The organism is Catenovulum agarivorans DS-2 (genome assembly GCF_000568405.1).
Classification (GTDB): Bacteria; Pseudomonadota; Gammaproteobacteria; order Enterobacterales; family Alteromonadaceae; genus Catenovulum; species Catenovulum agarivorans_A.
The window spans coordinates 1-57,671 of sequence record NZ_ARZY01000020.1; the positions used below are offsets into that span (position 1 = coordinate 1).

The 57,671-nt window shown below is 41.6% G+C and carries 55 protein-coding genes and 2 pseudogenes (1 of these 57 running past the window's edge); 54 read left to right on the plus strand and 3 right to left on the minus strand.

The window, feature by feature from the left end:
- The 26 genes and pseudogenes from prfC to DS2_RS11175 all read left to right on the plus strand — a co-directional run.
- Nucleotides 1–544, plus strand: a pseudogene (gene prfC / locus DS2_RS11055) (peptide chain release factor 3); the annotation flags it as partial.
- A 9-nt stretch (nt 545–553) separates the two neighbouring features.
- Entirely contained in the window at nt 554–2,293 is a 1,740-nt protein-coding gene (argS, locus tag DS2_RS11060; RefSeq protein WP_035014849.1) for an arginine--tRNA ligase, read from the plus strand.
- 469 nt (nt 2,294–2,762) lie between these two features.
- Nucleotides 2,763–3,524: a DUF3450 domain-containing protein gene (locus DS2_RS11065; RefSeq protein WP_035014850.1), complete on the plus strand. Its 762-nt coding sequence runs from the start codon at nt 2,763–2,765 to the stop codon at nt 3,522–3,524.
- Nucleotides 3,524–4,885 (plus strand): MotA/TolQ/ExbB proton channel family protein, encoded by a 1,362-nt coding sequence (locus DS2_RS11070; protein ID WP_035014851.1) that lies wholly within the window; start codon nt 3,524–3,526, stop codon nt 4,883–4,885. The genes DS2_RS11065 and DS2_RS11070 overlap by 1 nt, the downstream gene beginning before the upstream one ends.
- A gap of 1 nt (nt 4,886) precedes the next feature.
- Nucleotides 4,887–5,411, plus strand: coding sequence for a MotA/TolQ/ExbB proton channel family protein (locus DS2_RS11075; protein WP_035014853.1), 525 nt, complete (start codon nt 4,887–4,889; stop codon nt 5,409–5,411).
- A gap of 11 nt (nt 5,412–5,422) precedes the next feature.
- Nucleotides 5,423–5,824 carry an ExbD/TolR family protein gene (locus DS2_RS11080; RefSeq protein WP_035014854.1) on the plus strand — a complete coding sequence of 134 codons (402 nt, stop codon included), beginning with the start codon at nt 5,423–5,425 and terminating at the stop codon, nt 5,822–5,824.
- 1 nt (nt 5,825) lies between these two features.
- Nucleotides 5,826–6,440, plus strand: a complete 615-nt coding sequence (locus tag DS2_RS11085) for an energy transducer TonB (protein WP_035014855.1) — start codon at nt 5,826–5,828, stop codon at nt 6,438–6,440.
- Nucleotides 6,441–6,505: 65 nt separating this feature from the next.
- Nucleotides 6,506–7,780: a tetratricopeptide repeat protein gene (locus tag DS2_RS11090; protein WP_035014856.1), complete on the plus strand. Its 1,275-nt coding sequence runs from the start codon at nt 6,506–6,508 to the stop codon at nt 7,778–7,780.
- Between the two features lie 124 nt (nt 7,781–7,904).
- Nucleotides 7,905–8,348: a hypothetical protein gene (locus DS2_RS11095; protein ID WP_035014857.1), complete on the plus strand. Its 444-nt coding sequence runs from the start codon at nt 7,905–7,907 to the stop codon at nt 8,346–8,348.
- Nucleotides 8,335–9,186, plus strand: coding sequence for a DUF692 domain-containing protein (locus DS2_RS11100; RefSeq protein ID WP_035014858.1), 852 nt, complete (start codon nt 8,335–8,337; stop codon nt 9,184–9,186). The genes DS2_RS11095 and DS2_RS11100 overlap by 14 nt, the downstream gene beginning before the upstream one ends.
- Nucleotides 9,186–9,935, plus strand: coding sequence for a DNA-binding domain-containing protein (locus DS2_RS11105; protein ID WP_035014859.1), 750 nt, complete (start codon nt 9,186–9,188; stop codon nt 9,933–9,935). Before DS2_RS11100 ends, DS2_RS11105 begins: the two co-directional genes overlap by 1 nt.
- Before the next feature lie 62 nt (nt 9,936–9,997).
- Nucleotides 9,998–10,123, plus strand: a complete 126-nt coding sequence (locus tag DS2_RS20980) for a hypothetical protein (RefSeq protein ID WP_268745627.1) — start codon at nt 9,998–10,000, stop codon at nt 10,121–10,123.
- 147 nt (nt 10,124–10,270) lie between these two features.
- On the plus strand, nt 10,271–10,639 hold the full coding sequence (locus DS2_RS11110) for a response regulator (RefSeq protein WP_035014860.1): 369 nt from the start codon (nt 10,271–10,273) through the stop codon (nt 10,637–10,639).
- 74 nt (nt 10,640–10,713) lie between these two features.
- Nucleotides 10,714–11,262 (plus strand): adenine phosphoribosyltransferase, encoded by a 549-nt coding sequence (gene apt / locus DS2_RS11115; RefSeq protein ID WP_035014861.1) that lies wholly within the window; start codon nt 10,714–10,716, stop codon nt 11,260–11,262.
- An 8-nt stretch (nt 11,263–11,270) separates the two neighbouring features.
- On the plus strand, nt 11,271–13,739 hold the full coding sequence (gene dnaX, locus DS2_RS11120) for a DNA polymerase III subunit gamma/tau (protein ID WP_035014862.1): 2,469 nt from the start codon (nt 11,271–11,273) through the stop codon (nt 13,737–13,739).
- A gap of 39 nt (nt 13,740–13,778) precedes the next feature.
- Nucleotides 13,779–14,111: a YbaB/EbfC family nucleoid-associated protein gene (locus tag DS2_RS11125; RefSeq protein ID WP_035014863.1), complete on the plus strand. Its 333-nt coding sequence runs from the start codon at nt 13,779–13,781 to the stop codon at nt 14,109–14,111.
- A gap of 12 nt (nt 14,112–14,123) precedes the next feature.
- Nucleotides 14,124–14,717, plus strand: coding sequence for a recombination mediator RecR (gene recR, locus DS2_RS11130; protein ID WP_035014864.1), 594 nt, complete (start codon nt 14,124–14,126; stop codon nt 14,715–14,717).
- Nucleotides 14,718–14,820: 103 nt separating this feature from the next.
- A complete protein-coding gene (htpG, locus tag DS2_RS11135; protein WP_035014865.1) occupies nt 14,821–16,743 on the plus strand; it encodes a molecular chaperone HtpG in 1,923 nt (640 codons plus the stop codon).
- Nucleotides 16,744–16,915: 172 nt separating this feature from the next.
- Entirely contained in the window at nt 16,916–17,560 is a 645-nt protein-coding gene (adk, locus tag DS2_RS11140; protein WP_035014866.1) for an adenylate kinase, read from the plus strand.
- A 228-nt stretch (nt 17,561–17,788) separates the two neighbouring features.
- The gene (locus DS2_RS11145) at nt 17,789–19,225 is read left to right on the plus strand and encodes a sigma-54 dependent transcriptional regulator (protein WP_051479812.1); all 1,437 of its coding nucleotides are present in this window, start codon (nt 17,789–17,791) and stop codon (nt 19,223–19,225) included.
- 148 nt (nt 19,226–19,373) lie between these two features.
- Complete coding sequence (locus DS2_RS11150; RefSeq protein ID WP_035014867.1) at nt 19,374–20,456, plus strand: sensor histidine kinase; 1,083 nt, start codon at nt 19,374–19,376, stop codon at nt 20,454–20,456.
- A 12-nt stretch (nt 20,457–20,468) separates the two neighbouring features.
- The gene (locus tag DS2_RS11155) at nt 20,469–21,800 is read left to right on the plus strand and encodes a sigma-54-dependent transcriptional regulator (RefSeq protein WP_035014868.1); all 1,332 of its coding nucleotides are present in this window, start codon (nt 20,469–20,471) and stop codon (nt 21,798–21,800) included.
- 108 nt (nt 21,801–21,908) lie between these two features.
- Entirely contained in the window at nt 21,909–22,826 is a 918-nt protein-coding gene (gene nlpI / locus DS2_RS11160; RefSeq protein ID WP_035014869.1) for a lipoprotein NlpI, read from the plus strand.
- Nucleotides 22,827–22,831: 5 nt separating this feature from the next.
- A complete protein-coding gene (locus DS2_RS11165; RefSeq protein WP_035014870.1) occupies nt 22,832–24,262 on the plus strand; it encodes a hypothetical protein in 1,431 nt (476 codons plus the stop codon).
- 75 nt (nt 24,263–24,337) lie between these two features.
- Entirely contained in the window at nt 24,338–24,655 is a 318-nt protein-coding gene (locus DS2_RS20285) for a ComEA family DNA-binding protein (protein ID WP_035014871.1), read from the plus strand.
- 160 nt (nt 24,656–24,815) lie between these two features.
- Entirely contained in the window at nt 24,816–25,910 is a 1,095-nt protein-coding gene (locus DS2_RS11175; protein ID WP_035014872.1) for a hypothetical protein, read from the plus strand.
- A gap of 285 nt (nt 25,911–26,195) precedes the next feature.
- Here the strand turns inward: DS2_RS11175 and DS2_RS11180 are convergent, their stop codons facing one another.
- Nucleotides 26,196–27,419 (minus strand): EAL and HDOD domain-containing protein, encoded by a 1,224-nt coding sequence (locus DS2_RS11180; RefSeq protein ID WP_035014873.1) that lies wholly within the window; start codon nt 27,417–27,419, stop codon nt 26,196–26,198.
- Nucleotides 27,420–27,645: 226 nt separating this feature from the next.
- On the opposite strand from DS2_RS11180, the gene rssA reads away from it, so the two are divergent.
- The 7 genes from rssA (at nt 27,646) to DS2_RS11215 (ending at nt 35,173) form a co-directional block, all read left to right on the plus strand.
- The gene (gene rssA, locus DS2_RS11185) at nt 27,646–28,605 is read left to right on the plus strand and encodes a patatin-like phospholipase RssA (RefSeq protein WP_035014874.1); all 960 of its coding nucleotides are present in this window, start codon (nt 27,646–27,648) and stop codon (nt 28,603–28,605) included.
- A gap of 8 nt (nt 28,606–28,613) precedes the next feature.
- Entirely contained in the window at nt 28,614–29,249 is a 636-nt protein-coding gene (locus DS2_RS11190) for a paraquat-inducible protein A (protein ID WP_081754259.1), read from the plus strand.
- Nucleotides 29,216–29,827: a paraquat-inducible protein A gene (locus DS2_RS11195; RefSeq protein ID WP_035014877.1), complete on the plus strand. Its 612-nt coding sequence runs from the start codon at nt 29,216–29,218 to the stop codon at nt 29,825–29,827. The genes DS2_RS11190 and DS2_RS11195 overlap by 34 nt, the downstream gene beginning before the upstream one ends.
- Nucleotides 29,828–29,834: 7 nt before the next feature.
- Nucleotides 29,835–31,493: an intermembrane transport protein PqiB gene (gene pqiB, locus DS2_RS11200; RefSeq protein ID WP_035014878.1), complete on the plus strand. Its 1,659-nt coding sequence runs from the start codon at nt 29,835–29,837 to the stop codon at nt 31,491–31,493.
- On the plus strand, nt 31,490–32,011 hold the full coding sequence (locus DS2_RS11205; RefSeq protein ID WP_035014879.1) for a PqiC family protein: 522 nt from the start codon (nt 31,490–31,492) through the stop codon (nt 32,009–32,011). The genes pqiB and DS2_RS11205 overlap by 4 nt, the downstream gene beginning before the upstream one ends.
- A gap of 262 nt (nt 32,012–32,273) precedes the next feature.
- A complete protein-coding gene (locus DS2_RS11210) occupies nt 32,274–32,792 on the plus strand; it encodes a YfiR family protein (RefSeq protein ID WP_160168563.1) in 519 nt (172 codons plus the stop codon).
- Nucleotides 32,789–35,173: an EAL domain-containing protein gene (locus DS2_RS11215; RefSeq protein ID WP_035014881.1), complete on the plus strand. Its 2,385-nt coding sequence runs from the start codon at nt 32,789–32,791 to the stop codon at nt 35,171–35,173. The genes DS2_RS11210 and DS2_RS11215 overlap by 4 nt, the downstream gene beginning before the upstream one ends.
- Before the next feature lie 68 nt (nt 35,174–35,241).
- Here the strand turns inward: DS2_RS11215 and rne are convergent, their stop codons facing one another.
- Nucleotides 35,242–38,310: a ribonuclease E gene (gene rne, locus DS2_RS11220; RefSeq protein WP_051479813.1), complete on the minus strand. Its 3,069-nt coding sequence runs from the start codon at nt 38,308–38,310 to the stop codon at nt 35,242–35,244.
- 610 nt (nt 38,311–38,920) lie between these two features.
- On the opposite strand from rne, the gene rluC reads away from it, so the two are divergent.
- Both rluC and DS2_RS11230 read left to right on the plus strand, forming a co-directional pair.
- Nucleotides 38,921–39,877 (plus strand): 23S rRNA pseudouridine(955/2504/2580) synthase RluC, encoded by a 957-nt coding sequence (gene rluC, locus DS2_RS11225; protein WP_035014882.1) that lies wholly within the window; start codon nt 38,921–38,923, stop codon nt 39,875–39,877.
- The gene (locus tag DS2_RS11230) at nt 39,870–40,526 is read left to right on the plus strand and encodes an HAD family hydrolase (protein WP_035014883.1); all 657 of its coding nucleotides are present in this window, start codon (nt 39,870–39,872) and stop codon (nt 40,524–40,526) included. Before rluC ends, DS2_RS11230 begins: the two co-directional genes overlap by 8 nt.
- A 330-nt stretch (nt 40,527–40,856) precedes the next feature.
- Here DS2_RS11230 and DS2_RS11235 read toward each other — a convergent pair whose 3' ends face one another.
- Nucleotides 40,857–41,450 (minus strand): Maf family protein, encoded by a 594-nt coding sequence (locus tag DS2_RS11235; RefSeq protein WP_035014885.1) that lies wholly within the window; start codon nt 41,448–41,450, stop codon nt 40,857–40,859.
- Between the two features lie 87 nt (nt 41,451–41,537).
- Between DS2_RS11235 and yceD the strand changes: the two genes are divergently transcribed.
- The 19 genes and pseudogenes from yceD to fliF form a co-directional block, all read left to right on the plus strand.
- Nucleotides 41,538–42,068 carry a 23S rRNA accumulation protein YceD gene (gene yceD / locus DS2_RS11240; protein WP_035014887.1) on the plus strand — a complete coding sequence of 177 codons (531 nt, stop codon included), beginning with the start codon at nt 41,538–41,540 and terminating at the stop codon, nt 42,066–42,068.
- A 13-nt stretch (nt 42,069–42,081) separates the two neighbouring features.
- A complete protein-coding gene (gene rpmF / locus DS2_RS11245) occupies nt 42,082–42,246 on the plus strand; it encodes a 50S ribosomal protein L32 (protein ID WP_035014888.1) in 165 nt (54 codons plus the stop codon).
- A 15-nt stretch (nt 42,247–42,261) separates the two neighbouring features.
- Nucleotides 42,262–43,287 (plus strand): phosphate acyltransferase PlsX, encoded by a 1,026-nt coding sequence (gene plsX, locus DS2_RS11250; protein WP_035014889.1) that lies wholly within the window; start codon nt 42,262–42,264, stop codon nt 43,285–43,287.
- A 2-nt stretch (nt 43,288–43,289) separates the two neighbouring features.
- Nucleotides 43,290–44,249, plus strand: a complete 960-nt coding sequence (locus DS2_RS11255; RefSeq protein WP_035014890.1) for a beta-ketoacyl-ACP synthase III — start codon at nt 43,290–43,292, stop codon at nt 44,247–44,249.
- A 47-nt stretch (nt 44,250–44,296) separates the two neighbouring features.
- Complete coding sequence (gene fabD, locus DS2_RS11260) at nt 44,297–45,232, plus strand: ACP S-malonyltransferase (protein WP_035014891.1); 936 nt, start codon at nt 44,297–44,299, stop codon at nt 45,230–45,232.
- Nucleotides 45,233–45,239: 7 nt separating this feature from the next.
- Nucleotides 45,240–45,980 (plus strand): 3-oxoacyl-ACP reductase FabG, encoded by a 741-nt coding sequence (gene fabG, locus DS2_RS11265; protein ID WP_035014892.1) that lies wholly within the window; start codon nt 45,240–45,242, stop codon nt 45,978–45,980.
- Nucleotides 45,981–46,174: 194 nt separating this feature from the next.
- A complete protein-coding gene (acpP, locus tag DS2_RS11270) occupies nt 46,175–46,411 on the plus strand; it encodes an acyl carrier protein (protein ID WP_016956845.1) in 237 nt (78 codons plus the stop codon).
- Nucleotides 46,412–46,481: 70 nt separating this feature from the next.
- A pseudogene (gene fabF / locus DS2_RS11275) lies at nt 46,482–47,733 on the plus strand (beta-ketoacyl-ACP synthase II).
- Nucleotides 47,734–47,763: 30 nt separating this feature from the next.
- The gene (gene pabC, locus DS2_RS11280) at nt 47,764–48,543 is read left to right on the plus strand and encodes an aminodeoxychorismate lyase (RefSeq protein WP_051479815.1); all 780 of its coding nucleotides are present in this window, start codon (nt 47,764–47,766) and stop codon (nt 48,541–48,543) included.
- Nucleotides 48,543–49,550, plus strand: a complete 1,008-nt coding sequence (gene mltG / locus DS2_RS11285) for an endolytic transglycosylase MltG (RefSeq protein ID WP_035014893.1) — start codon at nt 48,543–48,545, stop codon at nt 49,548–49,550. Before pabC ends, mltG begins: the two co-directional genes overlap by 1 nt.
- Complete coding sequence (gene tmk / locus DS2_RS11290; RefSeq protein ID WP_200870138.1) at nt 49,550–50,170, plus strand: dTMP kinase; 621 nt, start codon at nt 49,550–49,552, stop codon at nt 50,168–50,170. Before mltG ends, tmk begins: the two co-directional genes overlap by 1 nt.
- A 17-nt stretch (nt 50,171–50,187) precedes the next feature.
- Complete coding sequence (gene holB, locus DS2_RS19925; RefSeq protein WP_051479816.1) at nt 50,188–51,138, plus strand: DNA polymerase III subunit delta'; 951 nt, start codon at nt 50,188–50,190, stop codon at nt 51,136–51,138.
- Nucleotides 51,139–51,168: 30 nt separating this feature from the next.
- Nucleotides 51,169–51,495, plus strand: a complete 327-nt coding sequence (locus DS2_RS11300) for a PilZ domain-containing protein (RefSeq protein WP_035014895.1) — start codon at nt 51,169–51,171, stop codon at nt 51,493–51,495.
- A 24-nt stretch (nt 51,496–51,519) separates the two neighbouring features.
- Nucleotides 51,520–52,290, plus strand: a complete 771-nt coding sequence (locus DS2_RS11305; protein WP_035014896.1) for a TatD family hydrolase — start codon at nt 51,520–51,522, stop codon at nt 52,288–52,290.
- Between the two features lie 29 nt (nt 52,291–52,319).
- Entirely contained in the window at nt 52,320–54,599 is a 2,280-nt protein-coding gene (parC, locus tag DS2_RS11310; protein ID WP_035014897.1) for a DNA topoisomerase IV subunit A, read from the plus strand.
- A 20-nt stretch (nt 54,600–54,619) separates the two neighbouring features.
- Nucleotides 54,620–55,381, plus strand: coding sequence for a 1-acylglycerol-3-phosphate O-acyltransferase (locus tag DS2_RS11315; RefSeq protein ID WP_035014898.1), 762 nt, complete (start codon nt 54,620–54,622; stop codon nt 55,379–55,381).
- A gap of 5 nt (nt 55,382–55,386) precedes the next feature.
- Nucleotides 55,387–55,743, plus strand: a complete 357-nt coding sequence (gene rraB, locus DS2_RS11320; RefSeq protein WP_035014899.1) for a ribonuclease E inhibitor RraB — start codon at nt 55,387–55,389, stop codon at nt 55,741–55,743.
- A gap of 88 nt (nt 55,744–55,831) precedes the next feature.
- Complete coding sequence (gene fliE / locus DS2_RS11325; RefSeq protein ID WP_035014900.1) at nt 55,832–56,170, plus strand: flagellar hook-basal body complex protein FliE; 339 nt, start codon at nt 55,832–55,834, stop codon at nt 56,168–56,170.
- Nucleotides 56,171–56,200: 30 nt separating this feature from the next.
- Nucleotides 56,201–57,671, plus strand: partial view of a flagellar basal-body MS-ring/collar protein FliF gene (fliF, locus tag DS2_RS11330; RefSeq protein ID WP_035014937.1) — the 5' portion only. Its footprint extends 248 nt past the window's final position; the window shows 1,471 of its 1,719 coding nt (coding positions 1–1,471); the start codon lies at nt 56,201–56,203; the stop codon falls past the right edge of the window.

Here is a 57,671-nt window from a genome sequence, read left to right on the forward strand (position 1 = left end):
GGCGGGTGATCGTGAGCGAGCCGCAAATGCATACGCGGGTGACATTATCGGTTTGCATAACCATGGAACCATTCAAATCGGAGATACCTTCACCCAAGGTGAAAAGCTGAAATTTAGTGGCATTCCCAACTTTGCGCCAGAATTGTTCCGCCGCATTCGCCTAAAAGACCCTTTGAAACAAAAACAGTTATTAAAGGGATTGGTCCAATTATCGGAAGAGGGAGCTGTACAGGTGTTTAGACCATTGACCACTAATGACCTGATTGTAGGTGCAGTTGGTGTGCTCCAGTTTGATGTGGTTGTACAACGGCTAAAATCTGAATACAACGTTGACGCTATTTATGAATCAATCAACGTAGCGACAGCGCGTTGGGTATGCAGCAAAGATACGAAAAAATTTGAAGAGTTTAAGCGAAAAGCAGAAGCTAATTTGGCGTTAGATGGTGGTGATAACTTAACCTATATTGCGCCAACTATGGTTAATCTAAGTCTGGCACAAGAGCGTTACCCAGATGTTGATTTCCAGCAAACGCGAGAGCATTAAGGTAGATACATGAAACTAAAACAATTATTGGCAGAAAAAATCCACACTGCTATGCAAGCTGCTGGAATACCAGCCGAGCATGGTCCGCATATTGCGTTATCTAAGCAAGCTCAATTTGGTGACTATCAAGCCAATGGAATATTAGGGGCTGCTAAACAATTAAAAACCAATCCTCGCGCGCTGGCCCAACAAGTTTTGGAAAAGCTAGATATTTCAGAGATAGCCAGCAAAGTTGAAATTGCTGGCCCTGGGTTTATCAATATATTTCTTTCACAGTCTTGGCTGTCTGAAAACCTAAATGCGTATATACAAGATAGCCGCTGTGGTGTTGAACAGAGCCAAAAACCACTTACTTGTGTGGTTGACTACTCTTCACCTAACCTCGCGAAAGAAATGCACGTTGGTCATTTACGTTCGACGATTATCGGTGATGCAGTTGTTAGAGCGCTAGAGTTCCAAGGACATAAGGTGATTCGCCAAAACCACATGGGTGATTGGGGAACACAATTTGGTATGTTAATCGCGCATTTAGAGACAATTTTAGCAGATAACTCGGTTGCAGAAGTGGCTCTGTCTGACCTAGAGACTTTTTATCGTGAAGCGAAAAAACGTTTTGATGAAGATGAAAATTTTGCTAATACAGCACGCGACTATGTCGTTAAGTTACAAAGTGGTGATGCAAAATGCTTAGAATTATGGCAACAGTTTATTGATATTTCTGTTTCGCATAGCGAAGAAGTATACAAGAAACTCAATGTAACTCTGACTCGAGAAGATATTCGTCCAGAGAGTGCCTATAACGAAATGTTACAAGGCATAGTTGACGAACTTCAGCAGCAAGGTTTAGCCGTAGAAGACCAAGGTGCGCAAGTCGTATTCTTACAAGAACTGGCTGACAAAGAAGGCAACCCTTCGCCAGTCATTATTCAAAAATCTGGCGGCGGCTTCTTATATGCAACCACAGACTTAGCCGCGTTAAAATATCGTGGCCAAGTACTAAAAGCTGACCGTAACTTATACTTTATCGATGCGCGCCAGTCATTGCATATGCAGCAGGTGTTTACCCTTGCGAAAAAAGCTGGATTTGTCGATCAAGATATGAGTTTGGAACATCACGCATTCGGCACTATGATGGGAAGTGATGGTAAACCATTTAAAACTCGTTCAGGTGGTACAGTCAAGCTGGTTGAGTTGTTAGACGAATCTGTTTCGCGCGCCAAAGCGCTGATCGCGCAAAGAGCAACAGACATGTCTGAAAAAGAGCAGCAGCAAATCGCCGAAGTTGTTGGTATTGGTGCTGTGAAATTTGCTGACTTATCTAAACACAGAACCAGTGACTATATCTTTAACTGGGATAGTATGCTGAGTTTTGACGGTGCAACTGCACCTTACCTTCAATATGCGTATACTCGGGTTAAATCAATATTTGCCAAGGCTGGTGTTGAACTAGAACAGGTCAATGGTCCTATCGCAATTGAAGCAGAGCAAGAGCGTATATTAGCGCTTAAGCTTTTGCAGTTCGAAGACACGTTAGAACTGGTCACAGCAGAGGCTCATCCTCACGTGTTGTGTCAATATCTATTTGAATTGGCCAGCGCTTTTATGAGTTTCTATGAAGCGTGTCCAATTTTGAAATCAGACGTTGAACCACAAACCAAGCAAAGTCGTTTAGCGCTTAGTCGTTGGACCGCGAGTGTTATTAAACAAGGTTTAACCTTGTTGGGCATCGAAACGACCGAAAAAATGTAGCTGGCATAGCTATTTGTTAACAAACGCAAACTGACAGCTTGCGTTTGTTAACCCAAACGCACTTAAACGCTTTTTGTTCGTTAATAACTTTTCTCAATTTAGTATTCTCGTTTACATCTTAAACGAATAAGAACTTTTCCTAAGGTTGCATGTCGGCTGAAGTGGCTAAAAAATGACCGTTGTTGTTTTTGGATTGGCTATTTTTAGAACAAATTAATCACTTTTGTTAATCAGAGTGAAAAAAATAGCCAAAATATTACGTATTTATAGAAAATTCTTTGCATTCTACCGTAGATTTTAGCTAAGATTTACCTGCGTCTATATAAAGTGATTCTGATGATCGGGTTTTTAGTGCGAGACTTCGAGCAAACAGACTCCAACAAGTAAGTGGCTCGGTACAATATATTAGACTTTGTACCCAAGCTAAGTATGTTCCAAACAATTTTAATTATTGGGAATCGTGTCAAAGATGATAAAGAGCAAAAAACTCGCTTCTGCTATTGCTGTTGCATGTGCAATGTCACTGCCTACAGTAGTTTCAGCAGACCAGGTGGAAAACCTGCACAAAGAAGAGCGTGCTATTCATGATGCAGCAGTCAAATCTCAAAAACGTGTAGATTCGTATTTTGAGCAATCAATCGACTTACTAAGTGAATATCGCCAAGTTGTAGATGAAACTGATAACTTGCGCATGTACAATGATCATGTTCAAAAATTGGTTAACAACCAAGAGAAATTGATCGCTTCCCTACAAGGTCAAATTGACAGCATTGAAGATACAAAAAAGGGTGTTGTCCCTTTAATGTACAAAATGCTTGATTCGTTAGAGAAATTCATTGAATTAGACATTCCAATTGAAGTTGAAACACGTAAAGAACGTGTAGCTCGTATTCGTGAGTTAATGAGCGAACCAAACATCACAACTTCAGAGCGTTATCGCCAAGTACTTGAAGCATACCAAATCGAAAATGATTATGGTTCTGCTATGTCTGCTTACCAAGGCAAGCTAAATGACATCACTGTAGATATGGTTCATATTGGCCGTGTTGCATTGTTAGCACAGTCTTTAGACCTTAAAAATTCTTGGGTGTGGGATAACACAGCAAGAGATTGGGTTAAGTTAGGTGAAGAGTACAACAAGCCAGTAACTAAGGTTATTCGTATGGCTAAGAAGCAAATTGCACCTGATCTATTAGAAGTGCCAGTATTTGCCGCGGAGAGTGCAGAATAATGAAACAATTAAAAACAATTCTAACTGCTTCAGCTATTGCATTGTCAACAATGACTTTTGGTGCCTATGCAAACACAGCTGCATTGGACCAGCTATTACAAGAAGTAAAAGCTGACCGTATATCAGAAGCTAAAATCAACAAGTCTCGTGAAGCTGAATTCAGAGCAGCACGTGATCAAAAGCAAGCTTTATTAAACAAAGCTAAAAAAGAGTTAGCAGACGAGCAAGCTCGCCAAAAGAGCTTACAGCAAACTTTTACTGACAACGAAAAACGTATCACTGACAAAACTAAAGAGTTAGATGATGCAAAAGGTACGTTAGGTGAAATGTTTGGTGTGGTACGTCAAGCTTCAGGTGAAACTGTTGGCCGTATCGCAACTTCAATCATCAGTGCTCAACCTGCATATGCAAACCGTACTGAGTTATTAGCAAAATTAGCTGAAGCAAAAGAGCTACCTAAACTTGCTGAATTAGAAGAATTATGGTTTGCATTGCAAACTGAAATGACTGAGTCAGCTAAAGTTGTTAAGTTCGATGCGAACGTTGTTGCTTTAGACGGTTCAGAATCAGTTCAAACAGTTACTCGTGTAGGTGCTTTCAACTTATTAAGTAACGATGCTTACTTAAAATACAACTCTGAAAGTAACCAAATCGAACCATTAGGTCGTCAACCTGAAGGTCACATGGTTGCAACTGTAGCTGATTTCAACGGCACATCTAGCGGCTATGCGAGCCTATTCCTTGACCCTTCACGTGGTGCAATTCTTGATATCTTCAAGCAAAAAGCAACATTAGAAGAGCGTTATCATCAAGGTGGTGTACCAGGTTATGTAATCACGGTTGTATTATTGTTCGGTATCTTGATTTCAGTTGAACGTTTCATCACTTTAACAGTAGTTGGTGCGAAGATCCGTGGTCAGTTAAAAGACTTGAGTAACCCTCGTGAAAATAACCCGCTTGGTCGAATCTTAGGTGTATATGCGAGCAACAAGAACGTAGATACTGAAACCTTAGAGTTAAAATTAGACGAAGCTATCTTGCGTGAAACGCCAAGAATTGAGCGTGGCGTTAACGTCATCAAGATTTTGGCAGCTATCGCACCGTTATTAGGTCTACTAGGTACAGTAACAGGTATGATTGGTACCTTCCAATCAATCACATTGTTCGGTACAGGTGACCCTAAAATCATGGCGGGTGATATCTCAATGGCATTGGTAACCACTGCGCAAGGTCTTATTGCAGCATTACCATTGATTTTCTTACACAGCATTACAGCAGCTAAGAGCAAATCTATCGTCCATGTACTAGAAGAGCAAAGTGCTGGTATTGTAGCTTCTCACGCGGAGAAGGAGCGAGCATAAGATGTTATACCTGATAGAACTTTGGGAAACTGTCAGGGGATTTATATCAACCGGGGGCGACGTATTATGGATCGTCTTCGGGGTGCTAGCTATCATGTGGATTCTGATGATTGAGCGCTATTGGTTTATGTTTATCGAATTTCCAACAATTCGTAAAAACATTATCGAGCGCTGGGATTCACGAGAAGATACGACCTCCTGGTATGCACACAGAGTGCGTGATGCCTGGATTTCGGAAGCATCAGAATTGCTGAACGCCAGAATTCTTTTGATTAAAACCCTAGTAGCAGTTTGTCCTTTAATCGGATTGTTCGGTACGGTAACAGGCATGATTTCAGTTTTCGAAGTAATGGCTGTTTCTGGTACAGGTAACCCACGCTTAATGGCATCGGGTATTTCCATGGCAACAATTCCAACTATGGCTGGAATGGTTGCAGCGCTTTCTGGGGTCTTTTTCAGCTCTAGAATTGAAACACGCGTTCGAGTGGAAGTGGAAAAGTTAGTGGATAGTTTGCCACATCATTAGAGAGAATTATTATGGCACGTAGACATCGCCGAGAAGAAGAAGATGCAGCGATCGACATGACGCCGATGCTTGACATCGTATTTATCATGTTGATCTTCTTTATCGTAACGACCTCGTTTGTAAAAGAGGCCGGTATACAAGTAGATAAACCAAAATCTGATCAATCATCTAAGCCACCTAAAAACTCGAATATTTTCATTGCTATCAGTGAAAATGGTGATATTTGGATGGACAAACGTATGGTTGATGTAGAGCGTGTTCAAGCTAACTTGGAAAAAATGTTAGCTGAGCAGCCTTCGGAAGCAGTTATTGTACAGGCAGATAAAGAAGCGAAACATGGCAAGGTAATGAAAGTCATGGATCAAATCAAAGCGGCCGGTATAGATAAAATAGTAGTAGCGGGGAAGAAGTAATATGATCCGCCTACTGTTATCTATACCAATAGGCATCGCGATAACATTCGGCCTGTTTGTACTGATGGCAGAGTTGATTGCAAACAATCAGAGCGGCCCTGAAAAGGGTGAAGAAGCTCCGCGAATTGAAATCGTGATGAATAAACCGTCGGACTCTGTACAACAACGTACTAGGACGCCACCTCCGCCTCCGCCGCCACCACAGTCTCCGCCTCCGCCTCAACAGGCTGAGCCAGAGACCACTAAAGCAGATGCTGGTGGTATTAACCTGGATGTTCCAAATGTGAACACAGGTGGTGTGGATGTAGGGATTGGCGACATTAGTGGTGCGTTGATGAAAGATGGTGACGCAACACCAATTGTCCGGATTGAACCTCGTTATCCTGCGCAAGCAGCTCGAGATGGAATTGAAGGCTGGGTTGAATTAAGTTTCACAATCGATGAAGTCGGTGGCGTAATCGATGTGGATGTTATCAACTCGGAGCCAAGACGTATATTCGACCGTGAAGCGAAAAAAGCCTTGGCGAAATGGAAATACAAACCAAAAATTGTTGATGGTAAACCAGTTAAGCAGCCTGGATTAACAGTGCGTCTTGACTTTACCTTGGCTAAGTAAGTTTGTCTTTCGTTCAATTGAAGAAGGTTAGCTTACAGAAGTTGTGAGCTAACCCCGGAGAAAGTATGAAACTCTCACGATTGATTTTGACCGCAGTTTTAGTTGGGACATCTGTAACAGGTACTATGTTACCGAGTCAGGTTGCTGCTAAAACTTTGGAAGAAAAGAAAAAAGAAAGACCTGTAGAGGTTATGTCTGAGCGTGTTGGTAAAAAGGTTGCTGAAGCAATCGACTTATTGACGGCTAACGAAGAAGAAGGCAGAGAAGCAGATCCTAAGGGTGCTATCAAGTTACTTGAAGAAATTGAGCCAAAGAAAGAGTTTGACAAAGCTTACTTAGCTCAATTGATCGGTAAGTTATATGCACAAGAGGGTGAGTATAAAAAAGCGATCGACAAGATCAAATACGCTGCCGAACTTGACGTTTTGAGTTGGGATGACCAAGCAGGTGTTTTAAAAGTACTAGCTGTTTTAAGCCTCCAAGAAGAGCAATACCAAGATGCGATTGATTACTATGGTAAATGGTTTCAATTTACCGAAGAGCATGATCCATCTATCTATACTCACTTGGCGCTTAGTTACTATCAGTTGAAAAACTACAAGAAAACAGTTGAGCAGGCTGATCTAGCAATTAAATATGCTAAAGAGCCGAAAGCAGATCCTTACCAATTAAAAATGTCAGCTTTTGTTGATACAAAAAATTATAAGGAAGCGATTAAAGTTTGTGTTGCAGCAATTAAGCACTTCCCAGAAGATAAAAAATGGTGGGTTCCACTCGCACAATTTTATCTAATGGAAGAAGATTATGCTCGTGCGTTGTCAACGTTTGAGTTATCAGACAAGCAAGGCTTTTTAACTAAGCCAGCGCACTACACAACGTTAGCTCAATTGTACTCTATGTATGGTATTCCGTATAAGGCGGCAACGACCATGCAAAAACATATGAATTCTGGTTTAATCGAAAAAGATGCTAAAAACTTAAGTGTTGCGGCAAATTATTTCCACCAGGCTTCTGAGTACAAAAAAGCTGCTGATACTTATTTAGCAGCGGCAAAAATCAGTAAAGACCCAGAGCATTACCGTAAAGTTGGGGATTTGTTGGCGATTGCTGAAGAGTACAAGTCAGCTGTTAATGCGTATGAAAAAGCGATTGAGTTGGGTAGCCAAAAAGAAGCAAATATTAAAGTTGCTCTGATTGAGGCCCATTTCTATCTAGGTAATTACAAGAAAGCCTATAGCTATGCGAGAGAAAGTTTGAAAAACAAACAATACAAACGTATGGCACAAGGTTGGATTGGTTACATTAGAGATACAGCTCAACGCAAAAATGTTGATATCTAATCTTCATTTTATTTTGACCTAAAAAGGAGCCGACGGCTCCTTTTTTTTGTATTTAATGAAAGTAAATATAAAATTGTCTGGTCTTATATGCTGACTTGAATATTTACTTTGTTAAGGAAGGATTATGAAATCACTTAAACAATCTTCGGTTGCAGCTACTTTAGGTGCGGTAGTTGTTGGTTCATTAACCGCTGCTAGCCATGCAAATACCAATACCAACCCATTTTCAATGACTCAGCTTAGCTCTGGCTATGAGTTATCACAAACGTTAGAAGCAAAATGTGGCGAAGGTAAATGTGGTGAAGGCAAATGTGGTAGCAAAGCAGACAAAGAAGCCAAATGTGGTGAAGCCAAATGTGGTGAAGGTAAATGCGGCGGCAAAGCAGACAAAGAAGCTAAATGTGGTGAAGGTAAATGCGGCGGCAAAGCAGCCAAAGAAGCCAAATGTGGTGAAGGCAAATGCGGTGGCAAAGCAGCCAAGGAAGCCAAATGTGGTGAAGGAAAATGTGGCGGTAAAGCGAATCGAGAAGCAAAATGCGGCGAAGGCAAATGTGGTGGCAGTAAATAACAGATCTCAATTTAATCTTTCTGGTGCGGGTCTCGGTTTACGCCGAGACTTTATTGATACGCTCAACCAAACATCTGAAACAAATTACGATTTTTTAGAAATAGCACCTGAAAACTGGATTAAGATGGGAGGACGTTATTGCCAACAGCTCGATCAAGTCGCGCAAAGGTATAAACTGACAACCCATGGGCTGTCTTTATCTATAGGTAGTCCAGACCCACTAGACGTTAAATTTATCCTGCAAATAAAACAATTTCTTGATAAGTATTCTATTGAGATGTATTCAGAGCATCTTAGTTTTTGTTCAGCAAACGGCCACATGTATGACTTGATGCCAATTCCATTTACCTATGAAGCCGCTTTATACGTAGCAGAGCGTGTCAAACAGGTCCAACAAATTATAGAAAGGCCACTAGTTTTAGAAAACGTTTCGTATTATGCACCACTTAGCGACGAATTGTCTGAAAGCGACTTTATTAACACCGTGTTAGACGAATCGGGCGGATTACTCTTGCTTGATGTCAACAATGTTTACGTGAACTCAATCAACCACAATTATGATGCAAAAGCTTTTATTGATGCTATGCCAACCAACAAAATTGTTTATGGTCATATAGCAGGTCACTATAATGAAGCTGAAGATTTGATTGTTGATACTCATGGCGCTGATGTCATTGACCCCGTTTGGCAACTGCTTGCTTATGCCTATGAACGCCATGGGGTATTCCCCACACTATTGGAGCGAGACTTTAATATACCAGCGCTAGATAAGCTCGAGCGTGAAGTAAAGCAAATCAAACATATCCAGCGACAAATGATTAGAGCTAAACAAAGTTAATGAATTCATTTAAACAAACACAATTGTCTTTTGCTCAATCGATTCGCACAGGCAAGGCCGTTGAAAATTTAGTGATCGAAAACCGTCGATTGGCTGTTTACCAAGAATTATTTTTTAATAATGTTGAAGGTTTTGTCAGTAGCGCGTTTCCCGTATTGCGGAGCTTGTATGCAGCAGAAGATTGGCAGTCATTAATTCGTACCTTCTTTATTGAGCACCCATGCCATTCGCCGCATTTTGTCGACATTTCAAAAGAGTTTATTCAGTTTCTCTCAGAAGAATATCAACTTAAACCAAGCGACCCTTGTTTTATGCGCGAACTTGCCCATTATGAATGGGTTGAACTCGACCTCAGTATTCAAACTAATGAAGAGCAATTGACAACTTTGCCCCCGCAGATCGAGATAATACGTTCAAGCCGATTCGAATTGTCACCAATTACTCGGATTGTCAGCTACCCATATCCTGTACATCACATTAGTCAAACCTTTCAGCCGCAAGCGCCAAGTGACCGCGTTTATTTATTGGTTTATCGAAATGAACGCTTTGCAATTAACTTTATTGAAATTAATCCTGTAGTTGCATTTACACTAGATTTAATCACTAAAAGAGTGGCAAATGACGTAGAGTCACTCATAAGTCAGTTGCAGCCAGCACTAGCCCATATAGAGTCTGATGTTTTACAAACATCACTGTTAGACAGTTTAGTCGAACTTGCTCAATTGGATTTGTTGCTTGAGCTTGAATAAAAGATGGCTTTTTTTCGACTTTTTGACTAACATACGCGCCAAAATTGCATTGGAGGTTATTTATGGCTCATCATAATGAACAAGGCGAAACAGCTAACGTAGGGCACTTATTAGCAACAGTAGCGGTCACAGTTGCTTTACCATTATTACCAGCAATCTTAGGTTGGTATGTTATCTTAGCTAAATAGTTAGCGCATATTTGTAGAGGCTACATTAAGGAGAGCTTGTAGTCTTTTTAAGGACGATGCAGTGTTTATTGCATGAAACTATTTCGTGGTTTGAGTATCTAAAAGCACATCTGCGAGATTTCAAGGTAGATAAATAGGGGGAGAATAATGAACATTTTGTTGGTGGATGATAACGCTAGTGTTCGGGGTGTATTGGCTCAAGCATTAGAAACTCATGGATATCAAGTAACAACAGCAGACAATGGTTTAGCTGGGTTAAATGCAGCAAAAAACGGTTGTTATGATTTTATTGTTACGGATTATAAAATGCCAATCATAGATGGCGTTAAGCTTATCGAAAATATAACCACAGACTTAAAATTTCCGAAATCTAAAGTTCTATTATTGACGACCGAAGTCAGTGATAAGGCTAAATTTATATTTGAGAAGTTGAAAATTAATTGGTTGGCCAAGCCAGTGGAAGCTGCGCAACTACTTAAACAGTTACCTCAGGTACCAACCCCACAAATTGCCTAATTGCATTCAGTCGAGCTTGCAATTTATCTTCGATTTGTTTTAATGCTGTCAGATAGTACGTATGGAATTTCAAAATGACATCATCTGCAGATCTGGCAGCAATTAAATCTAGTATCAAAACCATTCCTGATTATCCTAAAAAAGGCATCAAGTTTCGTGATGTAACAAGCTTAGTTGAAGATGCAACTGCTTTCTCTTTATCCGTGAAGGCGCTTGCTCAACCATATAAAAATAGCGGTATCACAAAGGTTGTCGGTGCTGAAGCTCGTGGATTTATATTTGGCGCTGCAGTCGCCAATTTATTAGGTGCCGGCTTTGTTTTGGCAAGAAAACCAAATAAATTACCTAGAGAAACCATATCTCAGTCATACCAGCTTGAATATGGCACAGACCAATTACAAATACATAAAGATGCGTTGAGCGCCAATGACAATGTGTTATTAATTGACGATCTTATCGCTACTGGCGGTACAATTGAAGCTGCAGTTAAAATGGTCAGACAGTTAGGTGCAACCGTTCACTCTGCGGCGTTTGTGATTAATTTGCCAGACCTTGGTGGTGTCGATAAACTACGCCAACTCAACGTCACACCTTTTTGCTTAGTAGAGTTCGAAGGGGAATAACCAATTTTATGAGTTACCAAGCACTTGCACGTAAATGGCGCCCACAGAATTTTGGCCAATTGATGGGTCAAGAACATGTTGTTGCTGCGCTTAGCAATGCACTAACCAATGATAGATTGCATCATGCATATTTATTTACAGGTACTCGAGGTGTTGGAAAAACGACTATTGCGCGTATTTTTGCTAAAAGTTTAAATTGTGCAGAAGGGATTACCGCTGAACCTTGTGGTAAATGTCAAAATTGTCGAGCGATTGAAGAAGGGCGGTTTGTTGACTTAGTTGAAGTTGATGCTGCGTCACGTACTAAAGTTGAGGATACCCGAGAAATACTCGACAATGTGCAGTATCGTCCAACCCAAGGTCGATATAAAGTCTATTTGATAGACGAAGTCCATATGTTGTCACGCCATTCTTTTAATGCGTTGTTGAAAACGCTAGAAGAGCCGCCACCGCATATAAAATTTTTATTGGCAACGACTGATCCACAAAAATTACCAGTCACCATATTATCTCGTTGTTTGCAGTTTAGTTTAAAGGCAATGAATGTTGCACAAATTGAACAACAGCTAAATAAAATATTATCTGCTGAGCAATTGTCATCAGAAGAAGCCGCGATTAATCGCTTAGCTGTGGCTGCAAATGGCAGTATGCGTGATGCACTTTCACTGACAGATCAGGCGATTGCCCAAGGGAATGGTCGTGTGCTAGAGCAAGTTGTCAAAAACATGCTCGGTTTGTTAGACGAACAGCATGTTGACGCACTGCTCAAAGCTTTGCTTGAACAAGATTTTGCTGCAGCAATGCAAACGGTTGAAGCGCTATTTTTAGCATCAGCTGATCCAACACAAATTTTAGTTGAGCTAATGGATTGTTTGCATCAGATTGCTTTATTGCAATCTTTGCCAGAATATCAAATTGTTGCCAGTGCCAATGTGAGCTTATTAACAGAAGCCGCTCAACAGTGGACAGCAGAACAGGTTCAACTTTATTACCAAATTTGTTTACGTGGCCGCAAGGATTTGCCTTATGCAGCTTCGCCGCGCGCAGGTCTAGAAATGACCTTGATGCGCTTATTTGCATTTTCTCCGGTGAGTGTTGAGCGCAAAGCTGTATTGACTGCGGTTAAACAGTCCTCAATAGCGGATGCAAATGTAGCGAGTACAGCACCCTTAGCGGATGCTGAAAAAAAAACTGAAAATTTAGCTGAACCACAAAATAATCTTGCAAGTAAAGATGAGCAAGCCATCATTGTAGAGCCAGAGCCAGAGCCAGAGCCAGAGCCAGAGCCAGAGCCAGAGCCAGAGCCAGAGCCAGAGCCAGAGCCAGAGCCAGAGCCAGAGCCAGAGCCAGAGCCAGAGCCAGAGCCAGAGCCAGAGCCAGAGCCAGAGCCAGAGCCAGAGAATGTAAATGCAGCAGAATTAGCCACTGAGCACGAAGGCTATTATCAACTTGCAGACGAATCTGAGGCTGACGATTTACACGCACAGCAAGCTCAAATAGAATCTTTGGCTGTAAGCCAAGGGTATGAAGCGCAAAAACCGCAAACTAAAACAACCGAACATGCGACGGTTTCAATTCAGCAGGCGATGTTGTCAGTTAGGCAAGCAAAACAACAGAAAATTGAAGCGGCGGAAAAATCTGCGCCAGCGGCGACAGGTACAGAACTCCCCACCATTACAAAACAACCAGAGCAACCCAAGCCGGTTGAACAAACGTCAGCAGAACCTGAATTGCCAACTCAGCCATTGCAGACAGCAAATAACCACTTTGCAGAACCTTATTCTGAGGTGAAAGAAGACGAACAACAAATGCCTTGGGTTGATCATTGGTCTGGCGATATGTTTGCATCACCAGAGCAAGAGGCCGAGCGAGTAATGCCTGAAACTGCCATGCCAGAGCCGGTAACACCAGAACCGGCAGCAGATGAACAACAGCAAGCCGAGCCAACTCAAGCCGAACCAGTCGAATTAAATGCAGGAGTAGCCGAGCCAACTAATTCACCGGATGTAATCGCAATTGATGCGCCTTATGTACCTCGTGAAGATATTATTCAATCACTTAACCTAGCGCAGGCGGTAGAGCAAGACTTGCGTCATGCAAAAGAGATTGACCATTGGTCTAATTTAGTTGAACAGACAGGTTTGGTTGGATTGCAACGGCAACTGGCACTGCATAGTAGTTTTATCCAGCAAGGAAGCCAGGTGACTTTGTCGTTAGTACCTGCACAATCTCATCTTAACGACCCAAATAACTTGGAAACAATTAAACAGAGCTTGCAGCAAGTGCTTCAACAGCCGATAGAGTTGCAAGTTAATATTGGTAGCGACACCTTAGTGACGCCTTACGAAATTCAGCGCGCAATCGACTATTGTCGCTTACAATACGCAAAACAAAGTTTACAGCAAGATGCGAATGTCCAACTGTTGCAACAAACCTTTGCAGCACAGGTAGTCGAAACGACTGTTGTCGCGTTATAATGGTTCAAATCGAATTAAACAAACAGAGAAGGTAGTATTATGTTTAAAGGTGGCGGTGGCTTGGGCAACATTATGAAGCAAGCCCAACAGATGCAAGATAAAATGCAACGTGCACAACAAGAAATCGCTAATATGGAAGTGGTTGGCGAAGCGGGTGCAGGCATGGTTAAAATTACTATGTTAGGTAACCACAATGTTAAGCGAGTTGAAATAGATCCAAGCCTAATGGAAGACGACAAAGAAATGTTGGAAGACTTGATAGCTGCTGCGACCAATGATGCAGTGCGTCGCGTTGAAAAACAAAATCAAGAAAAAATGGCTGAAGTTACAGGTGGAATGCAATTACCACCAGGCATGAAAATGCCGTTCTAAAAAGAGTCTAGTATGAAGTTTGCACCATCGTTACAACAACTTATTGATGCTTTGAGAGTGTTACCAGGTGTTGGGCCAAAGTCGGCCCAACGAATGGCATTTACACTATTAGAAGATAACCATGGTGCAAGCCAACTTGCTCAGTCTATCAAACAAGCGCAGCAAACCATTCAAAGCTGTCAAACCTGTCAAAATTATACGCAGTCTGCACAATGTGATATTTGCACAGATCAAACACGCAGCGCAAACGGCCAAATATGTGTAGTGGCGCAGCCACAAGATGTATTGTCGATAGAACAAACCGGCCATTACCACGGTCGCTATTTTGTATTAAAAGGATTGTTATCGCCAATTGACGGCATAGGCCCAGAAGAATTGGGTTTAGACAAATTACAATCCCAACTGCAACACGGTATTAATGAGTTGATTTTAGCCACCTCCCCAAGCGTTGAAGGTGAGGCGACCGCATTCTACTTATCCGAAATGGCCAAACAATACAATATTACTGTCACTCGCCTAGCTCAGGGGCTTCCAGCCGGCGGTGAATTATCCGCATTAGATAGCCGAACTTTGGGCCATGCGTTTAGCGGCCGCAAACAACTGTAAATTTCTGCTGAATTTTTGCTTGAAAAGCAAATGTGCATCCCCATTTATAAAAGCAATCTAAATAAAATAGTTATTTATTGCTATAGAGCAGGAGATGTATTCAATGAGCGAAGTTGCCCATAAAGAAACGCATGGCTTCCAAACCGAGGTCAAACAACTATTACAATTAATGATCCACTCTTTGTACTCAAACAAAGAGATTTTTCTTCGTGAATTAGTATCTAACGCGTCAGATGCTGCAGATAAACTTAGATTTCAAGCGCTCTCAGACAATGCACTTTTTGAAAACGATGGAGATCTAAAGGTTCGTGTTAGCGTAGATAAAGAGGCCAATACTATTACCATTTCAGACAATGGTATTGGGATGACACGTGACCAAGTTATCGAGCATTTAGGTACAATCGCTAAATCAGGTACAAAAGAATTTTTCAGCAATCTAACTGGTGATCAAGCCAAAGACTCTAAGTTAATTGGTCAATTTGGTGTTGGTTTCTACTCTGCGTTTATTGTCGCTGATGCGGTTACAGTTAAAACACGTGCAGCTGGTGAAGATGCAGACCGTGGTGTTGAATGGTATTCAAAAGGGGATGGTGAATTCACCATTGGTGATATCGAAAAGGCTGGTCGTGGTACCGATGTTATTCTTCATTTGAAAGAAGAAGAAAAAGAGTTTTTAGATGATTGGAAAGTGCGTTCAATCATTACCCGTTATTCTGATCATATTGGTATTCCAGTTGAAATGTGGAAAGAAGGTACCCCAGAATCAGAAGGTCCTGAAGGGGAAAAAATCCCAGCAACTGAAGGTCAATGGGAAGCAATAAACAAAGGTACAGCTTTGTGGACTCGCGACAAGTCAGATATTTCTGACGAAGAGTACGAAGAGTTTTACAAGTCAATTGCGCACGACTTTGAAGAGCCAGTTAAGTGGGTACACAATAAAGTTGAAGGTAAAACTGAATACACTAGCTTGTTATACATTCCAAAACGTGCGCCGTTTGATTTATGGAATCGTGAAGTTAAAAGTGGGATCAAACTATATGTTCAACGCGTATTCATTATGGATGACGCCGAGAAGTTTATGCCAACTTACTTACGTTTTGTCAAAGGTTTAGTTGATTCAAACGACTTACCATTAAACGTATCGCGCGAAATTTTGCAAGACAACAAAATCACACAGTCTATTCGCTCAGGCAACGTAAAACGCGTATTACAAATGTTGACGCGCATGGGCGAAAACAGCCCTGAAGAATACGCAGCATTCTGGAAAGAATTTGGTAACGTGCTTAAAGAAGGTCCAGCAGAAGATTTTGCCAACAAAGACAAAATTGCTAAGTTGTTCCGTTTCTCTTCAACTCATACCGACAGCGCAGAGCAAAATGTATCGTTAGACGACTACATTGGGCGTATGAAAGAAGGCCAAGATAAAATTTACTACATTACAGCTGATACATTTGAAGCCGCTAAATCGAGCCCGCATTTAGAAGCTTTCCGTAAAAAAGGTATTGAAGTATTGTTGATGGCAGAGCGTGTAGACGAATGGATGATGTCGCACCTAACTGAATATAACGAAAAACAGTTCCAACATGTTGCTAAAGCAAATATCGACTTGTCTGAGTTAGACGATGAAGAGACTAAAAAAGCACATGAAGAAACCGAAAAAGCATTTGAAAGCTTTATTGAGCGTGCGAAAACTGCATTAGGTGACAAAGTTAAAGACGTTAAAGTATCACATCGTTTAACTGAATCTCCAGCGGTGATTACAACTGACGAGCACGATATGAATACTCAAATGGCTAAGTTACTTGAGGCAGCAGGCCAAGCTGTACCAGAAACTAAGTATATTTTTGAGGTTAACCCAGAGCATGCATTAGTCAAACGTGTAGCAGACGAAGCAGACGAAGCGTTATTTAAAGAGTGGTTGGAAGTGTTATTAGACCAAGCGACACTGGCTGAGCGCGGCTCGTTAAAAAATCCTGCAGAATATGTCAGTAAGCTAAACAAACTATTGTTGCAATTAGGCGGTTAATTGACAGTAGCGAGTGTATAGCAATGGCCGTTAAATTGTCTGTAGCTGACAATTTATAGCCACAAAGCTTATAAAAACGGGTGTTCAGCACCCGTTTTTTGCTTTTAAACTTGTATAATTGAGGACATCGTTGTATTGTTCGCGGCAGTTTATTTTTAAGATTGAGGATATTATGCGAATTATCTTATTAGGTGCACCAGGCGCCGGTAAAGGGACTCAAGCTCAGTTCTTAATGCAAGAGTTTGGTATTCCGCAAATCTCCACTGGCGACATGTTAAGAGCCGCGATTAAAGCGGGCACGCCTTTAGGTTTAGAAGCGAAAAAAGTAATCGATGCAGGCCAATTAGTTTCTGATGAAATTATTATTGGTTTGGTAAAAGAGCGCATTGCTCAAGACGATTGCGCCAAAGGCTTCTTACTAGATGGTTTCCCACGCACCATTCCACAAGCGGATGCTATGGTTGAAAGCAACATCGACATAGATTTTGTTTTGGAGTTTGATGTGCCAGATGAAGTGATTGTTGAGCGTATGAGTGGCCGCCGTGTACATATGGCATCGGGCCGTGTTTACCATGTTGTGTACAATCCACCTAAAGTGGAAGGTAAAGACGACGACACTGGCGAAGATCTAGTTATTCGTGCAGATGACGAAGCTGAAACCGTTAAAAAGCGTTTAGATATTTATCATGAACAAACTGAGCCTTTGGTGGCGTATTACCAAAAATTAGCTGGCGAAGGTAAAACTAAGTACCACAAATTAGATGGTACTCAAGCTGTTGAAGCGGTAAGTGCTCAGTTAAAAGAATTATTAGCTTAATATGTTAACCCTTATTAGGGTGAGTTGAGCAGCTAAATTGAGAACCACTCCCTAATTGATGGGCGAGTGGTTTTTTTGTTTTTGGGGTGAAGCAAATTTCGCTAAAGGATATCAGCCCGCCTAAAGCACATCAAAATTTTGACGTTTGTCAGTTAAAACTGGATTAATTTGTAAATATCGTCAATAATCCAATTATCGAAGCAAACCTATAACAATAAATTGACGTGCATGGCATCTACCAAACGAATTTTATTAATTGATAGCGCATCTGCAGAACAAGCACAGTTAAAAACCATCCTCCAGTTTATCGATGAAGATTTTGATTGTGTGCCACCAGAACAAGCCCAGCAAAGTTTACAGGACCATCAGCAATGGAAAGCCGTATTGTTAGGGACAGCTGCTGGTGATATTAGTGTCAGTGAAAAGCTAATAAACGGGGCACCTGAGCTGCCATTTATTGTTCAGGATAGATATTCTGAATTAACCGCGTTTGCCAACGTGGTTGCTGCTATTAACGGCAGTATTAATTATTCTCAGTTAACCCAAGCCCTGCATCATTGTGAAGCCTATTTGCGTAATAAGCCAGGTAAAGCGGTGCAAAGCAGCAAAGATTTGCTCCATACTCTAGTTGGCAAAAGTGCTGAAATGCAAACGGTTCGCAAATTGATTGAACAGGTAGCACCAACCGATGCAAATGTGCTTGTACTCGGCGAATCCGGTACAGGTAAAGAAGTGGTTGCTCAATCAATTCACAAATTATCAAAACGCGCGAAAGGCCCATTTGTTCCCGTTAACTGTGGGGCAATACCTGCAGAGTTATTAGAAAGCGAATTGTTCGGCCATGAAAAGGGCGCTTTTACTGGTGCTATCAGTAGTCGAAAAGGGCGCTTTGAACTGGCGCAAGGTGGTACGTTATTTTTAGATGAAATTGGCGATATGCCACTACCGATGCAAGTTAAGCTGCTACGAGTGTTGCAAGAAAGGTTATTCGAACGTGTTGGGTCAGCAACTCAAGTTAAAGCAGATGTGCGGGTTATTGCAGCTACCCACAGAAACCTTGAAGACTTAGTTGAACAAGGAAAATTTCGTGAAGATTTGTTCTATCGACTAAACGTGTTCCCCATTGATACCCCTTCGCTGCGTGAACGCCGCGAAGATGTACCCCAATTGGCGCAAGCGTTAATCGATCGACTAGCAGAGCGTGAAGAAGATAGTGTTAAGCTCACCGATAACGCGATGCAAAGCTTAATGGAGCATAAATGGGCTGGTAATGTCCGCGAACTGGCAAATTTACTCGAAAGGTTAACGATACTTTATCCAAATCAAGTTGTTGATGTCAGTGATCTGCCCGTTAAATATCAACATATTGAAGTGGTTGAATTTGAACCTGAGTATCCGGAAGCAATACAAGAGCGTGAAGCATTAAACGACTTGTTTGCATTTGATGATGAAGAAGAGGTTGAAGAAGAGCCAGTAGCCAGTGTCCTTGATATGTTGCCTGAAGAAGGTATAAACCTGAAAGAATACCTTGCCGAATTAGAGGTGAGCTTAATCAACCAAGCGCTTGGTCACCATGATGGTGTAGTTGCAAGAGCTGCAGAAATGCTGGGTATGCGACGAACTACCTTGGTTGAAAAAATGCGTAAATATGGGTTGAATCAATAATCATTGCAAAAACATACACGGCGGTGACAATTTTACGTCGCCGCCTTTCCTTTCTAATACACTGATAAATAAGTAAAAATAAGTTGGCATTATCTTTGCTGTCTAAAACCTGTATATCATTTAGCAAGTTTTTGACGCGGAGTAAACAATGGCCACTGCTGCAACAGAACACCAACATCTAGCCCGAGAAGCTTATGCTGGCGAGTTAGCCGCTTTGCGTAGTCAGGCAGACCAATTTGTCCATTTGATTGATGTGATCCCAGCGGGCGTGGTGATTTTAAACGCACAGGGGAATGTGGAGCGCAGCAATCAAATAGCGATCGATTTACTCGGTGAGCCACTCGATGGACAAAAGTGGTTAACTGTCATTGCTAGAGCGTTCAACCCTCAAGCTGATGATGGCCACGAAGTATCATTGCAAGATGGACGGCGAGTTCGGCTTGAAACTAATGCCTTATCTAGTGAGTCTGGGCAACTAATTTTACTGACAGATATGACGCAAACTCGTTTATTACAAGCGCGCGTTAGCCAGATGAAGCAACTGAGCTCGCTCGGACGCATGGTTGCAAGTTTAGCTCATCAAATCAGAACCCCCCTGTCTGCTGCAATGTTATATGCGGCCAATTTAGCCAATCCTTCGCTGGTACAAGCGGCTAAACAGACATTTCAACAAAAGTTAATGGGCAGGCTAAAAGATCTCGAAAGCCAAATTAACGACATGCTGTTGTTTGCTAAAAGTGGACATCAACAAGTTGCAGAAGCTGTTTCACTGGGTCAATTATTATCTGAGGTTCACGCCGGTTCTGAAGCTATGGTTGCACAAAATGGCGCAGAGCTAGATTTACAATTACCCGATCCAGACATTCATATTTTTGGTAACAAAGTCGCACTAGCCAGTGCAATTCAAAATTTAATTCATAACAGCGTACAAATTATCGGTGCAGGTGCACAAATATCTATTAGTGCAAAAATGTCTAATAACAGTCACGACCAAGTTGAAATAGTGGTTGCTGATAACGGTCCAGGCATTGAAAAACAGCATATTCCACATGTGTTTGAACCATTTTTTACCACTCGAACTAAGGGGACAGGTTTGGGACTCGCTGTGGTTAAAACAGTGGTGGAACAGCATCAAGGACAAATTTTAATTGATAGCCAGCAACCTGGCTGCTGCATTGTTATGCGGTTTCCGTGTGCCCAGCAATTGGCCGTTGCTGTCGGTCAAAATTGATAGGAGAGTGACATGAATCGTAAAATACTCATAGTCGAAGACGATGCAGATTTACGCGAAGCCATTTTAGACACCTTGGCGATTTCAGGTTTTGACTGTGACCAAGCCGATTGTGCAGAAAAAGCTTTGCTAATGTTAAACAAACATAGTTACAGCATGGTGATTTCTGACGTGCAAATGCCAGGTCAAGACGGACTGTCGTTGCTTAAATCTATCAAAGCTAAGTCGCCGGAATTGCCAGTCTTGTTAATGACCGCCTTTGCCAATATTAAAGGGGCTGTTGAGGCGATGAAAGATGGCGCGGTTGATTATTTGACTAAACCATTTTCACCTGAAGTGCTAATTAATCTTGTCAGTCGCTACATATTGCCAGAAAAGAATACAGTGTGTCAGCCAATTGTCAGAGACCCTCAAAGCATCCAATTATTGAATCTTGCTAAACGTGTTGCACAGTCAGAAGCTTCGGTAATGGTTTTAGGACCGAGTGGTTCAGGTAAAGAAGTCTTGGCACGTTATATCCATCAAGAATCTAAACGGGCAGAACAGCCATTTGTAGCGATAAATTGTGCGGCAATTCCAGAAAACATGTTAGAAGCAACCTTATTTGGCTATGAAAAGGGAGCTTTTACCGGTGCATTGCAAGCTTGTCCGGGTAAATTTGAACAAGCACAGGGCGGTACTATTTTATTGGATGAAATTTCAGAAATGGATTTGGCGCTGCAAGCTAAATTGCTACGGGTGATTCAAGAGCGGGAAGTTGAGCGTTTAGGTGGACGAAAAACCATTAAACTTGATGTAAGAGTAATTGCAACTAGCAACCGTGATCTAAAATCTGAAGTGGGCCAGGGCCACTTTAGAGAAGACCTATACTACCGGTTAAATGTATTTCCTTTAACTTGGTTGCCATTGTCTGAACGTAAGCTGGATATTTTACCCCTTGTAGAACATTTGATTGAACGTCACTGTCAGCAAAGTGCGCAGCCGATCCCTAAGTTAAGCATGGCCGCACGGAGCAAACTACAACAGCATGACTGGCCAGGCAATGTGCGCGAGCTAGATAATGTTGTGCAACGTGCGCTAATTTTATCTCAGCACCAAGTGATTGACGAAGCCGATATATTGATTGAAACAGATACGGCTGTGATGGCCAAATCTAACCCACAGCCACAAGCCAGTGGATTGGGAAAGGAGCTCAAAGAGCAAGAGCATCAAATTATATTAGACACACTAATTGCCTGTCATGGTAAACGCAATAAAGTTGCTGACAAATTGGGAATTAGCCCACGAACCTTAAGGTATAAATTAGCCAAGATGCGAGAGATGGGCATAGAAATTCCGGTATAGTCAACTTGTATCGGCAAGGTCAAATGAAATATATTTCAATCTAAATTCAAATCTGGCACACTCGGTTTATACTCAAGAGTAACGATTTGAATTTAAGAAGAAACTTTAATGCATATATTTTTCAAGGCCGCTTTGGCTTTACTGTTACCCCTGCAATTTTTAGGCTGCTCTGCGACCCAGCAGCCAGCACAGGTCAAGCATATTGCAAACACTTATGTTGATTCGGTACAGCATCAAATCGCCATTCGGCGTTTATCTGACTTCTTGCATCAGCAAGACCTGTCTGAAGCGCAAAAAGCAGAGCTGTTTTTTCGCCGTGGCTTATTGTACGACGAAATTGGCCTAATGCACTTATCATATTTTGATATGTTACAAGCAATTGAAAACAACCCCACTTTAGTTGAAGCTTATAACATTTTAGGCATTTATTATGTAAGGCAGAATGAATTTGGCCGAGCTTATGAAGCGTTCGATTCTGTGTTGGAGTTAAAAGCTGACCATAACTATGCCTATTTTAATCGGGCAATCGCTTTATATTATGGAGAACGACCTCAACTTGCATTGAAGGATTTTGAATCATTTTATCAGCAAGACAGCAACGACCCTTACAGATTAATGTGGTGGTACTTTGCCGAGTTAGCTGTTGAACAGCGAAACCCTGATAGCCAGCCAGTTGCCTTACAAAATTTAAAAAACAGAAGCGCATTATTGGCAAAAAACGATTGGGGTAAAGCACTTATTAAATTGTATACCCAAGAATTAACCCCAGAACAATTGCTGCAATTGGCTGCAACAGGCAATGATTCAGAGCAAATGCTCAACGAAAAATTATGCGAAGCTTATTTTTATATTGCGAAATATTACGCTCAATTAGGAGACAAGGTAACAGCCGAATTCTATTTTAAGGCGGCTATATCGACGCATGTATATCAGTTTGTTGAGTTTAGATACGCACAAATGGAACTTGCCCGTTTGTCCAATAACAGCACGTTGAGCGCAGACACAACAGAGGCAACTGACATTTAATCGTTATGCAACTCGGCAAGGTTTTTCGTGCAGTCCGTTTTAACGCCTTATTACTGGCTGCGCTGTTACTAAGCTGCGTATACTTGGCTTGGACGAGTTTTAACAGCTACCAACAAAACCGTTTGACCGATATATTTTTAGCCGAAATTGAGCGGGAAAGTGCTAATCAGTTTCAGACTTCTAAACATACTTCAGCCACACTTAAAGATGTTTATAATTCCATGTCGTCACAACGGCAAATCGACCTTGCGCTGTCACTGCAGCACGCCCCTAATATTAAAAATTATATACCGCTGTTACCATTTTCTTTGAAGGTACAGCTAGCTGACCTAGGTAATATTGCTGCGTTGAACACTTTAGTTGAGCAACCACACCCGCGGCAGTTGTCGTGGCAACAAAAGTTACTTGAGCTAGATTACCAATATGCTTGGAAGCAGGCTAAAATCTTGGCTAACGGTGCAGGCAATAAAAGCCAGCCCATGTTGGCCCATCAAGCCTACTTGCATGCATTGCAGCTGGCACAAACTACTCGGCAGGCCGAGCAATCGACCGTTTCATTGTTGCAGCAACAGTTAGTTAAACACGCTATTACGCATAAAATTGCAGGTTGGCAAGATATCTTGGCAAGCTACTCCAACAAAACAATTGCTAGTTGGTATAAGTTGTATCAAGCGCATTATGTCGCAAGTGATAAATTAGCTGAGCATTATGCCCAATTGGCTGACAATCCGCGGCATTCGAATCAAGCATGTGCTAAACCTATTGTTTTACTTGCACAGTCTCCGTGGGAACTTACAGCCGTTATTGAACTGACTCAGCGTTTATTAGCCACTGAGTTAGCTCGTGATTTTTGTATTCAACACAGCTTGTGGTTAGATAACTTAAACGACATAGAGGCAAGGTTAACTCAATTAGACCAATCTTTTTGGGTGATTAAAGGGTCAGTTACAAAGGCGTATCGATATAAAAATCAAATCTACTTGCCTAAAATTGCCGATATTCATTTACTTAAACATGAAGTCGGCCACTGGCTTGGGTTTGAAGATGAATATGCGCTGCGGCCCGAATTGGCAAAAGTTCGCTGTGCACCGCCCAAGCCTAATCAAGCAATCTGGTCTATGGGTTATAACCTAGTTGCAATAAAAGACAATTATAGGTTTGAGTCGTTTGCCCAACTCGAACAACAATTAAAGCAACATGTATACTGGTATCCGCATATTCAAGATATCCAGCAATATGTTCGCTTAGATAATCAACTGGCTAAAATTGGCTCAAACTACGCTAATTCAAAGCAAATAGGCTTATTTAAAGCGGATACATGTAACCATCAAGTTGGTGTGACAGCCTACAAACCGCTCGATTATTTGTCATTTATGCACAACTATGAGCTTGATATTCCAAAATTGTATAAAAAAATGTTTTTATCAAATGGTTAACTTTTTGTTGCTCGTCTAAACTAGTCACGAGCTTGTCGCTCAATCTATGGAACAAGGAAATTAAGGATATTCATCATGAATAAATCAATCTTAGGTGTAGCGCTTGCTACCGCATTCGTTTTTGCCCCCAATTTATCTGCTAACGTTGAACACTCTGCAAGCACTGCAGTCAAAGCGTTAGAGCAGAATAAAAAACTAGCCAAACTCAACTTAAACACAGTTAGCTACGAGCAATTGGTAAAGGTTCCTGGTATTGGTAAATCTAGAGCAAAAGCGGTTATAGCTTACATTGAAAAAAATGGAAAACTGGATAGTTTTGAACAATTAAAGTCTGTTAAGGGTATCGGTAAGGGCACACTTAACAAATTGAAACAAAATTTTGTGATTGAGTGATGTAGACTATTGCAGTTTGGGGGATTCACAGTAAAATGCGGTTAAAGTTGTGAAGTGGCAAAGCCGTCACAAAAAAGACACTTGCAAATTTAACCCAACTGTTTTTTAATCAACCTGAATTCCAATTTTCTTTCAGATCTCAATACAAGGAAGCTGAAAAATGAAACTAACTTTAAAGCGCACTGCAATTTCACTAGCCCTAGCAGGCTCTTTTACTTTAACTGGTTGTAACTTTATCGGTGATGGTGATCCGGTTTTTGTTGAACCAACTGACCCAGTCACTCAATCTATCACTGTTGAAGGTGAAGCAACTAAGGGTGCTTTGATTGGCGCTGATGTATTTGCATGTATCGCTAAGACAGCATGTTCAACTGCAGACGTAAACGATATCCGCGGAGCAACAGGTTTTGTTGGTGAGACAGTTACTGACACCAACGGTGAGTATACCTTAAATATCACTAACACTAGTGCATTTGGTAAAGTGATTGTAGTACGTATTATCGCTAACTCTACTTCTTCTATGGATTGTGACGTTTATGATGACGCTGGCAATGAAGATTGTTCGTTCGCTTTGGATGGTACAGAACTTAAAACAATTGCTGTAGCTCCAGTTCCTGCGGAAGGCGAAACAAGCGTTGCTTTGCCTGATGTAGACGCAAGTGCTTTATCAACCATTACTGTTGAGTTGATGGAAGCCGATGAGACATTGACTGAGTCGACTACAGCTGCTGAACTATCAACTAAAGCTAAAGCAGCTTCAAAAGGTGTTGCGACTATTTTAGGCTTAAAAGAGTCTGATATCGGTGCAGACGTCGACTTTACTAAATTGAAGCTTGGTACAGCTAAACAAGGTAACGCCAAATTTGTCGCTTTGTCAGACGCGGGTAAAAAATTGGCTTCAGTTAATGCGGCATTGGGTGGTTTAGCAGCTTCAGGTGAAAACCTAGGTCAAAAGATCAAAGAAGTAGCTACTACAATCAAAAGTGCTGTACAACTACCTTCAGCTGTAAACGATGCAGTTGTTACTATCGTTAAAAATGTTGCAACTGTTGTTAAGGCTCAAGTTACTCAGAGCTCAACAAAAACAAACACAACAGCACCTACTACTAAAAATCCTGATACAGTGACAGTTGATACTGTTAAAAACGATGCTCAAGACGCTCGTGAGGCGATTGTTGAAGGTGGTGGTAACCCAGGTGGAACTGGTGGTACTGGTAGTACTGGCGGTGGCAACACTGGTGGTAGCAATACCTAATATCTAGGTAGCTAGCAAATTCAAAACCCGACGTAAGTCGGGTTTTTTGTTTTTAGCGGTTTGTTTTTTGATTTTGTGCTTGCCAAATATGCACAGTTCAAGCTAGCTGGTTTGATTTAGTAGTGTAAGGCTATCAATTGGTGAGAAGTAGACGAAATGGTTCAAGCGTATTTAGATACGGCAAAATACCTTTTAGTATTAAGCCGTGTTTATCCAGTTTGTATTAACTATTCTGAGTTGGAATTTGGTTAGGCTACTTAATTAAAGGCTGAATCATGTTAGCGACTAACTCGCCGCTAACTCGCTTGCTCTATCGTTCGACCATTGAATGGCTGTGTGGTAGTAGTCTGGGACTAAATCTGAATTAAGCTGCAGTTCATGTATCAGTGCAGTTGCTTGAGACCAGTCTGCTTTTTCGTAATGCTCAACTAAATCTAAATAGCTGGCTAATAAACCTTGACGCTCAATTAGCGCTGTTTTTATTTCTTGCGCTAATGGTAGTTTAGTCATGATGCTTTCGATCGGTTCATCCAAAATAGCATCAATCACTGACAGCATACCAGTTAAAAAGGCGGTTGAAGAGTCTTTAAGCTGACCATGGTCTTTTGCTAAAGATTCGCAAAAGTGTGCTCTGCTCATAGATAATCGAATCAGTTCAACAGGCTTATCTGAGTTAATTTGTGCGGCAAATAATACTGCCAAAAACTTTTTCAATTCGGCTTGGCCTAATACAACCAAAGCTTGTTTGATGGTTTCGATATCGCCGCGCCTTTTAAATATCGCTGAATTGGCATAACGCAATAGTTTAAAAGACAAGGTTACATCACGTTGGAAAATGTTAATGATGGCTGCTAAGTCCATTTCGGCTTTAGACGATTCATATAACAGCTCAGCAAGGCTCATTTGCGAAGGTGCCAGAGCTCGGCTTTGCATAACTTCAGGCTCGCTGAAAAAGTATCCTTGAAAGTAGGTAAATCCCCATTCAAGCGCACTATTGAATTCTTCGTAGGTTTCCACTTTTTCAGCCAATAGTTTGATAGAAAACTTACGCGCAATTTTGCCTATTTGCTGAATTTCTTCACTAGTGGATTCTCTAAAGTCGACTTTTATGATGTCAACATAAGGGAAAAAGTGCAACCAAACTGGGTCATGTACATAGTCGTCTAGTGCTATGGTATAACCCTCTTGTTTTAATTCGGTAACGGCATTTAGCAACTTTTTGGTTGGTCTAGCTGTTTCTAGAATTTCCACAACCAACTGTTCTTTTGGGATTAAGCTTGGAAATTTTTTAATCAATAGCTCGTCAGAAAAATTGATAAAAGCAGGGTGTTGGTCGGTAAAGTCCTCCAACCCAAGATTAAACTGGCTTGCTTCTATGAGTTTAGAAGTCGCCTGGTCTCCGTCTATATTCGGGAAGACATTTTCTAAGCTATCTCTAAACAACAGCTCGTAAGCGAATAATTGTTTATTTTGGTCGAAAATGGGTTGTCTTGCAGCGTAAAAAAACATCTATGTATCCAAAACTAAAATTATTTAAATTAATTTATGCGTACAGCCCTTAATTATCGCAATAACATCCGTGAGAGTGTGTAATGCAACACATGCTTAACAACATGATTAGATATTCTCGTTTATTTGATTATAAATCAAGTTTTTTGTCCTGCACTGCAAATATGTATTTCTTTTCTTACAAAGAGTAGAATAAATTTACTTTTGGGTAAATTTATATTCAGTAATGCAGAAAAAACCAGCGTACAAACTAGGTTTAGCCCTAGGTAGTGGAGCAGCAAGAGGGTGGGCGTTGATCGGTATTTTACGCGCGCTTGACAATCTAGGTGTAAAACCTGATGTCATTGCTGGTTGTTCAATTGGCTCCCTTGTTGGTGCCGCTTATGCCACGCATAAGCTACCTGAGCTTGAAGAATGGGCGGTGTCTTTGGACACATGGAGTGTTGTACGCTTGCTTGATTGGGGAATGGGGCGGGGCGGTATTGTTTCCGGTGGACGTTTGTATAACCGCTTGGAAGAGACAATCGGTAAATTAAAAATTGAAGAATGCCTGATTGAGTATGCTGCGGTTGCAACCGAGTTGTATACAGGTCGGGAACATGTGTTTACCAGCGGCTCGATATTACAAGCAATTCGCGCATCATGTGCGATACCTGGTTTGTTGTCGCCACAGTATATTGATGGCCACTGGATGGTCGACGGGGCGGTTGTGAATCCTGTGCCGGTATCTATTTGCCGAGCGTTAGGTGCAAGCCATGTCATTGCTGTTGATTTAAATTGTGGACGCTTAACCCCTGCGCATGATCCTTCGCTTGATGTTAGAAACAACGCGCCCGTTGAAAAAGACCAAAACAGTGACAGCGCGAATGCTTATGATCAACAACCAAATAAGTTTCAAGATTTATTAGGGGAAAGCAAAGGCTTTTTAGAGCAGTGGGTCAAAAAAATCTCTGTTGGTAACAATCAATCTCCTGGAATGGTTGCAGTTGCAACCAGCGCTATCGATATTATGCAAAACCACATTACTCGGAGCCGGTTGATGGCTGATCCGCCTGAAATCTTATTGCAACCTAAAGTATCTCATATTGGCATTTTAGAGTTTAACCGTGCGGCGGAAGCCATTAAAATAGGTGAGCAAGCCGTCGCGCAAATCGCACATTTGTTAGCTGACTATCGGAGGTCATAAATTAGCTGATGCGAAACTATATCGCCTGCGAGCACTGTGATTTGTTGATGGAGTATCCGATTCTTAGTCATTCACAACAAGCACATTGCCAACGTTGTGGTAACCACTTAATGTCTAGGCCTAAGCATAGCTTGCAATTTACGCTATCTTTTGCCATTGCATGCTTTATTTTATTTTTAACCGCTAATTTTTTCCCCATGATTTCTGCCGAGCAGGCCGGCTTTCATAATCAAATGAAGTTGTTTGAAGCCGCGTACGCTTTTTTTATTCACGGCGAGTGGATGCTTAGCGCCATTGTGCTGTTTGTGGTTATTTTAATGCCGCTGGTGTTATTGGCGATGATAGCCTATTTACTGTTACCTATGATTTTTTTTCGAACGATATTGCCCTACACAAACCCGGTTGCGCGCTTAGTTTTTTCGTTGCAAAAATGGTCAATGGTTGATGTGTACCTAGTGGCTATGCTCGCTAGTGTTACTAAGCTCACTTCAATGGTGACTATTGAACTCGGTATTGGTATTTGGGCTTATATTGCTTTTAGCTTGTGTTTGTCGGCAGCACTTGCCAATTTGGATAAACAAAGGTTTTGGCGCTACATGGATAAAATAAAATGTCATCAGATACTAAAACAGCAGCAGCTTTAAACCTTACTTTATGCCTGCACTGCCATAAACTCAATCCAAGTTCATGGAGTGTGTGTAGTCGTTGTGGCGGCAAAATATATCCACGTAAACCTAAATCATTACAAATTTCCCTCGCATGGATTGTAACGGCCATCGTCTTTTATATCCCAGCAAACATTTTCCCCGTAATGAGTACTTATGCTTTTGGGCGTGAATCAGCGAGCACAATAATCGGAGGTATTTTTGAACTGTGGGAGCAAAAGTCTTATTTTATTGCGTCGATTATTTTTGTGGCCAGTATTGTTATCCCGATAGTTAAAATATTAATCTTGTTGTGGTTATGCTTGTCTCTTAAACTAAATTTAACAGAGACATTGCGGTTTCGTACCCATTTATATCGACTGACCTTATGGGTTGGGCGTTGGTCTATGATTGATGTTTTTGTCGTTGCAATACTGGTTGCGCTACTGCAATTGGGTGGCATGCTGTCGATTCAACCAACTGTTGGTAGTTTAGCCTTTGCGTCTGTGGTTATTGCTACTATGCTAGCGGCTGAGGCTTTTGATCCAAGGTTAATATGGGACCATTTACAAGATTAGGAAGTATATGCAAGCACCATTGGTAACTAAAACAACAAAATTATCATCTGTATGGCTTATTCCGTTTTTAGCGTTATCTATTAGCTTATGGTTTGTAACTCAACATTACATGAATCGGGGCACTGAAATTCAAATTAGATTTGCTAGTGCTGAAGGGGTTGAAGCAGGCAAAACACAAATTAAAACTTTGAACGTAGATGTTGGTGTTGTTACGCAAGTTGAAATTAATCGAGATCTAACAACGGTGAATGTCACAGCTCGCATCAAACCACAAGCAGAAAATTTACTGCGGCAAGACTCAAAATTTTGGGTGGTTAAACCCCGTATTGGCTCTAAGGGTGTGTCTGGTTTAACCACTATCCTCTCTGGTGCTTATATCGAACTTGAACCAGGTAAAGACTACCCAGGCAAAACTGATTTTATCGGCCTGGATAACCCACCATTAACCCGTACCAATAAGCAAGGACTTAACCTTTATTTGATTAGCGACAGTGTTAAGGCGTTAAATGCTGGTGATCCTGTCGTGCATAAAGGATTCGAAGTCGGTCAAATCACTCAAATTGAAGTGCTTAATTCCAACCGGATTAAAACCAATATTTTTATTGAGTCACCTTATGATCAAATGGTGACCAGTAATAGTCGATTTTATAATAGCAGTGGCATTAGTTTTGCTGTCAACGCCCAAGGTATTGAAGTTTTTTCTGATGCGATTGAAAGTACGTTAACTGGAGGCATTGCGTTTGATCTACCTAAAGGTGTCGCACCTGGCGAGGCCATTAATGATGGTGCTGAGTTTCAGTTATATCCAAATCAGTTGGCAATGGAGAAACATCCATTTAAACACAGCGTTGAGTTCTTATTATTGTTTAATCGCTCGATTCGAGGGTTGAACTTAGGTGAGTTTGTTGAGTACCGTGGTGTACCTGTCGGCACTGTGGTTGATATTGGATTTTCGTATTTGGCGAAAAATCGTTTTGAACAGGCGGATAAACCTCACGTTCCAGTGTTAATTCGCATTGATCCTGCACGTTTGATGGGGCATGACACACCGCAAGCACAACAAGATATGTTAACTGCGTTGGACAAGCACATAAATAACGGTCTGAAGGCAGCGTTAAAAACAGGCAGTTTAGTCACGGGGCAAAGTTACATTCAGCTAGACTTTTATCCAAATATTGAAGTGGAGCATTCAGCTTTAGCACAAATTTCAGGTTATCGTACCATCCCAACCACACATGATGATCTAGACTCAATGCTGTCAGATATCGGTGTGTTTGCCAATAAACTGGCTAATATTCCAGTCGGAAAAACCTTTGAGCAAATTGATTCGACTTTGCTGGGTGCACAGCAGTTGATAGCACAAGCTGAAGCTACACTGGCACAATTTCAACAGCTTTCACAATCGGCAGATGGGTATATGCAAAACCCCGAGATGCAGGCATTACCACAAAGGATATCTAATTTGCTAAATCAACTGACGACACTTGTTGATAGAATAGCCAAGTCTGATGGAACAATGGCAGGTGTAGAGCAGACAATATATAAATTGAACCAAACGCTTGATAGTGTAAAACAAGTAGCCGATACGCTAGAAAGTAAACCAGATTCGCTATTGTTTAGCCAACCAAAACAGTCAGATCCTATTCCAGGAGCAAGTAACCAATGATACGTAAGCTTTTTTCTATCGTAGCAGTTTTATCGGCAATGACAGCTTGCAGTTCAGCGCCCGAGTCTAGCATTCAACATTATATTTTGCCGATAAATAGCCAGCAACAATCACAATTAAAGACCGCAGCGGCAGGTATTCCACAGCCACCACAAGTTGAAGTGACATTAGCGCCATATTTGGCGAAAGAGAATGTAGTTGTAGTGCAAGGGCAGACCCAAGTCATTTATGCCCATTACCATAGATGGGCGCAGCCGCTAGACTATATGATTGAAGATTTTATGCGCAAAGCCATTGTACCCAATAGTCATGTTAAACAGTTAAAGCTCAAGTTTGATAAATTACATGCTAATTTGCAGGGGCAGGTGACTCTGCAGGGAGAATATTCATTAAATACAGGTTTGCAGCAGGTGTTTTTAATTGAGCTTGAGCAGCCTAGAGCAGGATACCCTGCTATGGTTGAAACCGTTGCGCAAGGTTTACAGCAGTTATCCGAGCAAATCTTAGCGCATCAATAAAGTGATTTTTACTATCGAAAATGCAATTAAGTTGTTAAACTTTATAGGTTTTATGAATAAACTTAGTTGCGGCTAGAGTTTCTTTATTGGTCTTCAATACTGGTAAAATGACACTGTATGTATCATGCTTAAGGCTGACATAATATTGTGGCCTAATTCACAAATTGCAGTATTCACCACTCATGGAGAAGGTGATAAGGGCTATGGACACTAAATGACTTTTACGAACAAATTAACTTGTCTACCGCTGTTGCTTGCTTGCATGCTGCTTTTGAGCGCGGGGTTGTATGTCAAACCTGCTGCTGCGCTAATGAATCAGCCAGACGAAGCGAGCTTGCGTGCAGCTGTAATAGTAGGGATTTTACGTTATACCAAAATACCCATTAAAGCCGCTACGAATGAAATTCGTTTATGCTCAGTGGGTAAACCTTACTCGGAAAATAAGTTGCAGCAAGTTTCTGCCAGCTTGAGAGTTCAGCAGAATACGCTCAACTTTTCTGTAATGGATAATTCAGACGTATCTTTACAGGCCATCAATTTATGTGATGTTTTGATCATTGGTGGTGCTTATAACCCGAGCAAAGCGCTGCTTGCTGATTATTCTGGGTTGAGTATATGTGATACTTGCACCGAGCTAAAATCAAGTTATGTGGTTGAGTTAATCAAAGCTGATAAACGCATCGGTTTTAACGTCAATCTGTTTTTGGCGGACAGTCGCAAGGTTAGTTTTAGTTCATCATTGCTTGAGTTGGCGAGTAACATCATTAGGTCTGAGCAATGAATTTGACCAAGCATTCGCTGAAATTTTCAATCATATCCAGACTACTGATTTTATTCGTTGCGACTTTAAGTATCATAGGTGTGACCATTTCGATAGTTGAGCGCAACCTAGCTCAAGAGAAATTAACCAATGACTTGAATGTTATTGGTGAAATTTTATCAAATAGAACGATTGCCGCATTGGTATTTAACGATGTATCTGCCGCAGCGACTAATTTATCAGCTGCACAATTTCATGAAAGCATCGAGGCCATCTGCCTATATAGCCAAGATAAACGCTTTTTTGCCAGCTACTATAAACAAGCTGAGCAGATCAAATGCCAAAACAGTATTGCAGCGTTATCTGAAGCTTCCACCTTATATTTCGACAACAGCATGGAAATTGTTAAACCTGTTGTTGATGGTAATGAGGTTATGGGCGCGCTGCGTATTTATTCAAACTTAGATTATGTTGAGAATACTCAACAGCACGTGATTTTGGTTATTGTATCTGCGATTCTCATTGCGATATTTGCCGTTTACATTATTGCCAATCATTTGTTGAAACGAGTATTGGCGCCACTGCAACATTTACATACAACTGCTAGACACATCACCCAGAATGTTTTTTCCGATATTAGGGCGTATAAAGCGAAAGACGATGAAGTTGGTCAACTGGTGGATGTGTTTAACAATATGTTAGATAGTTTGGCCGATGAGCACAATTTATTGCACTTGTCTGAACAAAGGTTTAGAACACTTGCTGACCAAGCGCCAATTGGGATTTTTTTACGCGATGAGAACGATAAATTTTTGTACGTAAATAACACATGGAAGGAAATGACGGGTTGTGGACTACCCATTAATTTAGACGAGTACAAACATCGAATTAGCCACTCGGATAAGTTACGAGTAATTCAGGTTTATGATGATGCCCGTGCTGACAACCGATCAAGTTCAGTTGAATACAGATTCGCGACACCTCAGGGAACTAGAAAAAACTTTTTAGAGAAAATGTCTCCTATAACCCTAGATGACGGACGTTTATCGGGTTATATCGGCTCAGTATTAGATATTACTGAGCTTAAAGATGCGCGGCATGAGTTAGAACGTATGGCTTTTCAAGATCCTTTAACTGGCCTTGCTAACAGGCGCTTTTTTAATGAACATTTAAAGTTAGAAATTGCCAATGCGCAAAAATTGCATCAACAGCTGGCGGTATTAATGATTGATCTCGATCACTTTAAGCGAGTCAATGATACCAAAGGACATGAATTTGGTGACGATTTACTGATATCTGTTGCGGAAAAACTCTCCAGCGTTGTTGACGACGATGATTTGGTTTCGCGTATGGGCGGAGACGAGTTTATGGTGCTAATTCGAGAGGTCGACTCGTCCGCAGAGTTAGACGCTGTAGTTAAAAAGCTATTAAATGCGGTACTTATGCCGTTAGAGCATCAATCTTTATTAGATGTGACTACGTCGATTGGAGTTGCAGTTTACCCTAAAGATGGCGAAAACGTTGGCGATTTAGTTCGAAATGCCGATATTGCTTTGTACAAAGCGAAAGATTTTGGCCGCAACCAGGCTGTCTATTTTAGCCAAACTTTGGATACTGAAATTAAGAATAAAGTTCGGCTTGAACATAAGTTACGAAATGCGATCGTAAACGAAGAGCTGAAAGTTTATTTACAGCCACAGTATGACGCGACCAAACAAAAATTTGTCTGGGCAGAAGCACTGGTTCGATGGATTGATAAAGATGAGGGTTTTATTCCACCTGATAAATTTATTGCAGTTGCTGAAGAAACAGGACTGATCCATGAGCTTGGTTTTGTTGTGTTGCGCAAAGTTTGTTGGTACATGCAAACATACCAAGAGCAACTATCGGCAATTGGCATTGAAGGAATAGCGGTTAATATTTCAGCTCGCCAGTTGTTTGCGAAAAACTTTTTTGAACAAGCCATGGCGATCATCGGTGAGTATCAGATTGAACCAAGGCAAATTGAATTTGAAGTGACAGAGTCATTATTGATGGAAAATGCCAAACAAGCTGTCGAGGTAATGGGGCAGTTTAAAAGGCAAGGAATCAAATTGGCTATGGATGATTTTGGTACTGGCTATTCTTCACTAGCCTATTTAAAACACTTTCCAATTGATTGCGTTAAAATTGACCGCAGCTTTATTAAGGATATTCCAGAAGATAAACTAGATATGGAGTTGTCGAGCGCAATTATTGCTATGGCATTGAAGCTGGGGTTAGAAATAGTTGCAGAGGGCGTTGAAACGCAAGAGCAAAGTGCATTTATCCATAGCCAAGGTTGCCGACTGATGCAAGGTTATTACTTCGCTAGGCCTATGCCCATTGAAGAAGTATTGTTATTGGCTAGCGTAAAAGCTTAAACAAAGTAAATAAAAAAAGCGACTCACTTGAGTCGCTTTTTTGTGCGCCTAAAATCTATCCTAAACCGTTACTGTCGAGCTTGTGTAGCCGGTGACGATGATTGGCTGCTTGGTCTGCTTGCACCGCCTTGTTTACCAGAAACCGTCAATGGAGTTCGGTTGGTTTGTGGAACCACATTTATTGATAACACACGCTGAACATCTATGCTTTCGGGGGTTGTCTGCGAAATTGGCGCAGAGGCAAAACCTTTAAGATGAGCTGCAACCATAGAGGCTTCTGTTAACGGTTGTTTAGTTTGTGCAGCATCTTCTTCAAGCGGCAATGAGTGTTGAACTTGACTTGATGACTCACCATCAACAGACTGTTCTGCTTCTGCTTCTGCTTCTGCTTCTGCTTCTGGTACATCACTGTTCACAACAGCATCCGATGTAGCTTGTGGTTCTGCACTATCTGAGCTTTCAGCTTGTGGCGCTGCAGCTGACGTTTCTTGTGTCTGCGCTTGCGCTTCATCAGTTTTATTCTCAGTCTCATCTGCGGCTTGAGTGCTTTGTTGCTTATCTATCTCTACAGCAGCATCAAGATTTTGCTTAGCTTCAGTTGTGTCAGACGCAGCTTGCTCGACTTCTGGGTAGCGGCTTTCTACTGGATCTTCAGTTACTTCAGCATGTTGCATAACCTCAAAAGCTAATTCGCTTTGTTTGGTCTCTTTTCGATAATATTTGTCATATCGATTGTTAGACTCCTGATTGTCGCTATCTTCTTGATTGCGACGACGACGTTGGCTATTTGCGCGTAAATGGCGCGTGCCGCGGCGTTGGCGAGGACGCTCTTCTGCTACTGGTTGTTCTGCAGGTTTGTCGCCAGGTTCTGTTGTGTCAGCTAGATTCACATCTTTGTTATTTGCTGGCGCTTCAGTTTCTGTTGCCGTTGGCGCGCTCTCAGTTGCAGGTGGTTCAACAGCAGCTTTCGGCTGAATTGATTTGTCAGTCTGCTTGGTTGGCTGTTCAACCTGGTTGCTAGATTGACTCTCTTGCTCTAACGTTTCAACTGCTGCTGCGTAAGGTGAGTGAGTTGCAGGTTCTTTTTTCGCTTTAGCAGCCTGTGGAGCGCTCTTGTCCTTTTGCGCTGCGGCTTTTTGCGCCTTTTGTTCTGTTGCTACAGCAGTGTCTTTTGGCTGCTCTACGCGCACTTTTTTACGTTGCTGACGTCTAGCTCTACGCTCTTGAACTTTTTCCTCACGTACAGGCTTAGCTGCTTTTTCAACCTTACGATTTGGTTGATTTGTTTCAGCTTTGTTTTTGTCTGAGCTTTTTTTATTACGCGGTTTGTTATTACGGCGGTTATTATTGCGTCGCTTGCCATTATTATTGCGTGGTGCGGATTTTTTAACCGGCGGCTTAACCTCTTCCTCAGGCTCAGTCGCAAATAACGATTTAATCCAACCAAACAGGCTTGCAATTAATCCTTTCGCTGGTTTTTGTGGTTTTTTAACAGCTGGTTTTGCTACAGGCTCAGCAGCAACTGGCGCTGGCATATCTGGTGCAGCAAAGCCTTTCAATGCGGGCTCTTCTTTTTTCTCTAACGGCTTAATTGAAGGAGATATTGCAACCGTCATGTCTTGCTCAGGTGCGTTTACCAGCTTATAACTTAAATCATCACCCGTATCTTCAATTTTAATACGTGCAACGTCAAAGTTAGGACTTTCTATGTGTGGGTTAGGTACCACTACAATACGAACATCGTGTCCTTTTTCGATAAAGCGTACTGCGCCACGTTTTTCGTTTAATAAGAAAGTTGCAACTTCAATTGGTACTTGGGCTTGCACTTGAACCGTGTTTTCTTTAATCGCTTCTTCTTCTAATAGACGCAATACGGATAAAGCAAGAGATTCAGTTGAACGTACAACACCTGTACCCTGACAGCGCGGACAACTTTGGCTTGAACTTTCACCTAAAGACGGACGTAAGCGCTGACGTGACATTTCCAATAAACCAAAGCGAGAGATTCGCGCTAATTGGATACGAGCCCGATCTGAGCGCACTGCTTCACGTAAACGATTTTCGACTTCACGTTGATTACGAGCTGGTGTCATATCGATAAAGTCGATAACAACTAAACCACCTAAGTCACGTAAACGCAATTGGCGAGCAATTTCGTCGGCTGCTTCTAGGTTGGTGTTTAAAGCGGTTTCTTCAATGTCACCACCTTTGGTGGCTTTCGATGAGTTAATGTCTATCGAGGTTAAGGCTTCGGTTTGGTCAATAACAATTGAACCACCGGAAGGCAATCTCACTTCGCGTTTGAATGCAGATTCGATTTGGCTTTCAATTTGGAAGTGGGTGAATAAAGGCACCTCACCTTGGTACATCTTGACGCGGTTTACAAAATCAGGGCGCACAAGCGCAATATGTTGTTTAGCATCTTCGTAAACTGCAGGATGGTCAATTAAAATTTCACCAATATCACGACGCAAATAATCTCGAATTGCTCGTACGATTACATTGCTTTCTTGATGAATCAAAAAAGGTGCAGGGCGGCTGTCTGCTGCAGATTGAATGGATTGCCAATGTTTCAGTAATACATTTAAATCCCATTCAAGTTCTTCAAAGGCTTTGCCTACACCAGCAGTACGGACGATTAACCCCATACCGTTAGGTAGAGATAAACGTGAAAGTGATTCTTTCAATTCGGTGCGTTCATCACCTTCAATTCGACGAGAAATACCACCTGCTCTAGGGTTATTCGGCATTAAAACCAAATAACTCCCAGCTAAACTGATAAAGGTGGTAAGCGCAGCACCTTTTTGGCCACGTTCTTCTTTATCTATTTGAACTATGACTTCTTGGCCTTCTTTAACCACATCTTTGATGTTTGGTCGGCCTTGAAAGGTGTAACCTTCAGGGAAGTAAGTTTTAGCGATTTCTTTGAGCGGCAAAAAGCCGTGCCTTTCAGCGCCATAATCAACAAAGGCTGCTTCTAGGCTTGGTTCTACTCGGGTAATCGTACCTTTATAGATATTTGCTTTTTTTTGCTCGTGTCCGTGACTTTCAATGTCTAAATCATATAAACGTTGGCCATCTACCAGCGCAACGCGCAACTCTTCTTCTTGAGTTGCGTTAATTAACATACGTTTCATAGTTGTTCTTTTTCACCAATATGAAACGCCAAATTGTCTACCAATAGTCTCAGCTGAAGAGCCACTCTCACGAGTGTCTTTGCCTTTTATGCAGAAATCCTAATTAACCTTGTGTTTAAACACTGGGGAGCATGAACCTAGACTGAGCGATCGCAGCCAGACTCAACAAATCCTCTTTGATCTTCATATTGTCATTGCTCCTTTTGTTTGCAACTGGCAAGTTTGTGCAAACAAGGTTTGTCTTTCTGTTGTTTAGCCGAATGTGCATTACGGCTTAAACAGCTTATTTCAGTTTTATCTGTTAGCGTATTTGGCGTTTACTTTTCATAACCCGGCATTCGCTGTTGGGATAGTGTTTTGCAACCTTGACGAAAAATTACACACTTCGCTTGGTTCAAAAATGCGTAGACAAACTGTAATATGCTTAAAACGAATCAGTTTGTTGCTGCACTATGGCCTCTTACACAGTCCGAATGTCACCACCAATAATCGTGTATTTTTACACGTTTTCGAAAAATTCTGGCAATCATGCATGCCATCAGTGAAAATATAGCAAAGCTCTGCCCATAGCGGCAATCTAAATTCACTAATAATAGAAAGATATTTGCATATGAGTTCAAATGACCGCGGGTCGGTAAGTTATTTTGACATAGATTTGGATAATTCTGGTCAAAGAATAGACAATTGGCTAAAAAGAGAACTCAAAGGGGTTCCGACTTCACTTATTTATCGGATATTGAGAAAGGGCGAAGTTAGGGTTAACAAAAAGCGTGTAAAGCCTGAATACAAATTACAAGCGGGTGATGTGTTGCGCTTGCCACCGATTCGGCTTGACGCGAAAAAAACCAACGACTTTACCGTCGGCGATAAACTAAAAGCACTGGTCGAAAATGCCATTTTGTTTGAAGACAAACACCTAATTGTATTAAATAAACCTTCTGGTTTAGCTGTGCATGGTGGATCTGGATTGAATTATGGCGCGATAGAAGCGCTTCGACAGATTCGCCCCGAGCTAAAACAACTTGAGTTGGTTCATCGGCTAGACCGCGATACTTCAGGTTGTTTGGTAATTGCAAAAAAACGCTCGGTTTTACGGGCGCTTCACGAACAATTGCGCAATAAACAAGTAGATAAAAGATACTGGGCGCTGGTCAGTGGTGCTTGGCCTGCTAGACTGAAAGTTGTCGAAAAACCTCTATTTAAGAACGTGTTAGCTTCAGGTGAACGTATGGTTCGGGTGGATGCTAAACAAGGTAAACCAAGTGAAACCCGCTTTAAGATCATTCAGAAATACCAAGGTGCTACTTTGGTTGAAGCGTTTCCTGTAACGGGCCGCACGCATCAAATTCGTGTGCATGCAGCGGCCTCAGGTTTTCCAATTGCGTTGGATGACAAATATGGCGAAGCTGAGTTTGATAAAAGGATGAAGCCTCTTGGGATCAATCGATTATTTTTGCACGCAGCATCGATTAGTTTTATTCACCCCAAAGAGCAGTCCACTTTGCGAATTGAGGCACCATTGGACAACAACTTGTTACAGGCATTGGAGCGATTGAAACGTGCATAACTGTCGATACAAATTAGTTATTTTCGATTGGGACGGTACTTTAATGGATTCAATCGGGCGTATTGTCTCGAGTGTGCAAAATGCCGCGCGAAGTCTGGATATCGAAGTACCTGACGCAGAGTCTGCTAAATCCATTATTGGTTTGAGTTTGCCCAAAGCGATTGCTACTTTGTTTGACGACGTGGATGAAAGTTTACATCCTGAATTGGTAAAGCGTTATAGCCAGCAATATGTTCAGTTGGATACCACACCAACACCTATGTTTGAATGTGCAGAAGAATTGCTGATTAAACTTAAAAACGCTGGGTGTTTGTTAGCGGTAGCGACTGGTAAATCTCGCGCTGGATTGAACAGGGTGTTTAATTCAACTGGTTTAGCACATTTGTTTGATGCAAGTATTTGTGCTGATGAATCACAATCGAAACCTCATCCTGCTATGTTGGAAACTTTGTTGACTAAGTTGGATGTGTCGAAACAGCAAACTGTGATGATTGGAGATACAGTGCATGATTTACAAATGGCGCTAAACGCTGGTATTGATTCAATTGGTGTAACCTGTGGGGTTAATGATGCTGCGACACTAACCAAGTTATCGCCAATTGCCGTTGCGGATGATATGCGAGCATTAAGCTCTGTGTTGTTTCGCTGATTGTGTGATGCACAAGCCGAATTGAAGTGTAATTTTCTAAAATTCCTAAATTGCATTATGTAGCAGTCGCTGGGCTATTCGTCCATGAAGCTTGGTTCCTGTCGCTATCCATAGCTCCACCTCGCTTAGCTGCGAAGCGGTGCTTCGGTCTTCGCTCGCCCTATCTTGTGAAGTTTTAGAAAATCAGCATTCAATTCGGCTTTTTTAACATTGATTTTTTTCAAAAACAGAAAGTGCCGCAACTTTGCTGTTAGTGTAGGAGTATCCCATTTCCCTATACGGCTATTTGGCGAGAGCTAACAGCGATTTTCAGTTCAGGCTTTCTAGCAGTTAACGCTTCTGAATCAAAGGATCAAACCCAAAGGCTCGGAAAAACTCACACAACTTTATCAAAGGTAAACCAATCAAAGTATTTGGATCATCCCCCAGCAACTTATCAAACAAAGTTATACCTAAAGCCTCGCTCTTAAAACTGCCTGCGCAATTGTAAGGCTCTTCTAAGTGCAAATAGGCGGTTATCTCGTCAGAGGTTAAGTTGCGAAAATGTACTTCAAAAACCTCAACCGACGACTTTAACTGGCCTTCTGGATTAATTAATGCCAATCCTGTGTAAAACTTAACGGCTTTACCAGACAATTTACTCAACTGCGCAAACGCATTCTCAAAGTTACCTGGTTTTCCTAAAATTTCATCATTGCAAAACGCCACTTGATCAGAGCCAATAACAAAATTATTTGGATGAAGATTAAAACCAGCTCGTGCTTTTAACTGAGCTAACCGCTCAACCAACTCGATTGCCGATTCATTTTTTAATGGTGTTTCGTCTGTTTCAGGTTTGCAACAACTAAAAGGTAATTGTAACTTTTCCAAGATTGCTTTGCGAAAAGGAGAGGTTGAAGCTAATACAATTTGATGATTTGACATAAAAGTTCGCGCTTATTTTAAAATGTTATACTATTTTTCCTATTTTCATTTGACTAAGCAAGGGCAGATCGATAATATCCGCGCCCTATGCAAAAGGTAAAAATGCCAGTTGAGCTGGATCCAGTCAAAAGTGCCCAAAAGCGCTCTGACTATAACGGTATTTATCGACTGGAAGATTTAACGCGTTTGAGCGAGGCGGTATTGTCTGATTCTGGGCAAGTCGACGTCATGCTTAAATGTACCTATGATGAGCAAAAACTGCCTGTTATGCTCATCAATGCTGTGACGGATGTCGATGTGACATGTGAGCGCTGTGGTCAGCCAATGCCTTTACATATTGAGCTGGCAGCGACCTTCACGCCCAAAACAATGCGGTTAGAGGAAGACTTAGTTCCGAGCAACTATGCTATTGTTGAGGTAAATGATTATGGACTGGTGGACTTACGCGCATTAATTGAAGATGAATTAATGTTAGAAATTCCGTTGGTACCAAAACATGAAGTTGAAAACTGCGCAATCAAAGAACAAGACATGGTTTGGGGGGAGCTAGATAAAGCAGCTTACGAAAAACCATCGAATCCGTTTGACGTTTTGAAAAGTTTAAAGAATCCAAAATAACAGGAGATCTGTAATGGCTGTTCAACAGAACAAAAAATCTCGTTCTAAGCGTGACATGCGTCGTTCACACGATGCTTTAACTACGTCTACTCTTTCTATCGATAAAGAGACTGGTGAGACTCATCGTCGTCACCATGTAACTGCTGATGGTTACTATAAAGGCAAAAAAGTAGTTTAAGCTAGCAGGTCAGCTTTGACGAATCTAACCATAGCGTTAGATGCAATGGGAGGCGATAACGGGCCTCCCATTACCATTCCAGCTGCACTTGAAGTGCTGGCTGACAATCCCCAATTAACCATTATCGCCTGTGGCGACAAATATCAAATAAGCCCCTTATTGCAAAATGCTTCTGCTAGTTTAGCTGCAAGGTTGCAGGTGATTCACTGTCCCCAAGTTGTTTCTATGGGTGAAAAACCTTCACAAGCTTTACGCAGTAAAACACAAAGTTCAATGCGTATTGTGTTAGATTTACTTAAAGAAAATAAAGCGCAGGCTTGTGTCAGTGCGGGTAATACAGGTGCATTGTTAGCAATGGCGTATTATGTGCTAAAAATGTTGCCAGGTATCAAGCGGCCAGCGTTAGTGACTGCTATTCCTGGGAGTTTGGGCCATAAAACTTATGTGCTAGATTTGGGGGCGAATGTTGCCTGCGATGAGCATATACTGCATCAATTTGCGTTAATGGGCAGTGTGCTATCAGAAAAAAATGATTTAAAAAATCCTCGAATAGGCTTGCTTAACGTAGGTGAAGAAGAGATTAAGGGAAGCGACACAATTAAAAAAACCGCTCGTTTACTCAAAGAAGATAAATCGCTCAACTACATAGGTTATGTAGAGGGAAATGATATCTTCAATGACAAAGCTGATGTTATTGTCTGTGATGGATTTGTAGGAAATATTTCGATGAAGGCCTGCGAAGGTTTAGCAAAAGCCGTTATTGAAACAATAAAGTCCCTCGCAAGAGAAAATTGGTGGAGTAGATTGTTTGCCGCTATTGCCCTTCCTATGTTAAAAAAGCTCTATAGGCAAATGAACCCTGACCAGTATAATGGGGCAAGTTTGTTAGGATTGCGCGGAATTGTCATTAAGAGTCATGGTAATGCCTCAAAGGATGCTTTCAAATACGCGTTAGAGGAAGCGATTAACGAAATTCGCCATCAAGTACCAGAAAAAATTGGTAATCGAATTGAACGGGCGTTAACAGACAGGTCTCAATAAGTATGTATTCTAGAATTATCGGAACAGGTAGTTATTTTCCAGAACAAGTGCGTTCCAACGCTGACCTAGAAAAAATGGTCGAAACTAGCCATGATTGGATTGTAGAGCGTACAGGTATCCATGAACGTCGTATTGCTGGGGAACATGAAAATGTTGCCACCATGGGTTATGAAGCGTCAAAAAAAGCCATTGAAGCTGCTGGAATTCAGCCTTCTGATATCGACTTAATTTTGTGTGCAACCACAAGTTGGGAAAAAGCACTGCCAAGTGCAGCTTGCGAAATTCAAAATTTACTTGGTTTGCCAGGTGTACCAGCAATGGATATAGCTGCGGCTTGTGCTGGTTATTGTTATGCACTGAGTGTTGCTGACCAATTTATTAAAGCGGGAACAGCCAAACGTGTATTAGTGGTTGGTACCGACGCATTAACGCGTTTACTCGATCCCACAGATCGCACCATGATTGTTTTATTTGGTGATGCTGCCGGAGCCTGTGTATTAGAGGCGAGCGAAGAAGCGGGTATCTTATCGACACATATTCATGCTGATGGCCGCCATGCTGATTTGTTGGGTGCAGACCTGCCAAAACGCGGTGTTGAGGCTTCAGTTCATGAAGCTTATGGTTATATGAAAGGCAATGAAGTATTTAAAGTTGCGGTCACTAAGTTAAGCGAAATAGTTGAAGAGACTTTAGCAGCAAATAATTTACAGAAATCTGATGTTGACTGGCTAGTACCACATCAAGCGAATTATCGAATCATTAAAGCAACTGCGAAAAAACTAGACATGACCATGAATCGTGTCGTTGTTACTTTAGATAAACATGGCAATACGTCAGCTGCATCTGTGGCAACTGCACTTGACGAAGCGATTCGCGACGGTCGTATTCAACGCGGTCAAACTTTGTTGCTTGAAGCATTTGGTGGTGGTTTTGCATGGGCATCGGCCTTGATTAAGTATTAAATCACTACAAAATTATTTTTATTGGAAATTAGAAACAGAGATAGTGTATGTCTGAGAAAAAATTAGCCTTTGTATTTCCAGGGCAAGGCTCACAAGCCGTTGGCATGATTGCTGATTTATATGCTGAGTATCCGGTTGTTCAGCAAACTTTTGCGCAAGCGTCAAACGCTTTAGGATACGATTTAGCTGAGTTAGTGTTAAACGGTCCAGCTGAAAAATTGAATCAAACCCAGATCACCCAGCCAGCTTTGTTAACTGCGAGTGTAGCGATCTTTCGTTTATTGGAAGAAAAAGGGGTTGCTAAACCTGAATTTATGGCGGGGCATAGCTTAGGGGAATATTCTGCATTAACTGCAGCAGGCGTTTTAGCATTTGAAGACGCAGTTAAGCTTGTCGAATTGCGCGGACAAGCTATGCAACAAGCGGTACCTGAAGGCGTTGGTGCTATGGCTGCGATTATCGGATTAGCGGATGACGCAGTCAAAGAAGCGTGTGCAAAAGCGAGCAGTGATCAAGTTGTTGCCGCTGTTAATTTTAATTCGCCAGGTCAAGTGGTTATCGCAGGTCACAAAGAAGCTGTAGCTGCTGCCTCTGAGTTATGTAAAGAAGCTGGTGCAAAACGCGCATTGCCTTTACCTGTGAGTGTGCCATCACATTGTAGTTTGATGAAACCAGCGGCAGAAAAACTAGCTGCGGCATTGGAACAAATCAATGTTGCCCAGCCTCAGTATGCTGTGGTTAATAATGTTGACGTTGTTGCCGAAAACGATCCTAGTGCAATTAAACAAGCACTAGAACGCCAATTATATTGCCCTGTCCGTTGGACAGAGACAGTTGAGTTTTTAGCGGAACAAGGTGTCACACATTTAGTTGAAGTGGGTCCAGGTAAAGTACTAAATGGCTTAACCAAGCGTATTAATAAATCATTATCAGCTGTTTCAATCAATGATGCAGCTTCATTAGAATCATTTTTAAACGGGTAATTTATTTATGTTGTCAGGATTAGACGGACAAGTTGCATTGGTAACTGGTGCAAGCCGTGGTATCGGTAAAGCAATTGCACTTAAATTAGTTGCTGCGGGCGCTAAAGTAGTTGGTACCGCAACGTCAGAAAAAGGTGCTGCAGCCATTTCTGAGTATTTAGGTGAACACGGCAAAGGTATGGTGTTAAACGTAACGGATGATGCTTCAATCGCTTCAGTATTCGAGCAAATTAAAGCCGACTTTGGTGATGTAGATGTATTGGTTAACAATGCTGGCATTACCCGCGATAATCTACTAATGCGTATGAAAGAGGCTGAGTGGACTGATATCATTGATACAAACCTAACTTCAGTGTTTAAGTTATCAAAAGCCGTGACGCGAGCTATGATGAAAAAGCGCAATGGTCGCATTGTGAATATTGGCTCTGTGGTCGGTTCAACAGGCAACCCTGGCCAAGCAAACTACTGTGCTGCTAAAGCGGGTTTAATCGGCTTTACTAAAGCGATGGCAAAAGAAGTTGCGTCTCGTGGCATCACAGTTAACTCGGTTGCACCTGGTTTTATCGACACAGATATGACCAAAGAGTTGAATGATGACCAAAAAAATACTATCTTTGCGCAAATTCCAGCGGGTCGTTTAGGTCAGCCGGAAGAAATTGCCGCGGCAGTGCTATTTTTAGCCTCGCCTGAAGCAGCTTATATTACTGGCGAAACCATTCATGTGAATGGTGGTATGTATATGGCCTAATTGCGGGTAGATTCTTAACTCGAATAGGGTTATCATTCGCACGCGTTCGGATTTTACATTCGGTGACTGGTTAAACCGCTTGAGGTTAGACCAGTTGGCGAAAGCAAAGCATTAAGCTTGCAACCGATTTATTGACTTTAATAAACTACAGCAAAATTGTGCATGGTGCGCAATGTCTGAGGGAAACTTACATTATGAGTAACATCCAAGAAAGAGTATACAAAATCATCGTTGAACAGTTAGGCGTTAAAGAAGAAGAAATCACAAACGAAGCTTCTTTTGTTGACGATTTAGGTGCTGATTCTTTAGATACTGTTGAATTAGTTATGGCTCTTGAAGAAGAATTTGATACAGAAATTCCAGATGAAGAAGCTGAAAAAATTACAACTGTTCAAGCAGCTATTGACTACATTGTTGCTAACAAAGAATAATTTTATAGAGGCGGTGTAAACCGCCTTTTTTCATCACCCTTTCAAATTCACTCCTCCTGGGGGCAATCTAGTGTCAAAACGTCGTGTCGTTGTCACCGGACTAGGAATGTTATCTCCTGTCGGTAATACAGTAGACGATTCTTGGAAAGCATTATTAGCAGGTCAAAGTGGTATTCAAACTATTGATACTTTTGATACTAGCAGCTTTTCAACTCGTATCAGTGGTTTGGTTAATGGCTTTAACTTTGAAGACTATCTTCCAAAGAAAGAAGCCAAAAAAATGGATACTTTCATTCAATATGGTGTCGCAGCTGGCATCCAAGCGTTTAAAGATTCAGGCTTGGAAATAACAGCGGAAAATGCTCATCGTATTGGAGCAGCTGTTGGTTCTGGTATTGGTGGTTTAAGCTTAATTGAAGAAAACCATGCAAAGTTATTAGCCAATGGTCCAAAGCGTATGTCACCGTTTTTTGTGCCATCAACCATTATCAATATGATTTCAGGTCACCTTTCCATTTTATTTGGATTGCAAGGCCCTAATATCGCGATTACAACTGCTTGTACTACAGGTGTTCACAACATAGGTCACGCCGCGCGTATGATTGCATACGGCGATGCTGATGCTATATTGGCTGGGGGCGCTGAAGCGTGGCGCTGAAGCCGCTACAACACCTTTAGGCTTAGGTGGATTCGCAGCAGCTCGTGCTTTGTCATCTCGTAATGACGAACCAACCAAAGCAAGTCGTCCATGGGACAAAGACCGTGATGGTTTTGTTATGGGTGATGGTGCTGGCGTGATGATGTTGGAAGAATACGAACACGCAAAAGCCCGTGGTGCGAAAATTTATGCTGAGTTTACTGGCTTTGGTATGAGCGGCGATGCTCACCATATCACGTCACCACCAGAAGATGGTGCCGGTGGTCAGCAAGCTATGGCAAACGCAGTGAAAGATGCCGGTATTGCGCTTGAGCAAGTGGGTTATCTTAATGCTCATGGTACCTCTACGCCTGCTGGTGATATTGCTGAAACAAATGCAGTTAAGAACTTATTTAAAGACCATGCTAAAAAGGTGATGGTAAGTTCGACTAAGTCTATGACAGGTCACTTATTAGGTGCAGCTGGTGCAATAGAAGCAATTATCACGGTAAAAGCGTTGCAAGATCAGGCTATTCCACCAACAATTAACTTGGACAATCCAAGTGAAGGTTGTGATCTAGATTATGTACCGCATGAAGCTCGTCAAGCGTCGTTTGAATATGCATTGTGTAATTCATTCGGTTTTGGTGGCACCAACGGTTCATTATTGTTTCGCAAAATCTAACTAGCGTGCTGCAATAGGGCAAATGCACTGATGCAGATAATTCATGCTGACAATGGCCATTTACAAGTTTCTGCTTATAACAGAGCAGTACAATTTGGAGATGGCCATTTTACTACTTTAAAACTAATTAATAAGCAAGTCGTTGCTTGGCCATATCATAAAAATCGCTTAGTCGAAGCGAATAAACGATTAGCTTTTCCACAGATCCAGCTCGAAAAAATTTATCAATCTTTATTAGATATCGCCCATCAGCGCGATGCGGTCGTTAAGGTACTGGTTACTCGTGGTGAAAGCCAACGAGGATATGCTTATTCTCAAGACATCATTGCGCAAGTTTATCTTTATGTGAGTGATTGGAATCACGATGCTTTTAGTTACCCTCAAGGTGTTTGTTTGTCGATACTAGACACGCAAATTGCCCAGCAACCGTTACTTGCAGGGCTTAAACATACCAATAGATTAGAACAGGTGCTGTTAAAGCAAGAATTACTTGAAAAATCGCTGCAAGATGGCTTAGTGTTTGATACATCTAACAGGTTAATCGAAACATCAATGGCGAACATTATTGTTTATATCGATGGGCAATGGTGTACCCCTGATTTATCTTTGGCTGGTGTTGCTGGAACCAAGCGAGCTGAATTATTAGAACAGAATCCGCAGATCAAAATTCGCCATATCGATAAAACTGAAATATCGAATATTCACGCCGCAATCATGTGCAACGCACTCATTGATTATGTGGTGGTCGCTTCAATTGAAAATCGCGTGTTAGACCAAACCATAGCGCAACAGTTTATACGAGGGTATTAATGCTTAAGCTTGTCGCTCGACTGATTTTATTTGTCTGTGTGTCAATGCTGCTAGCTGGTGGATACTTGTACACGCAACTGGATCAATTAACCTCAAGTGAAGTAACAGCTGAACAGTTTATTGAAATCCCAGCTGGAGCTCATTTTGGCCAAGTTGTTGAACAATTGCAGCAGGCCAAACTCGTGCCTGAATCCGAATTACTCAATTTATATTTTCGAGTTCAAGCAAAATTGCATCCGCAGTTTGCCGTGATGCAACATGGTACTTATAAATTTTCGGGTCAATATACACCATTAGAGGTTTTAGCGGTTATTCGCCAGGGTAAACACCATTTATTCAGTATTACTTTAGCTGAAGGCAGTACATTTAAACAAATCCAACAACAACTAGCTGCGCATCCACAAATCCAGCAAACTCAGTACCAACAGTGGTTGCAACAGCTGATTCAACCCTATGAACATCCAGAGGGGTTATTTTTTCCCGATACCTACTTATTTGCTGCAAATACTACGGATAAAGCCTTATTGCGGCAAGCTTTCAATCAAATGCGTCAGTTAGAGCAGCAAGTTTATCAATCGGCAACTAAGCCGGCATTGTCTTGGTATCAAACATTAACTTTGGCATCTATTATCGAAAAAGAAACTGCTTTACTAGACGAAATGCCGATTGTTGCTTCGGTTTTTTACAATCGGCTGGCAAAAAATATGAGATTGCAAACAGATCCCACTGTTATATATGGTTTGGGTGATGACTACCAAGGCGACATTACGCGTGCGCATTTAAAGCAAGCAACAGCATACAATACCTATGTAATTAAAGGGCTACCACCAACACCCATTGCCATGCCAGGTTTAGCTGCGATTCAAGCGGCAATCGAACCTGCGCATACAGATTATCTATATTTTGTTGCCAGCGGTGATGGTGGTCATGTATTCTCTAAAACTTTACGTCAGCACAACGCGGCAGTGGCACAATATTTAAAGAAAATCAGAGCTAAGGCAAAATAATGAGTTCGGGCAAATTTATTGTTATAGAAGGGTTAGAAGGCGCGGGGAAAAGCAGTGCGATAACTGTTGTTACCCAGTTCTTAGAAGCAAACAACATCGATTTTGTGCAAACCCGAGAGCCCGGTGGCACACCCTTGGCGGAAAATTTGCGCACTCTAGTTAAGTCGGTGCAGCAAGAGCAGGTAACCGCTGAAACCGAATTGCTAATCATGTATGCGAGTCGCTCACAATTAATTCATAATGTCATGCGCCCAGCATTAGAAGCTGGTAAATGGGTCGTTGGCGATCGCCACGATATGTCATCACGTGCCTATCAAGGGGGTGGACGGCAAATATCTGCTGAGCTACTTGAACCTATTCGCCAATGTGTATTAAAAAACTTTAAGCCAGATTTGACTATATATTTAGATGTCAGCCCACAAGTGGGGTTAGCAAGGGCACAAGCACGTGGCGAGCTAGATCGAATTGAGCTTGAGCAAGTTGAATTCTTTCAGCGAACGCGTCAGGCATATTTAGACATAGCGCATTCAGAAGCAAATATTGAAATAGTTGACGCTGAACAATCAATGGATAAAGTTCACGCGGATATTCAAACTATCTTAGCGCAATATTTTTCATAAACTTCGAGTACTTCGATATGAAATACCCTTGGTTAAACGCGTTGACCACTCTATTGACAGAGCAGTATCAGCAAGCCAGATTACACCACGGATTACTGATTAGTGCGCCCGCAGGTTTTGCAAAGCGTGCGTTTGCAGTTGATCTTGCACAAAACTTGTTGTGCGAACAGGTAAAGCAAAATCAGGCAAAATCCGCTTGTGGTCAGTGTAAATCCTGTCATTTATTCATGACACAAGCGCATCCAGATTATCTTTTGGTTGAAGATGAAAATGCCAAGACGATAGGCGTTGATTTGATTCGCAGGTTAGTTGTGAAATCTCAGCAGAAAGCTCAACTTGGTGGCGCACAAGTCTATATAGTACCAGATTGCGAACGTATGACAGAGGCATCAGCCAACGCATTGCTAAAAACCCTTGAAGAGCCAGGGCTGCAAAAGTTTATTATTTTGACCTCATCACATCCGAGTCGGTTATTGCCGACAATTAAAAGCCGTTTGCAACAATACAAAGTTTCACCACCGCAGGTTTCAGAATTGACAGACTGGTTAAACCAAGCAGGGGTTGAGCCAACAAACTTTTCTCAAGTTTATCCAAAAGTAATCGCCTCACCTTTGTTAGCATTAGACTATGTAAAAAATGAAAAGCAGCAGGCTCAAAAGGCTTTTTTAGCTGAATTCAAAGCTTTATTAAGTGGCAAGATAACCGCAGTGCAATTTGCCCAACAATTTAATGAAGATGAAGTATTTCAACAGCTTGAATGGTTAGAGTTTGCGCTGGGCGCTTGGCTTGAGAGCAAACTCAAATCACAGGTCGAAAAAACTGATGCAGCGGTCATCCGTTTAAAAATTAGTGATCTCTATCAGCAAGTTACGCAGTGCAAACAGCTCATGTTACAATCGGGCATGAATAAAAAGTTACTCTTTAGTAGCTTATGTTCTAGAATGCGTCAAACATTGGTATCAGGTTAATCATTTACAACGGTTAAAAGCGAACATTTAATGGAAGAGTTGGTTTTAGAGTTCAATAATGTACATGCATTGTATAAATGTTATATGTCGTTTATTAAAGAAGGTGGTTTGTTCGTTGTTACCAACCGAAAATATGAAATGGGTCATTCGTTGGCACTTAACGTATTGCTGCCAAATGCGATTGAACCTATAGTGGTTACAGGACGAGTATGCTGGATCACACCACCTGCATCGCATAGCAGCGCGCCACAAGGTGTCGGCGTAGCTTTTATCGATGACAAACACCAACTTAAAGATAGGATAGAGACAATTTTAGGGCCAATGTTAAATTCATCGGAAACTACCTACACCTTATAATGAAGCAACTAGCTGGAGTTTAATTTGTTAGTCGATTCACACTGTCATTTGGACAGATTAAAACTAGAAGATGAGCAAAGTCTGTCAAGCATAGTCGAAGCTGCACGTCAGCGTAATATTGAACATTTTTTATGTGTTTGTGTGACGTTAGATGATTTCCCAACCATGTTAAAAACGGTTGAACCTTTTGCTGATGTTTCGGTATCTTGTGGGGTACACCCGCTCCATAACGAATGCCAATACGAATTGGCGCAATTGCGCTCTCTGGCTGCCGATCCGCGTGTTGTTGCAGTAGGAGAAACCGGTCTAGATTATTATTACTCCAATGAAACAAAAGATTGGCAGCAGCAATCTTTTGCCCAACACTGCCAAGTTGCACATGAGCTAGATAAACCACTTATTATTCATACGCGAGATGCACGTGAAGATACTATCGCCATTTTGCGAGAGCATAATGCGGAAAAACCGCGTGGTGTTTTACATTGTTTTACCGAATCGTTGGAAATGGCCAAAGCGGCAATTGATATGAATTTTCTGATCTCAATCTCTGGCATAGTTACGTTTGGCAATGCTAGCGAGTTAAGAGATGTTGTGCGAGCTTTGCCAATTGAAAATTTATTGGTTGAAACCGATTCTCCTTGGTTAGCGCCTAAGCCGTATCGAGGAAAACAAAATCAACCTGCTTACGTAAAAGAAGTGGCGCAGTTTGTGGCAGATTTAAAAGGTATTTCTCTTGAAGAGCTGGCGAAAGTAACGACAACAAACTTTTACAATTTGTTTAAAGGTGCCGCTTAACCCCTAACGTACAATAAGAAGAATTGATTATGTCGGATTTAATTGAAATTAGTGAAGATGGTGTTGAAAAAATAGCACTTAGAAAATTTACTGAAGATGCATATTTGAACTACTCAATGTACGTTATTATGGATCGTGCATTGCCGCATATTTCAGATGGCTTAAAACCCGTGCAGCGTCGCATTGTTTACGCAATGTCTGAGCTTGGTTTATCTGCACTCGCAAAGTATAAAAAATCCGCGCGTACCGTGGGTGACGTTCTGGGTAAATTTCACCCGCATGGTGATTCGGCCTGTTATGAAGCCATGGTACTTATGGCGCAGCCTTTTTCATACCGCTATCCGTTGATTGATGGTCAGGGCAACTGGGGGGCACCAGACGATCCTAAATCGTTCGCTGCAATGCGTTATACCGAAGCTCGGTTGTCTAAATTTTCGGAAGTGCTCCTCAGTGAATTGGGCATGGGAACCGTAGAGTGGGGACCAAACTTCGATGGTACGTTAAAAGAGCCGATTAACTTGCCCGCTAGATTGCCGCATATTTTGCTGAATGGCGTAACAGGCATTGCCGTTGGTATGGCAACGGATATTCCACCACACAATGTTAAAGAAGTGGTCAATGCTGCTCGGTATTTGCTGGATCATCCAAACGCGGGCCTTGAAAAAATCATGAGCTTTATCCCAGCGCCAGATTTTCCAACAGAAGCTGAAATTATTACCCCTCGTGCTGATATAGAAAAAATTTATCAAACGGGTCGAGGCTCGATAAAGATGCGTGCTGTATATGAGATAGAGCAGGGTGAAATAGTTATTAATGCATTACCACACCAAGCGTCGAGCGGTAAGGTAATTGAGCAGATTGCCCAGCAAATGCAGGCTAAAAAGCTGCCAATGGTCGCAGATATTCGTGACGAATCCGATCATGAAAACCCAGTACGTATGGTTGTTGTACCACGTTCTAATCGAGTCGATATTGACATGTTAATGCAGCATCTGTTCGCAACGACTGATTTAGAAAAAAGCTATCGTGTTAACTTAAATATGATTGGCCTGAATGGTCGCCCGCAGGTTAAAGCTTTACCACAAATCATTAATGAGTGGATTCAGTATCGTTTGGCAACTGTCACCAAGCGTCTGCAATTCCGCTTAGATAAAGTTTTAGCTAGATTACATATTTTGGAAGGTTTGTTAATTGCCTTCTTAAACATAGACGAAGTTATCCATATTATCCGTACCGAAGACAATCCAAAAGCTGAGTTGATCAGCCGCTTTGGTCTATCGGATAAACAAGCTGAAGCGATACTTGAATTAAAGCTAAGGCATCTTGCTAAACTTGAAGAAATTAAAATAAAAGCAGAGCAAGCTGAATTAGAGAAAGAGCGCGAATGGCTTGAAAGTATCTTAAATTCAGAAACTGAGTTGAAAAAGCTGGTTAAGAAAGAATTAGCAGAAGATGCAGAAAAATATGGTGATGAGCGTCGTTCGCCAATCGTTGAGCGTGGTGAAGCTAAAGCGTTAAGCGAAAAAGATTTGGTACCAAGTGAAGCTGTTACTGTAGTGGTATCGGATAAAGGTTGGGTGCGTTGTGCAAAAGGGCATGATGTTGATGTTGAAGGTTTGAATTACAAAGCTGGTGATAGCTATTTAGCCAGTGCCGCGGGTCGTTCAAATCAGCTGAGTGTGTTTATAGATTCAAGCGGTCGAGCGTTTTCTACGGATACCCATACGCTTCCATCCGCACGAGGGCAAGGGGAACCTTTGTCTGGACGTTTTACGGTTGCCGCTGGTGAGCGCGTTGAACAAGTTGTTATTGCTCAGCCTGAAGAGCTATTTTTAATGGCATCGGATGCAGGTTATGGGTTTGTCGCTAAATTTGCCGATCTTGTAAGTAAAAATAAGAACGGTAAAGCTGTGCTCACTCTGCCAGCTAATGCCAAAGTGATGCAGCCTTGCAAAGTCGGGTCAGCACAAGCGCAACTCATTGTTGCAATTACCAATGAAGGTCGAATGTTATTATTCCCTGTGGCAGATTTACCTTGCTTAGCAAAAGGTAAAGGCAACAAGATTATTAGTGTTCCTTCTGAGCGGGCGCGAAACCGAGAAGAGTTTGTTAAACACGTAGCCTTAATTGACCCAAGCGATTCGATTGTGTTGGTTGCTGGCAAACGTAAAATGTCGCTTAAACCTGATGATTGGTCGCATTACCGTGGAGAAAGAGGCCGTCGAGGTAATAAACTACCACGCGGTTTACAGCGTGTAGATGACTTGCTGATTGAGGCGTCATCGCAACCCAGTTCACAAGATAATTAATTCTAAAGGAAGTACAATTCGTGTTAGCTGTTATTCGAATTATTTTGCTTGGCATTTTTGTCATCTTTGCCAGCGTATTTGGTATTTTGTTTTGCCTGATTCGACCGTTTCATCGTAACAATGTCTATTGGTTGGGCAAAACATATTGTCAAGCAGCCAAGATATTGGGGATAAAATTAGATATTAGGACACACCCAGACGCTCGTAAAGCACAACCCGCGGTGTTTATCGCTAATCATCAAAATAGCTATGACATCTTTACCTTGTGTGGCAGTGTGCTACCCAGCACAGTGACGATCGGCAAAAAAAGCCTAAAATGGATACCCTTTTTTGGCCAGTTGTACTGGTTGTCGGGTAACATTTTGATCGACCGTGAAAATCGCAAAAAAGCGCTAGCCGCGTTAAAAACATCCAAAGATATCATTCAAAAACGTAAAGTTTCGGTTTGGATGTTTCCAGAAGGAACCCGTTCTTATGGACGTGGATTACTGCCCTTTAAGCGTGGTGCATTTCAGCTGGCTCAAGCCGCAGGTGTGCCAATTGTGCCTGTGTTAATGAGTACAACCTGTAATAAAATTAAGTTGAATCGCTGGTCGAATGGGACAGTGATCATTGAAGTCATGGCACCTACCAACATGACCGAGGCGCAGCAAAAAAATTTAAAGCAAACATGTGAAGACTATCACGCCATGATGTCAGCTAAATTGCAGCAACTAGACGCGGAAGCAGACCAGCTAAACGCCCATCTACTTGCATCGAACAATCATTCTAAAGAGGTGTAATCCAGATGGACTATATTGATGACCCAAGTGGCTTTACTCAAAATATAGTAGCTATGCTTATTGAAGATGGTAGTGATACAGAAGCTGTCTATACCATTGAGCATCACTTTTCTTCAACTAATTTCGATAAATTGGAAAAAGCCGCTGTTGCAGCTTTTAAACTCAATTATGATGTAACTGATGCAGAAGAATTTGAAACGGATGACGGTCAAGAAATTTTAGCATTTGACGTGATAGCCGAAAGTAAACTAGATGTGGCTAAAATACAAAATCAAGTTGAGCAAATGGAAAAGCTCGCCGCTGACTATCAGGTTGAATACGATGGTTGGGGCACTGAGTTTATTGAGCCTCAACAGCAGTAGATAAAATATATTGGTTGTTGGCACAGCCTGTGCATAACCCCACTTATCAGTTAACAGATTCAAATTTTTGACGACAGTGGGGTTTAGTATGAAAATTGGCGCGAATAATCTCTATGCGGAAATGCAAGCGCTCGCTACGCAAGCGCGTAAAGATGTTGCTGCAGACCAGCTACCCATCTCACCGAAAGTCGAAAACCCAACACCATCAACCTTTGGAAATATGCTGAATCAAGCTATTGATAACGTGAACGACTTACAGCATCACGCAAAAGCACAAACTATCAAGTTTGAGATGGGCGATCAAAATGTATCACTTGCAGATGTCATGATAGCGAAAGGCAAATCAAGTATTGCGTTTGAAGCAACGGTCCATGTACGAAACAAAGTAGTTGAAGCGTACGATAAAATTATGCAAATGCCTGTATAACAAGGCTAATCTTGCTTGGAGTAAATGACAGTGGCAGAACAGAATGCATCAACTGACATTATGGTAAACGACGGTGCTGGTGCAGATGCAGCATCAACAGATATTCCATCAGAAGAACAAAAATCCGGATTTTTGGGCGGCTTAGGTAGTGTTGATATACTCCGTCAAGTTACGCTTATTTTGGCTTTGGCTATCTGTTTAGCTATTGCTGTTTTCATTATTGTTTGGGCGCGAGAGCCTGACTTTCGCCCTTTAGGCAAAATGGAAACAGAAGAACTTATCCAAACCTTAGATTTTCTTGATCAGCAAAAAATTGAATATCGCCTTGAAGGTGATGTGGTTTATGTAATTGAAGACCAATATCAAGACATCAAATTACAAATGACCCGTTCCGGCATGACTTCTGGGCCAGCGACTGGTGACGACATTTTATTGACAGATATGGGCTTTGGTGTCAGTCAACGTGTTGAAATGGAGCGTCTTAAATATAGCCGTGAACAATCACTTGCTAGAGCAATTGAAGAATTACACTCAATCCAGCGCGCCAAAGTGTTGTTAGCAATACCAAAAGAAAATGTATTTGCCCGACACGAGAAAAAACCAAGTGCCACCGTGGTTTTAAACATGAAACGTGGCAAAGTTTTAAAGTCTGAAGAAATCGATTCTGTTGTTGATATGGTTGCATCGGCGGTACAAGGTCTTGAACCTACTCGAGTTACTGTGACAGATCAAAATGGCCGTCTATTAAATTCAGGCTCGCAAAACGATTTGTCGGCCCGCACTCGCAAAGAATATGAAATTGAACAAAAGCGTGAAGCAGAATATCTAGAAAAAATTGACTCAATTTTAATCCCAGTGGTGGGTTTGGGAAATTATACTGCGCAAGTTGACGTCACTATGGATTTTACCTCGGTTGAACAAACACAAAAGCGCTACAACCCTGATTTACCAGCAGTGCGCAGTGAAATGACAGTAGAAACCAACTCTTTAGGTGGCATAGTTGCAGGGATTCCAGGGGCGCTAACCAATCAACCCCCTTTAGACTCAAACATACCTGAAGAGGCGAACGGTGGTGACGGATCGGCAAATCCAAGTAAGAGCCATAGAGAAGCAACACGCAACTATGAATTAGATACGACCATTAGTCATACTCGCCAACAAACCGGAGTTATTCGACGCTTGAGTGTATCGGTTGCGGTGGACTATTTACCTGAAAGCAACGCGGAAACGGGCGAAACGAACTATCAACCTCGTACAACCGCAGAGCTGGCAAATATTCGACGTTTACTCCAAGGAGGAATCGGTTTTGACATCCAACGTGGTGATACGCTAGAAGTGGTAACAGTGCCATTTGTTCGAACTGATATGGGCGATCTAGAACAAACACCATTTTATGAACAAGCTTGGTTCGCAAAGTTGGTCAGATTAATATTAGGCACTATTATCATAATTGTTCTGATAGCCTTGGTTGTACGTCCGATGTTGCGTAAACTTATCTATC

Bases quoted from the DNA above. Each gene is read 5' to 3' on its own strand.
- DS2_RS11175 (WP_035014872.1), top strand. From the start codon at position 24,816: ATGAAACTAACTTTAAAGCGCACTGCAATTTCACTAGCCCTAGCAGGC.
- DS2_RS11080 (WP_035014854.1), top strand. From the start codon at position 5,423: ATGGCACGTAGACATCGCCGAGAAGAAGAAGATGCAGCGATCGACATG.
- DS2_RS11180 (WP_035014873.1), bottom strand. From the start codon at position 27,419: ATGTTTTTTTACGCTGCAAGACAACCCATTTTCGACCAAAATAAACAA.
- rluC (WP_035014882.1), top strand. From the start codon at position 38,921: ATGAGTTCAAATGACCGCGGGTCGGTAAGTTATTTTGACATAGATTTG.
- DS2_RS11300 (WP_035014895.1), top strand. From the start codon at position 51,169: ATGGAAGAGTTGGTTTTAGAGTTCAATAATGTACATGCATTGTATAAA.
- DS2_RS11255 (WP_035014890.1), top strand. From the start codon at position 43,290: ATGTATTCTAGAATTATCGGAACAGGTAGTTATTTTCCAGAACAAGTG.
- fabG (WP_035014892.1), top strand. From the start codon at position 45,240: ATGTTGTCAGGATTAGACGGACAAGTTGCATTGGTAACTGGTGCAAGC.
- rpmF (WP_035014888.1), top strand. From the start codon at position 42,082: ATGGCTGTTCAACAGAACAAAAAATCTCGTTCTAAGCGTGACATGCGT.
- rssA (WP_035014874.1), top strand. From the start codon at position 27,646: ATGCAGAAAAAACCAGCGTACAAACTAGGTTTAGCCCTAGGTAGTGGA.
- fabD (WP_035014891.1), top strand. From the start codon at position 44,297: ATGTCTGAGAAAAAATTAGCCTTTGTATTTCCAGGGCAAGGCTCACAA.
- DS2_RS11085 (WP_035014855.1), top strand. From the start codon at position 5,826: ATGATCCGCCTACTGTTATCTATACCAATAGGCATCGCGATAACATTC.
- DS2_RS11095 (WP_035014857.1), top strand. From the start codon at position 7,905: ATGAAATCACTTAAACAATCTTCGGTTGCAGCTACTTTAGGTGCGGTA.
- DS2_RS11150 (WP_035014867.1), top strand. From the start codon at position 19,374: ATGGCCACTGCTGCAACAGAACACCAACATCTAGCCCGAGAAGCTTAT.
- argS (WP_035014849.1), top strand. From the start codon at position 554: ATGAAACTAAAACAATTATTGGCAGAAAAAATCCACACTGCTATGCAA.
- DS2_RS11215 (WP_035014881.1), top strand. From the start codon at position 32,789: ATGAATTTGACCAAGCATTCGCTGAAATTTTCAATCATATCCAGACTA.
- DS2_RS11105 (WP_035014859.1), top strand. From the start codon at position 9,186: ATGAATTCATTTAAACAAACACAATTGTCTTTTGCTCAATCGATTCGC.
- DS2_RS11065 (WP_035014850.1), top strand. From the start codon at position 2,763: ATGATAAAGAGCAAAAAACTCGCTTCTGCTATTGCTGTTGCATGTGCA.
- DS2_RS11110 (WP_035014860.1), top strand. From the start codon at position 10,271: ATGAACATTTTGTTGGTGGATGATAACGCTAGTGTTCGGGGTGTATTG.
- DS2_RS11165 (WP_035014870.1), top strand. From the start codon at position 22,832: ATGCAACTCGGCAAGGTTTTTCGTGCAGTCCGTTTTAACGCCTTATTA.
- acpP (WP_016956845.1), top strand. From the start codon at position 46,175: ATGAGTAACATCCAAGAAAGAGTATACAAAATCATCGTTGAACAGTTA.
- DS2_RS11190 (WP_081754259.1), top strand. From the start codon at position 28,614: ATGCGAAACTATATCGCCTGCGAGCACTGTGATTTGTTGATGGAGTAT.
- DS2_RS11145 (WP_051479812.1), top strand. From the start codon at position 17,789: ATGGCATCTACCAAACGAATTTTATTAATTGATAGCGCATCTGCAGAA.
- rraB (WP_035014899.1), top strand. From the start codon at position 55,387: ATGGACTATATTGATGACCCAAGTGGCTTTACTCAAAATATAGTAGCT.
- fliE (WP_035014900.1), top strand. From the start codon at position 55,832: ATGAAAATTGGCGCGAATAATCTCTATGCGGAAATGCAAGCGCTCGCT.
- parC (WP_035014897.1), top strand. From the start codon at position 52,320: ATGTCGGATTTAATTGAAATTAGTGAAGATGGTGTTGAAAAAATAGCA.
- DS2_RS20285 (WP_035014871.1), top strand. From the start codon at position 24,338: ATGAATAAATCAATCTTAGGTGTAGCGCTTGCTACCGCATTCGTTTTT.
- DS2_RS11155 (WP_035014868.1), top strand. From the start codon at position 20,469: ATGAATCGTAAAATACTCATAGTCGAAGACGATGCAGATTTACGCGAA.
- pabC (WP_051479815.1), top strand. From the start codon at position 47,764: ATGCAGATAATTCATGCTGACAATGGCCATTTACAAGTTTCTGCTTAT.
- holB (WP_051479816.1), top strand. From the start codon at position 50,188: ATGAAATACCCTTGGTTAAACGCGTTGACCACTCTATTGACAGAGCAG.
- pqiB (WP_035014878.1), top strand. From the start codon at position 29,835: ATGCAAGCACCATTGGTAACTAAAACAACAAAATTATCATCTGTATGG.
- DS2_RS11070 (WP_035014851.1), top strand. From the start codon at position 3,524: ATGAAACAATTAAAAACAATTCTAACTGCTTCAGCTATTGCATTGTCA.
- nlpI (WP_035014869.1), top strand. From the start codon at position 21,909: ATGCATATATTTTTCAAGGCCGCTTTGGCTTTACTGTTACCCCTGCAA.
- DS2_RS11125 (WP_035014863.1), top strand. From the start codon at position 13,779: ATGTTTAAAGGTGGCGGTGGCTTGGGCAACATTATGAAGCAAGCCCAA.
- adk (WP_035014866.1), top strand. From the start codon at position 16,916: ATGCGAATTATCTTATTAGGTGCACCAGGCGCCGGTAAAGGGACTCAA.
- htpG (WP_035014865.1), top strand. From the start codon at position 14,821: ATGAGCGAAGTTGCCCATAAAGAAACGCATGGCTTCCAAACCGAGGTC.
- apt (WP_035014861.1), top strand. From the start codon at position 10,714: ATGACATCATCTGCAGATCTGGCAGCAATTAAATCTAGTATCAAAACC.
- DS2_RS11195 (WP_035014877.1), top strand. From the start codon at position 29,216: ATGTCATCAGATACTAAAACAGCAGCAGCTTTAAACCTTACTTTATGC.
- recR (WP_035014864.1), top strand. From the start codon at position 14,124: ATGAAGTTTGCACCATCGTTACAACAACTTATTGATGCTTTGAGAGTG.
- DS2_RS11210 (WP_160168563.1), top strand. From the start codon at position 32,274: ATGCTGCTTTTGAGCGCGGGGTTGTATGTCAAACCTGCTGCTGCGCTA.
- DS2_RS11235 (WP_035014885.1), bottom strand. From the start codon at position 41,450: ATGTCAAATCATCAAATTGTATTAGCTTCAACCTCTCCTTTTCGCAAA.
- DS2_RS11075 (WP_035014853.1), top strand. From the start codon at position 4,887: ATGTTATACCTGATAGAACTTTGGGAAACTGTCAGGGGATTTATATCA.
- mltG (WP_035014893.1), top strand. From the start codon at position 48,543: ATGCTTAAGCTTGTCGCTCGACTGATTTTATTTGTCTGTGTGTCAATG.
- DS2_RS11205 (WP_035014879.1), top strand. From the start codon at position 31,490: ATGATACGTAAGCTTTTTTCTATCGTAGCAGTTTTATCGGCAATGACA.
- dnaX (WP_035014862.1), top strand. From the start codon at position 11,271: ATGAGTTACCAAGCACTTGCACGTAAATGGCGCCCACAGAATTTTGGC.
- yceD (WP_035014887.1), top strand. From the start codon at position 41,538: ATGCAAAAGGTAAAAATGCCAGTTGAGCTGGATCCAGTCAAAAGTGCC.
- rne (WP_051479813.1), bottom strand. From the start codon at position 38,310: ATGAAACGTATGTTAATTAACGCAACTCAAGAAGAAGAGTTGCGCGTT.
- tmk (WP_200870138.1), top strand. From the start codon at position 49,550: ATGAGTTCGGGCAAATTTATTGTTATAGAAGGGTTAGAAGGCGCGGGG.
- DS2_RS11090 (WP_035014856.1), top strand. From the start codon at position 6,506: ATGAAACTCTCACGATTGATTTTGACCGCAGTTTTAGTTGGGACATCT.
- DS2_RS20980 (WP_268745627.1), top strand. From the start codon at position 9,998: ATGGCTCATCATAATGAACAAGGCGAAACAGCTAACGTAGGGCACTTA.